49 protein-coding genes and 1 tRNA gene are annotated in these 57,671 nt (G+C 64.5%); 30 read left to right on the top strand and 20 right to left on the bottom strand.

The window, feature by feature from the left end:
• The first annotated feature begins 43 nt into the window (after positions 1–43).
• The 6 genes from NFW05_RS07180 (at position 44) to ampD (ending at position 5,415) form a co-directional block, all read left to right on the top strand.
• A complete protein-coding gene (locus tag NFW05_RS07180; protein WP_295304503.1) occupies positions 44–973 on the top strand; it encodes a polyprenyl synthetase family protein in 930 nt (309 codons plus the stop codon).
• 18 nt (positions 974–991) lie between these two features.
• Positions 992–1,068: transfer RNA gene (locus tag NFW05_RS07175), tRNA-Pro, on the top strand.
• Between the two features lie 171 nt (positions 1,069–1,239).
• Complete coding sequence (locus NFW05_RS07170; protein ID WP_295304276.1) at positions 1,240–1,473, top strand: PP0621 family protein; 234 nt, start codon at positions 1,240–1,242, stop codon at positions 1,471–1,473.
• A 368-nt stretch (positions 1,474–1,841) separates the two neighbouring features.
• On the top strand, positions 1,842–3,428 hold the full coding sequence (locus tag NFW05_RS07165; protein ID WP_295304274.1) for an ATP-binding protein: 1,587 nt from the start codon (positions 1,842–1,844) through the stop codon (positions 3,426–3,428).
• The gene (locus NFW05_RS07160; protein WP_295304271.1) at positions 3,422–4,792 is read left to right on the top strand and encodes a sigma-54 dependent transcriptional regulator; all 1,371 of its coding nucleotides are present in this window, start codon (positions 3,422–3,424) and stop codon (positions 4,790–4,792) included. The genes NFW05_RS07165 and NFW05_RS07160 overlap by 7 nt, the downstream gene beginning before the upstream one ends.
• Before the next feature lie 20 nt (positions 4,793–4,812).
• Positions 4,813–5,415: a 1,6-anhydro-N-acetylmuramyl-L-alanine amidase AmpD gene (gene ampD, locus NFW05_RS07155; RefSeq protein WP_295304500.1), complete on the top strand. Its 603-nt coding sequence runs from the start codon at positions 4,813–4,815 to the stop codon at positions 5,413–5,415.
• A 109-nt stretch (positions 5,416–5,524) separates the two neighbouring features.
• Here ampD and NFW05_RS07150 read toward each other — a convergent pair whose 3' ends face one another.
• Complete coding sequence (locus NFW05_RS07150; RefSeq protein WP_295304268.1) at positions 5,525–6,685, bottom strand: pyridoxal phosphate-dependent aminotransferase; 1,161 nt, start codon at positions 6,683–6,685, stop codon at positions 5,525–5,527.
• A gap of 386 nt (positions 6,686–7,071) precedes the next feature.
• Between NFW05_RS07150 and NFW05_RS07145 the strand changes: the two genes are divergently transcribed.
• The 15 genes from NFW05_RS07145 (at position 7,072) to grxD (ending at position 26,760) form a co-directional block, all read left to right on the top strand.
• On the top strand, positions 7,072–8,925 hold the full coding sequence (locus tag NFW05_RS07145; protein WP_295304265.1) for a phosphoenolpyruvate carboxykinase (GTP): 1,854 nt from the start codon (positions 7,072–7,074) through the stop codon (positions 8,923–8,925).
• A 288-nt stretch (positions 8,926–9,213) separates the two neighbouring features.
• Positions 9,214–11,514, top strand: a complete 2,301-nt coding sequence (locus NFW05_RS07140; RefSeq protein WP_295304263.1) for an NADP-dependent malic enzyme — start codon at positions 9,214–9,216, stop codon at positions 11,512–11,514.
• A gap of 105 nt (positions 11,515–11,619) precedes the next feature.
• Complete coding sequence (locus NFW05_RS07135) at positions 11,620–12,756, top strand: patatin-like phospholipase family protein (RefSeq protein WP_295304260.1); 1,137 nt, start codon at positions 11,620–11,622, stop codon at positions 12,754–12,756.
• Between the two features lie 119 nt (positions 12,757–12,875).
• On the top strand, positions 12,876–14,129 hold the full coding sequence (pbpG, locus tag NFW05_RS07130) for a D-alanyl-D-alanine endopeptidase (protein WP_295304258.1): 1,254 nt from the start codon (positions 12,876–12,878) through the stop codon (positions 14,127–14,129).
• A 176-nt stretch (positions 14,130–14,305) separates the two neighbouring features.
• Positions 14,306–15,307, top strand: coding sequence for a sulfate ABC transporter substrate-binding protein (locus tag NFW05_RS07125; protein WP_295304255.1), 1,002 nt, complete (start codon positions 14,306–14,308; stop codon positions 15,305–15,307).
• A gap of 57 nt (positions 15,308–15,364) precedes the next feature.
• Positions 15,365–16,222 carry a sulfate ABC transporter permease subunit CysT gene (cysT, locus tag NFW05_RS07120; protein ID WP_295304252.1) on the top strand — a complete coding sequence of 286 codons (858 nt, stop codon included), beginning with the start codon at positions 15,365–15,367 and terminating at the stop codon, positions 16,220–16,222.
• Positions 16,219–17,166 (top strand): sulfate ABC transporter permease subunit CysW, encoded by a 948-nt coding sequence (cysW, locus tag NFW05_RS07115; RefSeq protein WP_295304249.1) that lies wholly within the window; start codon positions 16,219–16,221, stop codon positions 17,164–17,166. The genes cysT and cysW overlap by 4 nt, the downstream gene beginning before the upstream one ends.
• The gene (locus tag NFW05_RS07110; RefSeq protein WP_295304246.1) at positions 17,163–18,233 is read left to right on the top strand and encodes a sulfate ABC transporter ATP-binding protein; all 1,071 of its coding nucleotides are present in this window, start codon (positions 17,163–17,165) and stop codon (positions 18,231–18,233) included. Before cysW ends, NFW05_RS07110 begins: the two co-directional genes overlap by 4 nt.
• A gap of 104 nt (positions 18,234–18,337) precedes the next feature.
• Entirely contained in the window at positions 18,338–18,808 is a 471-nt protein-coding gene (locus tag NFW05_RS07105; protein ID WP_295304245.1) for a hypothetical protein, read from the top strand.
• A 52-nt stretch (positions 18,809–18,860) separates the two neighbouring features.
• Positions 18,861–19,994 (top strand): hypothetical protein, encoded by a 1,134-nt coding sequence (locus NFW05_RS07100; protein ID WP_295304244.1) that lies wholly within the window; start codon positions 18,861–18,863, stop codon positions 19,992–19,994.
• Positions 19,995–20,003: 9 nt separating this feature from the next.
• Positions 20,004–22,883: an EAL domain-containing protein gene (locus NFW05_RS07095; protein WP_295304242.1), complete on the top strand. Its 2,880-nt coding sequence runs from the start codon at positions 20,004–20,006 to the stop codon at positions 22,881–22,883.
• 179 nt (positions 22,884–23,062) lie between these two features.
• A complete protein-coding gene (gene hemA / locus NFW05_RS07090) occupies positions 23,063–24,328 on the top strand; it encodes a glutamyl-tRNA reductase (RefSeq protein ID WP_295304239.1) in 1,266 nt (421 codons plus the stop codon).
• Positions 24,329–24,378: 50 nt separating this feature from the next.
• Positions 24,379–25,461, top strand: a complete 1,083-nt coding sequence (prfA, locus tag NFW05_RS07085; RefSeq protein WP_295304236.1) for a peptide chain release factor 1 — start codon at positions 24,379–24,381, stop codon at positions 25,459–25,461.
• A 21-nt stretch (positions 25,462–25,482) separates the two neighbouring features.
• On the top strand, positions 25,483–26,367 hold the full coding sequence (gene prmC / locus NFW05_RS07080; RefSeq protein ID WP_295304233.1) for a peptide chain release factor N(5)-glutamine methyltransferase: 885 nt from the start codon (positions 25,483–25,485) through the stop codon (positions 26,365–26,367).
• 69 nt (positions 26,368–26,436) lie between these two features.
• Positions 26,437–26,760: a Grx4 family monothiol glutaredoxin gene (gene grxD, locus NFW05_RS07075; protein ID WP_295304230.1), complete on the top strand. Its 324-nt coding sequence runs from the start codon at positions 26,437–26,439 to the stop codon at positions 26,758–26,760.
• Between the two features lie 70 nt (positions 26,761–26,830).
• Here grxD and NFW05_RS07070 read toward each other — a convergent pair whose 3' ends face one another.
• Positions 26,831–27,193, bottom strand: a complete 363-nt coding sequence (locus tag NFW05_RS07070) for a carboxymuconolactone decarboxylase family protein (protein WP_295304228.1) — start codon at positions 27,191–27,193, stop codon at positions 26,831–26,833.
• 153 nt (positions 27,194–27,346) lie between these two features.
• On the opposite strand from NFW05_RS07070, the gene NFW05_RS07065 reads away from it, so the two are divergent.
• A complete protein-coding gene (locus tag NFW05_RS07065) occupies positions 27,347–27,883 on the top strand; it encodes a hypothetical protein (protein WP_295304226.1) in 537 nt (178 codons plus the stop codon).
• Positions 27,884–27,928: 45 nt separating this feature from the next.
• Here NFW05_RS07065 and NFW05_RS07060 read toward each other — a convergent pair whose 3' ends face one another.
• The gene (locus tag NFW05_RS07060; RefSeq protein ID WP_295304223.1) at positions 27,929–29,215 is read right to left on the bottom strand and encodes a protein kinase; all 1,287 of its coding nucleotides are present in this window, start codon (positions 29,213–29,215) and stop codon (positions 27,929–27,931) included.
• Positions 29,216–29,236: 21 nt separating this feature from the next.
• On the bottom strand, positions 29,237–30,616 hold the full coding sequence (argH, locus tag NFW05_RS07055; protein WP_295304221.1) for an argininosuccinate lyase: 1,380 nt from the start codon (positions 30,614–30,616) through the stop codon (positions 29,237–29,239).
• A 59-nt stretch (positions 30,617–30,675) separates the two neighbouring features.
• Between argH and NFW05_RS07050 the strand changes: the two genes are divergently transcribed.
• The 4 genes from NFW05_RS07050 to NFW05_RS07035 all read left to right on the top strand — a co-directional run bounded on the left by NFW05_RS07050 (position 30,676) and on the right by NFW05_RS07035 (position 34,574).
• A complete protein-coding gene (locus tag NFW05_RS07050) occupies positions 30,676–31,713 on the top strand; it encodes a histidine kinase (RefSeq protein ID WP_295304218.1) in 1,038 nt (345 codons plus the stop codon).
• A gap of 174 nt (positions 31,714–31,887) precedes the next feature.
• On the top strand, positions 31,888–32,634 hold the full coding sequence (locus tag NFW05_RS07045; protein WP_295304216.1) for a LytTR family DNA-binding domain-containing protein: 747 nt from the start codon (positions 31,888–31,890) through the stop codon (positions 32,632–32,634).
• A 219-nt stretch (positions 32,635–32,853) separates the two neighbouring features.
• Positions 32,854–33,801 carry a hydroxymethylbilane synthase gene (gene hemC / locus NFW05_RS07040; protein WP_295304213.1) on the top strand — a complete coding sequence of 316 codons (948 nt, stop codon included), beginning with the start codon at positions 32,854–32,856 and terminating at the stop codon, positions 33,799–33,801.
• Positions 33,798–34,574 (top strand): uroporphyrinogen-III synthase, encoded by a 777-nt coding sequence (locus NFW05_RS07035; protein WP_295304211.1) that lies wholly within the window; start codon positions 33,798–33,800, stop codon positions 34,572–34,574. The genes hemC and NFW05_RS07035 overlap by 4 nt, the downstream gene beginning before the upstream one ends.
• Positions 34,575–34,670: 96 nt before the next feature.
• On the opposite strand, the gene hemF is transcribed toward NFW05_RS07035, so the two are convergent.
• From hemF to dusB, 5 genes are all read right to left on the bottom strand, one after another.
• The gene (gene hemF, locus NFW05_RS07030) at positions 34,671–35,585 is read right to left on the bottom strand and encodes an oxygen-dependent coproporphyrinogen oxidase (protein ID WP_295304497.1); all 915 of its coding nucleotides are present in this window, start codon (positions 35,583–35,585) and stop codon (positions 34,671–34,673) included.
• A 100-nt stretch (positions 35,586–35,685) separates the two neighbouring features.
• Entirely contained in the window at positions 35,686–36,960 is a 1,275-nt protein-coding gene (gene purD, locus NFW05_RS07025; RefSeq protein ID WP_295304209.1) for a phosphoribosylamine--glycine ligase, read from the bottom strand.
• Between the two features lie 78 nt (positions 36,961–37,038).
• The gene (gene purH / locus NFW05_RS07020; protein ID WP_295304206.1) at positions 37,039–38,604 is read right to left on the bottom strand and encodes a bifunctional phosphoribosylaminoimidazolecarboxamide formyltransferase/IMP cyclohydrolase; all 1,566 of its coding nucleotides are present in this window, start codon (positions 38,602–38,604) and stop codon (positions 37,039–37,041) included.
• 49 nt (positions 38,605–38,653) lie between these two features.
• On the bottom strand, positions 38,654–38,905 hold the full coding sequence (locus NFW05_RS07015; RefSeq protein ID WP_295304204.1) for a helix-turn-helix domain-containing protein: 252 nt from the start codon (positions 38,903–38,905) through the stop codon (positions 38,654–38,656).
• Positions 38,902–39,933, bottom strand: coding sequence for a tRNA dihydrouridine synthase DusB (dusB, locus tag NFW05_RS07010; RefSeq protein ID WP_295304200.1), 1,032 nt, complete (start codon positions 39,931–39,933; stop codon positions 38,902–38,904). The genes NFW05_RS07015 and dusB overlap by 4 nt, the downstream gene beginning before the upstream one ends.
• A gap of 304 nt (positions 39,934–40,237) precedes the next feature.
• Here dusB and NFW05_RS07005 point away from each other — a divergent pair, with 304 nt between their 5' ends.
• From NFW05_RS07005 to NFW05_RS06995, 3 genes are all read left to right on the top strand, one after another.
• Positions 40,238–41,098: a formylglycine-generating enzyme family protein gene (locus tag NFW05_RS07005; protein ID WP_295304197.1), complete on the top strand. Its 861-nt coding sequence runs from the start codon at positions 40,238–40,240 to the stop codon at positions 41,096–41,098.
• Between the two features lie 238 nt (positions 41,099–41,336).
• Positions 41,337–45,944 (top strand): EAL domain-containing protein, encoded by a 4,608-nt coding sequence (locus tag NFW05_RS07000; RefSeq protein ID WP_295304193.1) that lies wholly within the window; start codon positions 41,337–41,339, stop codon positions 45,942–45,944.
• Between the two features lie 4 nt (positions 45,945–45,948).
• Positions 45,949–46,647, top strand: a complete 699-nt coding sequence (locus NFW05_RS06995; RefSeq protein ID WP_295304190.1) for a hypothetical protein — start codon at positions 45,949–45,951, stop codon at positions 46,645–46,647.
• Between the two features lie 144 nt (positions 46,648–46,791).
• On the opposite strand, the gene NFW05_RS06990 is transcribed toward NFW05_RS06995, so the two are convergent.
• The gene (locus tag NFW05_RS06990; RefSeq protein ID WP_295304187.1) at positions 46,792–47,319 is read right to left on the bottom strand and encodes a low molecular weight protein-tyrosine-phosphatase; all 528 of its coding nucleotides are present in this window, start codon (positions 47,317–47,319) and stop codon (positions 46,792–46,794) included.
• A gap of 220 nt (positions 47,320–47,539) precedes the next feature.
• Between NFW05_RS06990 and NFW05_RS06985 the strand changes: the two genes are divergently transcribed.
• Positions 47,540–47,944 carry a hypothetical protein gene (locus NFW05_RS06985; RefSeq protein ID WP_295304185.1) on the top strand — a complete coding sequence of 135 codons (405 nt, stop codon included), beginning with the start codon at positions 47,540–47,542 and terminating at the stop codon, positions 47,942–47,944.
• 99 nt (positions 47,945–48,043) lie between these two features.
• Here the strand turns inward: NFW05_RS06985 and der are convergent, their stop codons facing one another.
• The 10 genes from der to NFW05_RS06935 all read right to left on the bottom strand — a co-directional run.
• On the bottom strand, positions 48,044–49,480 hold the full coding sequence (gene der / locus NFW05_RS06980) for a ribosome biogenesis GTPase Der (RefSeq protein WP_295304182.1): 1,437 nt from the start codon (positions 49,478–49,480) through the stop codon (positions 48,044–48,046).
• Complete coding sequence (gene bamB, locus NFW05_RS06975) at positions 49,477–50,622, bottom strand: outer membrane protein assembly factor BamB (RefSeq protein ID WP_295304179.1); 1,146 nt, start codon at positions 50,620–50,622, stop codon at positions 49,477–49,479. The genes der and bamB overlap by 4 nt, the downstream gene beginning before the upstream one ends.
• Complete coding sequence (locus tag NFW05_RS06970) at positions 50,622–51,311, bottom strand: tetratricopeptide repeat protein (RefSeq protein WP_295304176.1); 690 nt, start codon at positions 51,309–51,311, stop codon at positions 50,622–50,624. The genes bamB and NFW05_RS06970 overlap by 1 nt, the downstream gene beginning before the upstream one ends.
• Entirely contained in the window at positions 51,311–52,606 is a 1,296-nt protein-coding gene (gene hisS / locus NFW05_RS06965; protein ID WP_295304174.1) for a histidine--tRNA ligase, read from the bottom strand. Before hisS ends, NFW05_RS06970 begins: the two co-directional genes overlap by 1 nt.
• On the bottom strand, positions 52,603–53,835 hold the full coding sequence (ispG, locus tag NFW05_RS06960) for a flavodoxin-dependent (E)-4-hydroxy-3-methylbut-2-enyl-diphosphate synthase (RefSeq protein WP_295304171.1): 1,233 nt from the start codon (positions 53,833–53,835) through the stop codon (positions 52,603–52,605). Before ispG ends, hisS begins: the two co-directional genes overlap by 4 nt.
• Positions 53,836–53,872: 37 nt before the next feature.
• Entirely contained in the window at positions 53,873–54,733 is an 861-nt protein-coding gene (locus NFW05_RS06955) for a RodZ domain-containing protein (RefSeq protein WP_295304169.1), read from the bottom strand.
• Between the two features lie 71 nt (positions 54,734–54,804).
• Positions 54,805–55,608 carry a type IV pilus biogenesis/stability protein PilW gene (gene pilW / locus NFW05_RS06950; RefSeq protein WP_295304166.1) on the bottom strand — a complete coding sequence of 268 codons (804 nt, stop codon included), beginning with the start codon at positions 55,606–55,608 and terminating at the stop codon, positions 54,805–54,807.
• On the bottom strand, positions 55,605–56,723 hold the full coding sequence (gene rlmN, locus NFW05_RS06945; RefSeq protein WP_295304163.1) for a 23S rRNA (adenine(2503)-C(2))-methyltransferase RlmN: 1,119 nt from the start codon (positions 56,721–56,723) through the stop codon (positions 55,605–55,607). Before rlmN ends, pilW begins: the two co-directional genes overlap by 4 nt.
• Before the next feature lie 13 nt (positions 56,724–56,736).
• A complete protein-coding gene (ndk, locus tag NFW05_RS06940; protein ID WP_295304161.1) occupies positions 56,737–57,165 on the bottom strand; it encodes a nucleoside-diphosphate kinase in 429 nt (142 codons plus the stop codon).
• A gap of 175 nt (positions 57,166–57,340) precedes the next feature.
• The coding region (locus NFW05_RS06935) for a TRAP transporter large permease subunit (protein WP_295304158.1) at positions 57,341–57,671 on the bottom strand (331 nt) is incomplete at its 5' end.

Below are 57,671 nucleotides of genomic sequence, written 5' to 3'. Positions count from 1 at the left end.
CACAGTGAGAAAGCAGCAGTTCTACAAGCTGATCGAGTCCGACATGCAGGCGGTCGACGCAGTCATCCGTCGCAGCCTGCATTCCGAAGTCGTGCTCGTTCGGCAGGTCGCAGAATACATCGTCCAGAGCGGCGGGAAGAGACTGCGCCCGGCCCTCGTTCTGCTCGCGGCCGGCGCACTCGGTTATCGCGGAAGGCATCACCACGAACTCGCCGCGGTGATCGAGTTCATCCACACCGCGACCCTGCTGCACGACGACGTCGTCGATGACTCGGACTTGCGGCGCGGCCGAGAAACGGCGAATGCGATGTTCGGCAATGCGGCCAGCGTGCTCGTCGGAGACTTTCTCTATTCGCGAGCCTTCCAGATGATGGTCGGGGTCAACGACATGCGTGTCATGCAGGTCCTTTCCGACGCAACGAACGTCATCGCCGAAGGCGAAGTCCTGCAGCTGATGAACTGCCACAACGCGGACGTCGATGAGCAGGGGTACCTGCAGGTGATTCGCTACAAGACCGCCAAGCTCTTCGAAGCGGCGGCCCAGCTCGGAGCGATCATCGGCGGCGCCGGCCCGATCGTCGAACAGGCTCTGGCCACTTATGGCGCGCATCTGGGCACCGCCTTCCAGCTGATCGACGACGTGCTCGACTATTCGGGTGCCGAGGTCGAAACGGGCAAGCATCTCGGCGACGACCTCGCCGAAGGCAAACCGACTCTTCCACTGATCTTCGTTCTCCAGAACGGCTCGAGCGAACAGGCGGCCAGCGTCCGACGGGCGATCGAGCACGGCGGGCGCGACGACCTGCCGCTGGTCCTCGCGGCGATTCGGGCGACCGGCGCGCTGGACTACGCGAGACAGAAAGCGACGCTCGAAGCGGAGTGTGCGGCAGCAGCGATCGAGGACGTTCCCGCTTCTCAGTACCGGGATTCGCTGCTAGAATTGTGTGCGTTCGCAGTCGCCAGAACCCATTAGCGTCTGCGCGTCTTCGGTCGGGGCGTAGCTCAGCCTGGTAGAGTACTGCGTTCGGGACGCAGGAGTCGGAGGTTCGAATCCTCTCGCCCCGACCAGCCGTTGTCGTACGGCGACGGCCCGAGTTGGCCATCGGTTGTCCGTCTGGCAGCCCGCGTTTTCGTTGGCCAGCCGTCGCGCGCAGTCCGCGCGTTCGTTTGCCGCTCCGGATCCTCGCTGGTCGGCCGGTGCTTCCGCGATGCTCGGAGAACAGCAGGATTTCTCGGCAAATGGCCAAATACCTCGTACTCATCGGGCTGGTGCTCTTCTTCTGGTGGACCTGGCAGAGGTCTCGGGCAAACGGGCAGCAAGGCCACCGTCGACCGCCTGACGCCGGGCCGGAGCGCATGGTGCCGTGCGCGCGCTGCGGCGTCAATCTGCCGCTCAGCGAGAGCATCATGGCCGACGATCGCTATTACTGCTGCCGGGCTCACCTGCACGAGAGCCGTTCCGGCAACGGCTGATCGCGCACACAGAATCAGCAGAGTACGGAACATGCCGGCCGGCGCCAGGACAGCGAAGGTCTGCCGCCCCCCTCCGCCCACGGGACGAACTTGCGACGACGAGCCGGTCGCGAGGATGGCCGAGGTGGTGAGACGCCGGCACGGCGACCCGGCCACCCCGGCAACCGGCCGTGCGCGCGTGCAGCCCCCGACCGGACGGCACCGGTGCTGCGTCGCCAGCTGCGGCAGGTGGGAAACCCTGCCAGGTGCGCAGACGCCCTGGCCATGACGAGCGGGTGTCTCCGGATTCGCCGCTCGGCGGTGCGCAGGCTGCGGCGTGGCACCAGCGCGCTGAGCAAGACGAGAGCCGTCCGGGACGAGTCATGCCGATGACCGGCTACGACGTGGTCCCCGAGGACTTCTCCGAGGCACACTGGAGGTCGTTGCGCTACTTCTGTATCTACCGTTGCGTCGTCGCCGGCCTGCTGCTCTGCGCCGTGCTGCTGTATCCGCCGGCGCTTCCCGTGCACCACGCATTCCCAGCCCTGCTGCCCCTCGTTCTGCCAGGCTCCTACCTCGCCGCAACGGTCCTGTCGTTGATCGTCGCCTTTCGTTACCGCCGGCATTCGCATCGCCAATTGACAGTCAGCGTGCTGATCGACGTGCTGGTCATCACTGTCCTGATTCGCATCACCGGCGGGCTGAGCAGCGGGCTTGGCTCGATGCTGCTGGTCACTCTGGCTGGCGCCGGCCTGGTCGGCCAGGGAAGACTGGTCCTCTTCTACGCGGCGACGGCCACTGTTGCCGTCCTCGTCGAGCAGTTGTACCGGGCACTCGAGGGCGGCTTCGAAGGCTCCGCTTTCGTCCAGGCCGGCCTGTTCAGTACCGGCTGCTTTGCCGTCGCCGTCTCCGCCCGCCTGCTCGCACGACGCGTGATCGCCAACGAAACGCTGGCTCGCCGGCGCGGCGTCGATCTCGACAACCAGAGGGTGATCAGCCAGCGGGTGATCGAGGAGATGCAGGATGGCGTTCTCGTCGTCGGAAGGGACGGACGGGTCCGGCAAAGCAATCCCCGAGCCAGGCAGCTTCTGGGATCGAATGGCGCGTCCTATCCCGTCCTTGACACGTGCTCGCCCGATCTGGCCAGAGGATTTGCGAACTGGTGCGGCGACTCGGGCGACGAAACGATCCTCGTCGAGGTGGCGACGAACGGCACGCAGTTGCAGGCACGCTTCGTCGGCACCGCGAGCAGCGAAAGCGACGTGCTCGTCTTTCTGGAAAACCTTGGCCGCTTGCGTGAACAGGCGCAACAGATCAAGCTGGCTGCGCTCGGCCGCCTGACGGCGAACATCGCGCACGAAATCCGCAATCCGCTCTCCGCGATCAGCTATGCCAGTGAGCTGATGCGCGAGGAGCGCCGCGGCGAATTGCACGAGCGGTTGCTGCGCATCGTCCTCGACAACACCCAGCGACTCGAACGCATCGTCAGCGACGTTCTCGAGCTGGGCCGACGGGACCGGGTCTATCGGGAACCGATCGACCTGCGCGAGATCGTACCGCCGTATATCGAGCAATGCCTGATCAACGAGCAGCTGCCGCGCGAGGTCGTCGATATGCAGATCTCGGGTTCGGCAAACCTCTGCTTCGATCGCGCGCATTTCTATCAGGTTCTCTGGAACCTTCTCAGCAATGCGCTCAGACACTCGCAGCGGTTGCCAGGAAGCGTGCGCCTGCTGATTGCCGATGCCCCCACCGAACACCAGGTCGAGATCCACATCCTTGACGACGGTGAGGGCGTGAGCGAGGAACGCCGGGAGCAGATTTTCGAACCCTTCTTCACCACCCACCATCGGGGCACCGGTCTCGGGCTCTACATCGCCCGCGAACTCTGCGACGCCAATGACGCACGACTCGATCTGCTGGCGTCGGAGAAGGGAGCAAACTTTCGACTTCTGGGGAGGAACGCCACATGCTGAGTGGCCGATCGGAACGCCGGCCGAGGGGCGAGCTGGCTCGAGTACTGGTGATTGACGATGAACCCGACATCCGGGAACTGCTCGATCTGACGGTGGCCCGAATGGGCTTGTCGGCCGACTGCGCCGCCAGTGTGGCGAGCGCCCGCCAGTTGCTCGACCAGCAGCGCTATCAGCTTTGTCTGACCGACATGCGCCTCCCCGACGGCGACGGTCTCGAGATCGTTCGCCTGATTGCCGAGCACCACCCGGAAACACCAGTCGCCGTGATCACCGCCTTCGGCAACATGCAGAATGCGGTCGCTGCGCTCAAGGCCGGCGCCTTCGATTACGTCGCCAAACCGCTCGCCCTCGAACAGCTGCGCAGCCTGATCAAGTCGGCACTCAGTCTGCCGCGGCGAAACGGGACAGCCGACGGCGCGCCCCCCGCTGGTTCCACGACCCGGCTGATCGGAAGTTCGCCAGCCATTGAACAGGTCCGGCAGATGATCGACAAGCTGGCCCGAAGCCAGGCGCCGATCTACATATCAGGCGAGTCGGGGACTGGCAAGGAACTCGCTGCCCGCCTGATCCATAACCAGAGCGCGCGATGCGCCGCCCCTTTCGTGCCGGTGAATTGCGGGGCGATCCCTGACAACCTGATGGAAAGCGAGTTCTTCGGCTACCGCAAGGGAGCATTCACGGGTGCCGACAGCGATCGTGAAGGCTTCTTTCAGGCGGCCCACGGCGGAACGCTGTTCCTCGATGAGGTGGCTGACCTGCCGCTCGGCATGCAGGTCAAGCTCCTGCGGGCGATTCAGGAAAAGAAGGTGCGCAAGGTCGGCAGCACCAGTGAGGAAGCCGTCGACGTGCGGATCATCTCGGCGACGCATCACCAGCTCAAGGATCGCGTCGACGCCGGCAGCTTTCGTCAGGATCTCTATTACCGGGTCAACGTCATCGAACTGCGCATGCCACCGCTTCGCGAACGCAACGAGGACGTCGAAGCGCTTGTCGAAGCTCTGCTGGCCCGAATCTGCGGCGCCCGGACACCGAGACTCGATCCGAAAGCGATGGCGGCCCTCACGGCTTACAGCTTTCCGGGCAACGTCCGCGAACTCGAGAACATTCTCGAGCGTGCCACTGCCCTGTGCAACGGCGAGGTGGTCCAGGTCGACGACCTGCAACTGGCGCCGGCGATCGCCGCGGCCGACAGTGCCGGCCGCGAAGGGGAGTCGCTCGACGAATACGTGAACCGCCTGGAACGGCAGGCGATCCTCGATGCTCTGGCGAAGACCTCCTTCAACCGCACGGCCGCGGCGAGGCTCCTCGGCGTGAGCTTCCGTTCGCTGCGCTATCGCATCGAACGCCTGGGCATCGAAGAGTGAGCGGAAGGCAAAGTGCCGCCCTGCCCTTGGTGGGCCGCGACGGCTGGATCGAGGGAGTGACACGGGTGGAGTCGCCCAACCATGACGGTCGTCCCGACGGCGTGCCGATCTCGCTGATCGTCATCCACTCGATCAGCCTGCCGCCCGGGCAGTTCGGGGGCAAGGCCGTGCTGGACCTGTTCACCAACCGGCTCGACCCCGAGGCTCACCCCTACTTCGTCGGGATCTGCAATCTGCGCGTCTCGGCGCATTTCCTGATCGCTCGCGATGGCTCGTTGATCCAGCTGGTCTCCTGCCTCGAGCGCGCCTGGCACGCCGGCGTCTCCTCGTGGAACGGACAAGCGCGCTGCAACGACTTCTCGCTGGGCATTGAAGTCGAGGGCTGCGACGACACGCCGTTCGACGACCGGCAGTACGCCAGCTTGAGCGGGCTCATCGACGCACTTCGCAGAAGCTATCCGATCCGGGCGATCGTCGGACACAGCGACGTTGCTCCGGGGCGAAAGACGGATCCCGGCCCCCGCTTCGACTGGCAGCGCCTCGGAGCCTTCGGCCTGTTGCCCGGCAACGTACGCGACCGACCAGCGCCGTGCCCGATCGCGGCCGAACCCGGCGAAGGTTGACCGGCCTCGGACAGGTCTCGTCGTTCGCTCCAGGAGGAAAAGGAAGGGACCCTCCCCTTTCTTCGTGCCTGGCCCATCGGCCTGCTGGTGACGATTTCTTCACCATCTCTCAGCCAAGAAAATGGCGGATCCGCTCGACCGCTTCGGCCAGGCGTTCGACGCCTGTCGTATACGCGAAACGCAGGTGCTGCCGTGCGGCGTGACTGCCGAAATCGATACCGGGCGTGACGGCGACTCCGGCCGATTCGAGCAGCGCATGCGCAAACGCCTCGCTGTCGGCGGTCAGATTCCGGCAATCGACGTACAGGTAGAACGCGCCTTCGGGCCTCGCGGCGATCCGGAAGCCGAGATTCTCGAGCGCCGGAGCGAGGAAATCCCGCCTGCGCCGGAACTCGGCGCGCCGCGCTTCGAGGATGTCGATCGTCGCCGGCGTGAAGGCGGCCAGCGCTGCGCGCTGCGCCGGCAGCGAAGGCGATATGTAGAGGTTCTGGGCAAGCTTCTCGATATCCCGAGCGAAACGTTCGGGAACGACCATCCAGCCCAACCGCCAGCCAGTCATGTTGAAGTACTTGGAGAAGCTCTGCACGACGAAGATGTCGTCGCCGCAGTGCAGCGCCGTCTGCTCGGGACGGTCGTAACTGAGGCCGTGATAGATCTCGTCGATGATCAGCTGCCCCTGGTTCTGACGGATGAACTCGGCGATCGCGCGCAGTTCTTCACCGTCGAGCACCGTCCCGGTGGGATTCGCCGGAGACGCGAACAAGGCGCCGGCCGAGCGTATGTTCCAGTGCGCCGAGAGATGGGCCACGGTGGGCTGAAAATTGCTCTCGGGCCCGACCGGGATAGGCACCGGCACGCCCTCGAAGCAGCGAATGAAGTGCCGATTGCACGGATAGCCCGGGTCGGTGAGCAGCCACTCGCTGCCCGGCGCGGCAAGACAGGCGAAAGTCAGCAACAGCGCGGCTGATGCGCCGGCAGTCACGACGACGCGTTCTGCCGCTACGTCGACCCCGTAGCGGACAGCATAGAAGGCGGCGATCGCCGCGCGCAACTCCGGCAGACCGAGAGCTGGCGTGTAGAAGACTCGACCGCTCTCGATACACGCTCGGGCAGCAGAAATGACCGGTTCGGGCGTGGGAAAGTCGGGCTCACCCACTTCCATGTGGATGATGTCCCGCCCCTCGGCTTCCAACGCCTTTGCCCGGGCCATCAGCTCCATGACGTGAAAAGGGGCGATCTCGGCGAGTCGGGGAGCAGGGAAGCTGGGCATTGCTGGAACCCTCCTTGTCGGCCAGAGCCGGCCGGGAACCGTGGACCCGAGATCGGCGCACGAGCAGCCGGGAACCGACAACGATCATAGCCGCTTTTCCGGGGCTCTTCCAGGGATCCATCACGGCCGCCGCGGCCAACCTCGGCGTCGATCCCGACCGCCGCCCCCGGTCTGCCGCGCGGCATGCCGGGTCCGCCCCGGCAAAGCTGGCTGACTTTCGCCGGGCGGGATGTGTTATACTGCAGTGCAATAAAAGCATGAGGAGAAGCGCCTCATGTCCCGCGGCCGGAAGCCTCCGGCAGCAGCGAAGTCGGGTGGCCTAGGGCGCAGCGGGCGACATCAACACCTTCAACAACTCGACACCTACCTACCTGGAGATTATTGCTATGAGTGAAGGTATCTCTGCTGCGCCTGCCTACGTGCAGAACGAACGCCTGAAAACCTGGGTTGCCGAGATGGCTGCCCTGACCAAGCCTGCGCAGGTCGTGTGGTGTGATGGATCGCAGGAGGAGTACGACCAGCTCTGCAACCTGATGGTCGATGGCGGAACTTTCATCCGTCTGAATCCCGACAAGCGACCCAACTGCTACCTCGCTCGCTCGCACCCCTCCGATGTCGCGCGGGTCGAGGAACGGACCTACATCTGCGCCAACCGGCAAGAGGAAGTCGGGCCGACGAACAACTGGGCACCCCCGGCGGAAATGCGTGCGACGCTCAAAGGCCTGTTCGACGGTTGCATGCGTGGGCGGACAATGTACGTGATCCCGTTCAGCATGGGCCCGCTCGGGTCGCCGATCGCCCAGATCGGGGTCGAGATCACCGACAGTCCGTACGTCGTGGTCAACATGAAGATCATGACGCGAATGGGAGCGAAAGTCCTTGAGGTGCTGGGCAAGGATGGCTTCTTCATCCCGTGCATGCACTCGGTTGGCGCCCCCCTGCAGCCCGGGCAAGCGGACGTGCCGTGGCCATGCGAGGGGGACATCAGCCGCAAGTACATCGTTCATTTCCCGGAAACGCGCGAGATCTGGTCATACGGGTCGGGCTACGGCGGAAACGCACTGCTCGGCAAGAAGTGCCTGGCCCTGCGCATCGCGTCGGTGATGGCCCGCGACGAGGGCTGGCTGGCCGAGCACATGCTGATCCTCGGCCTGCAATCGCCCGAAGGGGAGAAGACCTACGTGGCGGCGGCCTTCCCGAGCGCCTGCGGCAAGACCAACCTGGCGATGATCGTCCCGCCCGAGAGCTTCGAAGGCTGGAAGGCGCTGACCGTTGGCGACGACATCGCGTGGATCAAGCCCGGACCTGACGGCACTCTGCGCGCGATCAATCCCGAGGCAGGCTTCTTCGGCGTGGCACCCGGTACGTCGTATAGCTCGAACCCGATGGCCATGGAGTCGATCAAGGCCAATGCCATCTTCACCAACGTCGTCCTGACCGATGACGGGGACGTCTGGTGGGAAGGCATGGGTCCGCCTCCGGCTCACGGCATCGACTGGCAAGGCAAGGACTGGACGCCCGACTGCGGCAGGCCCGGCGCACACCCGAACGCGCGCTTCACAGCCCCGGCGGGACAATGTCCGACGATCGATCCGTCGTGGGAAGACCCTGCCGGCGTACCGATTTCCGCGTTCATCTTCGGAGGCCGTCTGTCGAAGACCTTCCCGCTCGTCTATCAGGCCTTCGACTGGAACCACGGCGTCTTCATGGCCGCAACCATGGGTTCCGAGGCGACGGCGGCGGCAATCGGACAAGCCGCGATTCGTCGCGACCCGTTCGCGATGTTGCCCTTCGCCGGTTACAACATGGCCGACTACTGGAGCCATTGGCTCAGGATGGGCGGCCGCTCCGACCTCAAGCTGCCGAAGATCTTCCGCACGAACTGGTTCCGCAAGGACGAAAAAGGCAAGTTCGTCTGGCCCGGCTACGGCGAGAACATGCGCGTGATCAAGTGGATCGTCGATCGCGTACACGGGCGCGTCGGCGCCGTCCAGAGCCCGTTCGGCCTGATGCCGCGTTATGCGGACATCACCTGGGGTGGACTGAGCTTCGGTGAAGCACAGTACGCGCAGATCATGGATATCAGTCGCGCGGGAGCACTCGACGAGACCGAGGAGATCAAGGAGTTCTTCGGCAAGTTCGGCGCGAGCCTGCCCAGCGAGCTCGAGAAGCAGCGCGAGGAGTTCGCCAAGCGGGCCGAAGGTGCCCCCGACGTCTGGAAGATCGCCTCGACAGCCTGACACCCGCCGCTACGGGGATCACCGAAAGCCGGCCAACTGGCCGGCTTTCTTTTTGGTCCGCAACGCAGGTGGCCGGCGTCTTCTCCGACTGCCAGCATGAGCACCAGACGCGGCCCGCCAGCCTGCCGGCCAGCAAGCCGTCGCTTCGCTGCCGGTGATCCGCCTGGACGACCGGACGATGTGGCTACAAGGGCGATGCACTTTGTGTAATCATCCGGGCAAGACACGGTCGCAAGACAACACACGCCTGCCCGCCGTGGGGGCAGGCAGGTCGCCAGGAGGAGAGAGATGAGCAAGTCGAAGGATCAGCTGCGCACCGCCGCACTCTTCTATCATCGACACCCGAGGCCCGGAAAGGTCGCCTTGCAACCGACCAAGCAGCTGACCAACCAGTACGACCTCTCGATGGCCTACTCGCCCGGCGTCGCCGCAGCCTGCGAGGAAATCGCCACAACGCCGGCCGAGGCGAGCACGCTGACCTCGCGCGCCAACCTCGTCGGCGTGATCACCAACGGCACCGCCGTGCTCGGCCTCGGGGCGATCGGCCCGCTGGCCGCCAAACCGGTCATGGAGGGCAAGGCGGTCCTGTTCAAGAAGTTTGCCAACATCGACGTCTTCGACCTGGAGATCAGCGAACGAGACCCCGACCGCCTCGTCGACATCATCGCCGCGCTCGAACCGACTTTTGGCGGGATCAACCTCGAGGACATCAGGGCACCGGAATGTTTCTACATCGAAAGGAAACTTCGCGAGCGGATGAGCATCCCCGTCTTCCACGACGACCAGCACGGGACGGCGATCGTCGTCGGAGCGGCAGTGCTCAATGGCCTGCACCTGCAGGGGAAGGATCTGCAGCAGGTCAAGCTGGTCACGTCGGGGGCTGGTGCCGCGGCTCTCGCCTGCCTGGACCTGCTGGTGATGCTCGGCATCCCGGTGGAGAACATCTGGGTCACCGACATCAAGGGCCTCGTCCATGAGGGGCGAACCGAGGACATGGACGAGATCAAGGCGCGCTATGCCAAACGCACCGACGCGCGTACCCTTGCCGAGGTCATCGAAGGCGCCGACGTATTCCTTGGCCTGTCGGCTGGCGGCGTGCTGAAGAAGGAGATGGTTGCCCGGATGGCGGATTCGCCGCTGATCCTGGCCTTGGCCAATCCCGTCCCGGAAATTCGGCCCGAGGAAGTCAGGGAGGTTCGCGGTGATGCGATCATCGCCACCGGCCGTTCGGATTACCCGAACCAGGTCAACAACGTGCTCTGTTTTCCGTTCATCTTCCGCGGCGCGCTCGACGTCGGGGCAACGACGATCACCGAGGCGATGAAACTGGCAGCCGTCAGGTCGATCGCCGAACTGGCCCGCGTCGAGCAGTCGGAGGTGGCCGCCAGGGCCTACGGCGAGATGGTTGCCGGTTTCGGCCCTGAGTACCTGATCCCGAATCCGTTCGACCCGCGGCTGATCGGCAGGATCGCCCCGGCGGTCGCCCAGGCAGCGATGGAATCGGGCGTCGCGACACGGCCGCTGCGCGATGTCGAAGCCTATCGTGAAAGCCTCGACGAGTTCGTCTACCACTTCGGGCTGATCATGAAGCCCGTCTTTTCGCAGGCCAAACAGGCGCCCCGAAAGATCGTCTTCGCAGAGGGCGAGGACGAACGCGTGTTGCGTGCCGTACAGGTGATCGTCGACGAGGGAATCGCCCGACCGATTCTGATCGGCGAGCCCGTGGAAATTGCCGGCAAGCTCGAGGCGCTGAACCTGCGCGTTCGCCCGGACGACGATTTCGACATCGTCTACGCCGAAAACAACCCGTTTTTCGACGAGCACTACGAGGCTTACTGGCGCGAGTACCGCCACCTGATGGAACGTAAGGGTGTCTCGGTCGATTTCGCCCGTCGGGAGGTGCGCCGACGGGCATCGCTCTTCGGAGCGATGATGGTCCGCATGGGTGACGCAGACGGTCTGATCTGTGGAACCTTCGGCCGCCATGACGTCCATCGCGAGTACGTCGAGAACGTCATCGGTCTGGCTCCCGGGGTCCGCAACCTCTACGCGATGAGCCTGCTGGTCCTCCCGGACCGGACGCTGTTCATCGCCGATACTTACATCAATTACGAACCGACCGCCGAACAACTCGTCGACATGACCCTCCTCGCCGCCGACGAGGTTCGTCGCTTCGGGATCACACCGCGCGTCGCGCTGCTCTCCCACTCCTCGTTCGGCTCGGAGAACACCCCCACGGCATTGAAGATGCGTTCGGCGCTGCAGAGGCTCAAGGAACGCGCCCCGCGCCTCGAGGTCGAAGGCGAGATGCACGGTGACGCCGCACTCGACGACCATATCCGGCAACGCGTCTTCCCGGCCGATGCCCGCCTCAGGGGACAGGCCAACCTGCTGATCATGCCGACGCTCGACGCGGCGAACATTTCCTTCAATCTGCTGAAGATCGCTGCGGGGGACAATCTGACGATCGGCCCGATCCTCCTCGGCGCGGCCCAGCCGGTGCATATCCTGACCTCGACGGCGACCGTTCGGCGGATCGTCAACATGACCGCCCTGACCGTCGTCGACAAGCTGATGAATGAACGCTGAGACCGACGTTCGCAGAGATGCTCACCACGCCTGCCCGGGAACCCGCCACAGCGCAGTTCCCGATGGCCGGGACCGCTGACCAGGGACCGAGCGGCAGCAGTCCCGATGGCCAATTCGCGAACCGCTCTGGTCCTCAACGGGGGCGGGGCACGTGCCGCGTACCAGGTCGGCGTGCTGTTGGCGATCCGCGAGTTGCTCGGCGGGCGATCTGCCGCCAATCCATTCCCGATCCTTTGTGGCACTTCGGCCGGAGCGATCAACGCGGCGGCACTGGCTTGCCACGCACATGATTTCGGCGCCGCGGTCGCCACGCTGGCCACAGTCTGGCGCGGCATGCACGCCGGCGACATCTACCGGGCCGATCTGCCGGGGATCAGCGCTGCGGGCGGCCGCTGGCTCAGCGCACTCGCTTTCGGCTGGGCCTTCCGTCGCAGTCCCCGGTCGCTGTTCGACAACGAGCCGTTGCGCCGGCTGCTCGAGGCCAGACTCGACATGAGCGGGATCGCGCGAAGCCTCGCCAGCGGCGCACTGTTCGCGGTCAGCATTACCGCTTCGGGCTACGCAACCGGTGACAGCGTGAGTTTTTTCCAGGCTCACCCCGAGGTCGGTCGCTGGCGGCGGGCGCAACGCGTCGGATGCCAGGCCGAACTGACGGTCGACCACCTGATGGCCTCGAGCGCCATTCCGTTCATCTTTCCGGCGGTCTACCTGAATCGCGAGTATTTCGGCGACGGATCGATGCGTCAGCTCGCACCGCTCTCCCCGGCGGTCCATCTCGGCGCCGAGAAAGTGCTCGTCGTCGCGCTCGGACAGGCGAGCAGCGGGACCCAGCGACAGAGCTCACGGAACTATCCGACGCTGGCCCAGATCGCCGGACACGCCCTGTCGTCGATCTTCATCGACACTCTGTCGATGGACGTCGAACGGATGGAAAGGATCAACAGGACGCTGTTGCATATCCCCGATGAAGTGCGGAGCAGCCGGGACTTCGGTCTGCGACCTCTGCAAGCACTGATCATCACCCCATCGGAGCGCCTCGATGACCTCGCTGCGCGCTACGCGCACACGCTGCCATTCGCGGTTCGAGGCCTGTTGCGGATGATCGGCGCGATGAACCGGCGGGGCGGTGCGCTGACCAGCTATCTGCTCTTCGAACGACCTTTCACCGAGGCGCTGATCGATCTCGGTTACCGTGACACGATGGCCCGGCGAGAGGACGTCGGATCCTTCCTAAGCAGCTGACCGTACATCACAAGCCACATCATGTAGCGACTCCATGTACTTATTTTTGATGACCTCTGGCTCTCTGACGACGGCCTGGGTTAGAATACCGATCGACGGACGGATGCAGGAGGCTGGTGATGCGCAGGATGCTCAAGGCGGTCGTGCTGCTGGGTTCACTGATCGGCTCGGCAGTGATTCCGGTCGACACGGCTCAGGCGGTCGACAAGGCCAGGGAAAGGGTCGCCTCGACAAAGGCCAGGGCCAACGGCGGAGCCCGACAGGCAAACCCCGCCCCAGCGGCACAATCCAGGTCGGGGACCGCCAGATCGTTGGCACAGAAGGGCAGGGATCCGGCGCAGTACAGGACGAAGGGCTCGGCCCCGACCGACAGGACAGCCGGAAACGGCCGGACGTCGGTGACGCAGCGTGGTCAGGCGGTTCGCGGTCCGGCGATGGCCCAGCCGAAATCGAACGTCTGGCTGGCGGCCAAGCCAGCGCTTCCGAAATCCGCGAAGGGTGGAAGATACGTCGCCATCGAGCCAGCCGGCGGAAGCACGGCGCCCATCCACAGGAGAGGCTTGACCCGGGCCCTGGCCAGCGGTGCGGATTTCTGGCAGGAACCTGGGCACCTGGCCGTCCAGTCGGGTTCGGCGCTGGTCATCGGGCAGAACGGTGGCGACCCGTTGTTCGAAAAGAACGCCCACGCGATCGTGCCGATTGCCTCGATCACCAAGTTGATGACGGCGATGGTGGTCCTCGACAGCATGCCCAATCTGCAGGCGTCGATCACGATCAGCGACGAGGACGTGGATTACCTTCGCGGCAGTCGGTCGCGTCTCGCCATCGGCACGGTGATCACCCGCGAGACGGCGCTGCTGCTGGCTCTGATGTCTTCGGAGAACCGGGCAGCCAATGCACTCGCCCGTCACTACCCGGGAGGCCTGCAAGCCTTCGTGGCGGCAATGAACCGCAAGGCAGCGTCGATCGGCATGGCCAGTAGCCATTTCGAAGATCCGACGGGTCTGAACAGCAACAACGTGTCTACCGCGCACGACCTCGCGCGGATGGTCGCCGCCGCGCACCGCTATCCGCTGATCCGCGAGTTCTCGACGACTCCGGGAGCACGCGCCGAAGTCAAGGGCCGCGAACTCGAGTTCCACAATACCAACCAGCTGGTCAGCAGTCCGACCTGGGACATCGGCCTGTCCAAGACGGGCTACATCCAGGAAGCGGGAAAGTGTCTGGTGATGCAGGCGACGGTCGCCGACAAACCAATTGTCATCGTTCTGCTCGACTCATCGGGCAAGCAGACACGGATCGGTGACGCCAACCGGATCAAGCGCTGGATGGAGAGTGCATCGGCGACCGGCAGGCTGCCGACGAGCGTCTGACCCGCTGTCGCCCGGTGTCAGCCACGGCCAGCGCCGTGGCTTTTTTTTGCAGTCCGCCAGCATTGCACGAGCCCCGGGAATTCGTTCGGGGAATAAACAAATAAGCAAAGATACTTTGCAGTTCTAAACACCGTGGCTATAGTTCCACCCTTTCCCCGTCGGGGATGGAGCAAAGGATGTCGTGCAAGTTTCTCAGTCGTCTTCTGGTCATCGCACTCGCCATCGCTGGGCCCCCGGCAATGGCCGACAGCAATCTGCTCAACGTTTCCTACGACGTGTCGCGCGACTTCTACAAGGATTACAACCCGATCTTCCAGAAGCACTGGAAAGCAACGAGCGGAGAATCGATCGACATTCGGCAGTCGCACGGCGGATCGAGCAAGCAGGTGCGTGCGGTCGCCGACGGCCTCGAGGCCGACGTGGTGACCATGAACCAGGCATCGGACGTCGACTTCCTCGCCGACAAGGGGCTCGTCGCCCGTGATTACACGCGGAAGTTCCCGAACAATGCTTCTCCCTATACTTCGACGATGGTTTTCATCGTCCGCAAGGGCAACCCCAAGGCGATCAAGGACTGGAATGACCTGGCTCGCCCGGGCGTTCAGGTGATCCTGCCGCACCCCAAGAACACCGGCAACGGCCGCTATACCTATCTCGCGGCGTGGGGCTACGCGATCAGCCAGCCGGGCGGAAACGACAGGACTGCACAGGACTTCGTCGCGCGCATGCTGAAGAATGCACCGCTCTTCGCTGCCGGGGGGCGCGACGCGACGACGACCTTCATGCAGCGTCGGATAGGCGACGTGCTGGTCTCGTTCGAGAGCGAGGCCGAGCTGATCGCCCGGGAATTCGGCAAGGGGGACTTCGAGGTCATCTACCCGTCGATCTCGGTGCTCACCGAGTTTCCGGTGGCCATCATCGACCGGGTGGTAGACAAGAAGGGCACGCGCAAGGTGGCTCAGGCTTATCTCGACTTTCTCTGGTCACCGGCCGGCCAGGAGAACGCTGCCCAGAACTACCTGCGTCCGCGCAACGCCGAGCTGCTTCGCAAGTACGCGGCCCAGTTCCCGCCGATCCGGACCTTCACCGTCGACGAGCTGTTCGGCGGGTGGGCCAGAGCTTTCCCAATCCACTTCCGGGACGGCGGAACCTTCGACCAGATTTATCAGCAGAAATAGGCGCCGACCGCCGCCGCACATTTTTCCGGCGACACCCAAATCGACAGCGATTCAGTGATGCCTGTCCCCCACTACCGCCAGCAGCTTCTGCCGGGTTTTCGCCTCGCGCTTGGCTGTGCGCTCGTCTACCTGTCGCTGATCGTCGTATTGCCACTGACCGGCCTGGCGATCAAGGCGAGTCAGCTGAGCCTGGCCGAGTTCTGGCAGACGGCCAGCGGCGAACGCGCACTCGCCTCGTACCGGGTGACTTTTGGCGCATCATTGCTGGCTGCGACGATCAACTGTTTCTTCGGCCTGATCGTTGCCTGGATTCTCGTGCGCTATTCGTTCCCAGGAAAGCGGCTGATCGATGCGCTGGTCGACCTGCCTTTTGCGCTGCCGACGGCGGTCGCCGGCATCACGCTGGCCACGCTCTATGCGGAGAATGGGTGGATCGGCCGCTACCTCGAACCGCTGGGCCTGAAGGTGGCCTTCACGCCACTGGGTATCGTCGTCGCGCTGACCTTCGTCAGTCTGCCCTTCGTCGTGCGCACACTGCAACCCGTGCTCGAGGACATCGAGCCCGAAGTCGAGGAAGCCGCTGCTTCGCTCGGTGCCTCACGCTTCCAGACCTTCGTCCGCGTCCTGCTGCCGACGATCCTCCCCGCCCTGCTCACCGGTTTCACCCTCGCGCTCTCGCGGTCAGTGGGCGAGTACGGCTCGGTCATCTTCATTGCCGGCAACATGCCGCTGATTTCCGAGATCACGCCGCTGCTGATCATCTCCAAGCTCGAGCAGTACGATGTCGTCGGCGCGACGGCACTGGCCACGGTCATGCTGGCGATTTCCTTCGTGCTGCTTCTCGCGGTGAATGCGTTGCAGTGGTGGACCGCCCACCGCGATGGCCGGGACGGCGCAGGGACGGGACAGCCGTGATCGGTGGACCGCCCCCACGCCGCGCCAATGCAGAACCCCGATGGCTGCGCCATCTGCTGATCGGTACGGGCCTCGGCTTCCTCGCGTTGTTCCTGGCGATCCCCTTGATCGCAGTGTTCAGCGAAGCCCTCGCTGCCGGCTGGGGCCGTTACCTCGAAGCGCTTGTTGACCCCGACGCGCAGTCGGCAATCCGTTTGACGCTGATCATCGCGATCAGCGTCCTGCCGATGAACATCCTGTTCGGCATCGCCGCGGCGTGGGCGATCGCTCGCTTCGACTTCCCGGGCAAGAATCTGCTGGTGACGCTGATCGATCTGCCGTTCGCCGTTTCACCGGTGGTCGTCGGCCTCGTCTTCCTGCTGATCTTTGGAGCGCAGGGCATCTTCGGGCCGTGGCTGGCGGCGAACGACATCAAGGTGGTGTTTGCCCTACCGGGAATGATCATCGTCACGATGTTCATCACCGCACCTTTCGTCGCCCGCGAACTGATCCCGCTGATGCAGGCACAGGGCCGGGAAGAAGAGGAAGCCGCGCTCTCGCTCGGCGCAAGCGGCTGGCAGATGTTCAGGCGGGTGACGCTACCGAACATCAGGTGGGGACTGCTCTACGGGGTGATCCTGGCCAACGCCCGCGCGATGGGTGAGTTCGGCGCCGTTTCGGTCGTCTCCGGGCACATCCGCGGCCAGACGAACACGCTGCCGCTGCACGTGGAAATCCTCTACAACGAGTACAACGCCATCGGAGCCTTCGCTTCTGCGTCGGTGCTGGCTTTGTTGGCGGTCGTCACACTGATCGCCAAGACGGCCGTGGAATGGCGGATTCGCCGCGAAACCCGTGTGCTCTCCGAATCCCCTGCGCAGGAACGGCCGGTGGCCAGTGCAAGCAGAGACATGGGGGCCAGCGCCGGCAGCCTCCGCTCGAATCCCTCAGGCGAGTGGCCATGAGCATTGAAATACGCGCGATCAGCAAACGATTCGGCAGCTTCGTGGCCCTGCACGATGTGACGCTCGACATACCCTCCGGAGAACTCGTCGCCTTGCTTGGTCCGTCCGGTTGTGGCAAGACGACGCTGCTGAGGATCATCGCCGGAATGGAAAGCCCCGATTCGGGACACATCCTGTTCGCCGGCGAGGAAGCGACTCACGTCCATGCGCGGGAACGCAAGGTCGGCTTCGTCTTTCAGCACTACGCCCTGTTCCGACACATGTCGGTCTTCGAGAACGTTGCCTTCGGCCTTCGCGTCAAGCCCAGGAAGCTGCGTCCTGCCGAGGCCGAGATCCGACGCCGGGTCAGCGAACTGCTCAAGCTCGTACAGCTCGACTGGCTGGCCGAGCGATACCCCTCGCAACTCTCGGGGGGCCAGCGACAGCGCATCGCACTGGCCCGCGCCCTGGCGGTCGAGCCCAGGGTGCTGCTCCTCGACGAACCGTTCGGCGCGCTGGACACGCGGGTGCGCAAGGAACTGCGCCGGTGGCTGCGCCGCCTCCATGACGAGATGCATATTTCCAGCGTCTTCGTCACCCACGACCAGGAAGAGGCCCTCGAGGTGGCCGATCGGGTGGTGGTCATGAATCAGGGACGCGTCGAACAGATCGGCTCACCGGACGATGTCTATTCGCATCCGGCCTCGCCTTTCGTCTATCAGTTTCTGGGCAACGTCAACGTCTTCCACAGCCGCGTGCACGGTGCCTGGGCGGACATCGGCCGTGAACAGGCGCAAGATCTGCCCGCCGACGAGGCAACCGCGTTCGTCAGGCCCCACGACATCGAAATCGAGCACCGTCCGGCACCCGGCGGACTCGCTGCAACGGTCCAGCAGGTTCACACGGTCGGGCCACTGGTACGCGTCGAGCTGGCGTACGCATCGGAACTGATCGAGGTCGAGCTCACTCGCGAGCGGGCCCGTTCGCTGGCCCTCCGTGAAGGACAGCAGGTGTGGTTCCGGCCGCGGGAACTGCGGGTATTCGCTGTCCCGCAGAGTGGCCTGGAAGAAGGCGGATCAGGCATCTAGCGATCCGCTGCCGGCCGCTCGGCTACACGCCTCCCGCGCCCACACGAGCGCATGACCCGCATTGACCCTTTCGCGAGGAGCTTTGTCTGGTACGATGCGCCGTGATGCAAACGCTTCTTGCCATTAAATTCGTCACTTCCATTCTCCGCATCTGCTGGCTGTCGCTGCTGCCTGCGCTGCTGTGCTGTACACCGTGCCTCGCCGAGACCGCGGAGCCGGTGATGGTCGCCATCGGTCACCCGGCGACGAGTGAAGAAACGATTCCGCGGGCGTCGCTGCGCGCCATCTTTGGCATGCGTCTGCAGAAATGGCCAGGCGACACGCCAACCAAAGTCTTCGTGCTCAGGGACGACGCGCCCGACCACGCGACGTTCAGCAAGACTCTGCTGCAGGTTTTCCCTCATCAGCTGCGCATGGCCTGGGATCGGCAGGTCTTCTCGGGACAGGGGCAATACCCCGAGCAGGTCGGCTCGGCTCAGGAGATGCTGGCCAAGGTCGCCTCCACGCCGGGGGCCATCGGTTACGTCAAGGCCAACGAGGTTACTCCGAATGTTCGTGTCCTCAAGATTCGCTAGGCGCGCGTATTGCCTCGCGTGGATCGGCGCTCTCGCGTCGGCTTCCCCCGCGGTGCGCGCCCTCGACTATCTGGACGGCGACTTCCAGTTGCACGGTTTTGCCTCTCTGACCCTGGTCAACACCACTGACAACAACTTCTTCGGCAAGAGCGACGACAGGATCAGCAAGGACTTCACCGAGGTCGGCGTCAATGCCTCGTGGCGCATCCTGCCCGAATTGCAGGTTTCGGCCGAAGCCCTGTCGCATCGTGCCGGAGGAACCGACAACGGAAACGTACGACTCGATTACGGACTGATCGACTGGACTCCGCTGACCAGCGAGGAGGGTCGGAGCGGTGTTCGCGTCGGGCGAATAAAGACCGCCTACGGCTTGTACAATACCACCCGCGACGTCCCCTTCACCCGGCCGAGCATCATTCTGCCGCAGTCGATCTATTTCGAACGCACTCGCAACCTGACCGTATCCGCCGATGGTGCCGAGATCTATCTCGAGCGCTATGCCGAAGCCGGTACGCTGTCGGCCAGTTTCGCTTACGGACAACCGCAGACCGACAACGAAGCGGCCAAGGTTGCGCTGTTCAACGTGAACCCGCCGGGGAATCTCGACGCTCAGTTATCCCCGGACTTTCAGGTGCTCTACGAAGGATCCGGCGGCCGCTACCGCCTGGGGCTGACGGCCACGCAGCTCGAGCTGCGCTACAAACCCGGGCCTGCAGACCGCCTGCGAGCGGGAACCTTCAAGCTGAAACCGCTGATCCTTTCCGCTCAATACAACGCTGAAGACTGGAGCCTGACCAGCGAATATGCCTGGCGCCCGACAACGGTCAAGAACTTCGGGCCTTTCTTCTATAACGGCAAGGCCAACGGGGAAAGCTACTACATCCAGGGAACCTACCGGCTGGCCTCACAGTGGGAAGCTCTCTTGCGTTACGACGCCTACTACGCGGACCGGAATGACCGGGACGGAGAGGATTTCGCTGCTGCGACCCGACGGCCGGCATTCAGCCGCTTTGCCCGGGACTGGACCTTCGGACTGCGTTTCGACGTCACTCCGCAGTTCATGCTCCGCGCAGAGGTCCACCGCATCGACGGCACGGGCTTCCTGCCTGCGCAGGACAACCCGAACATCCAGGATCTGCGGCGCAACTGGGACAACTTCATGTTCCAGGCGTCTTTCCGCTTCTAGCTTCCTGACATGGCGGAAGGTGCAGCAACCGATGAGCGGCCGGGCAGGTCCCGGTTCCTGAGCCTCAAGTGGAAGGTGCTGCTGACCCTCGGCGTGGCCATGCTCTCGGTCAATGGAGCGTTGTCCTGGCACCACTATCGCGATCTGAAGACGCGTTTCGAGGAACAGCGCGCAGAAATCCGCCAGCGACTGGTCGCTGAAGCCTTCGCGCTGCGCAACGACTTCGGTCGACGACTGCAGGCTCTGGCCGGGATGCTGGCAGCGCTCGACTCCGTCGGCGTGAGCCTTTTCCAGACGCCCGCCGGGAACGCTCTGCTGCGCCAGCACTTCGACAGCTACTGGCCGGCCCTGCAGCTCGACCTCGGAATCGACTCGGTTCAGGTCTACGCACGAAGTGGAGCCCCTCTCCTGAGCTGGTCGACGAGTTCATTGCCCGAAGCGGCTCAGGACGCGCAGGTGCATACGGTCATCGCCGAGGAGCGCGCGATGCACTGGACCAGTTGCCGACAGACGTGCAGCCAGTTTGCGGCTGCGCCGATCCTCTCCGAGGGGCAGGTAGCGGGGGCCGTCGTCCTCGGCAGCTCGCTGGCCGATGTGGTCAACTCATTCCAGCAGGTCACCAATGCCGATCTCGGCGTCCTCGTCCCGGCCACCGACCGTGGCGCCTTGTCCGACAACGACATCCTTCGCCAGAGCGGGTTGCGCGCCACGCTGCTGAGCAGCAAAGGCAAGGCTCGACCAGTCCTTCAGCAACTCGCGTCAATCCCGCAGATCCCCGACCCACCGGGTCATGCGAGCGTGTCCCTGAGCCACGAGGAGCGGCACTACGAGCTGTCCTTCCTGGCGCTCGTGCCCCCAGACGGAAAGAACGTGCCGCCGATGATGGTCGTCATCGACGATCTGACCGGGCCGCTGAAGGACATCACCGATGCCGTCCTGCTCCGCCTGGCCGGCGAACTCGCAGTTTCCCTGGCTTCGCTGGGAGTCCTCGCCTGGCTCGTCAACTCTCCGCTGCGGCGCATGACACGTACCGCCGAAGCGATCCCGTTCCTGGGCCGCAGTGCGTTTGCCGAGGCGCGCAACCGGATTGCACCGCGCCGGCGACGCCTTGTCGACGACGAGATCGACAGCCTCGACGAAGCGGCGATTGCCCTTTCGTATCGCCTCGAAGAGCTCGAAGCCAAGGAGCTGGCGCACAAGCAGGAAACCGACCGCCTGGTGCAGGAGATATCCGCACAGCGCGACTTCAGCAGCAGCCTCCTCGACACCGCGCAGGTGATCATCCTTACCCAGCGTGGTGACGGGCGGATCCACAGTGTGAATCGTTATGGCTCGCTGCTTTCCGGCTGGAACAAACAGGAACTGATCGGGAAGCCTTTCCTGGATCTGATCGGCGAAGACCAGTCGCGGCTCGCAGCAATGCGCGAGGTTCTTCAGGAAATCGCCGCGGGCGAGCGTCTCGACGCCCAGATGGAATCGATCGTCTGCGGCAAGAACGGCCAGCACTACGAGATCACCTGGAACCATTCCCGTCTTTCGGTCCAGCTGGACGAATCGGTGACGATCCTCTCCGTCGGTATCGACCACACTGAGCGCAAGAGAGCGGAATCAGACGTCAAGCGCCTCGCCGAGCGGGACGTGCTTACCGATCTGGTCAATCGCAAGCGCTTCCAGATCGAACTCGCAGATGCGCTGATCAGCGCCCATCGCCTTGGCACCGACGGCGCCCTGCTTTACCTCGACCTCGACAATTTCAAGTATGTGAATGACGTCAGCGGCCATCAGGCAGGCGACGAGTTGCTCAAGGACGTCGCCAAGGAGGTCGGCAAGGCCGCTCGCGCCAGTGATCTCCTTGGCAGACTCGGTGGCGACGAACTCGGACTGCTGCTCCACGAGTGTGATCGGGAAGGGGCGATACAGGTCGCCGAGAAAATCAACAGGCGGCTGGCCGAGAGAAAATACCCTGGTCTCGGCGCCAACCACCGCGTATCCGCGAGCATCGGTATCGTCGTCTTTTCGGAAGCCAGCAGCGACGCCGTCGACCGCCTGCTGGCCAACGCCGATATCGCGATGTATCAGGCCAAGAAGAAGGGCGGCGCGGGATGGCACGTCTACTCCGAGGGCGAAGGCGTCCAGGAAAAGATGCAGAGTCGTCTGTACTGGGAAGAGATGATCAATCGCTCACTGGCCAGCGATGGGTTGATCGTGCATTACCAGCCGATTCTCGACATACGCGCACGCCAGGTTAGCCACTACGAGGCGCTGGTGCGCATGCGTGGCGCAGATGGCTCGGTGATCGCGCCGGGCATGTTCATGGAGATTGCCGAACACAGCGGACTGATTCGCCAGATCGATCGCCAGGTCATCCGCCAGGTATTCGCCAGGATGATCGCTCTGTTTGCCGCCGGAAGGTACTACCGTTTCTCGATCAACCTGTCCGCGGTGAGCATCAACGACCCGACTCTGCTCTCCTTCATTCGCCACGAAACGTCGCGCAGTCCGATGCTGCCCAGCCATGTCGTGTTCGAAATCACCGAGACTGCAGCGGTTTCCGACTTCTCCTCGGCGCGCGCATTCATGGATTCGGTTCGTGAAATCGGTTGCTCGTTTTCGCTCGACGACTTTGGCGTCGGCTTCTCGTCGTTCAATTACGTGAAGCAGTTGCCCGTCGACTACGTGAAGATCGACGGATCGTTTGTCCGGACGCTCGTCGACAGTCCCGACGATCAGGTCTTCGTTCGCGCGCTCGCCGAAGTTGCCCGAGGTTTCGGCAAGAAGACCGTCGCCGAGTTCGTCGAGGACGAGCGCGCGTTGAACATGCTGCGCAGCTTCGGCGTAGACTACGCGCAAGGCTACTTCATCGGCAGACCGACCCCGGAGGTCAGTTGAGCAATCCTTGCTCGCCTTTCGAGCACCCTGTAATTACAGCGAGGAAACAAAAGCTTGGAGTAATCGGGCAGGCTCGGATGGGGCGTCCCGGCGCTTGCGCCAGAGCGGGTGCGCCTCTGTGCCGGTGCTATAATCCGACCCTTCCGCTCCCGGCCTCTTGCCCATCCCGTCGATCGACAATGGCGCTGTACACCCTTGGCATCAACCACCATACAGCGCCGATTTCGATGCGCGAACTGGTGGCCTTCGAAGCCGACGGAGTCCCTGAGGCGCTGACCGACCTGACCCGCTGCAAGCCGATTCAGGAAGCAGCAATCCTGTCGACCTGCAACCGCACGGAGGTTTATATCAGCAGCGAGTCTCCGGAAGCGGTTGGCGAATGGCTCGCTGACTACCGCCGCGTGGCTCTCGACGAACTCGGGCCCTACCTGTATACCTATCCGGGAAGGGACGCCGTCAGGCACGCCTTTCGCGTCGCCAGCGGCCTCGATTCGATGGTCCTCGGCGAGTCACAGATCCTCGGTCAGATGAAGGAAGCGGCGCGCCTCGCCGAGGAAGCCGGAACCCTCGGGGCGACCCTGCACAAACTGTTCCAGCAGTCATTTGCTGTCGCCAAGGAGGTTCGCTCGACGACCGCCATCGGAGCGAACGTCATCTCGCTGGCGGCAGCCGCCGTCCGTCTCGCCGGACGCATCTTCGAATGCATTGCCGACCAGAAGATCCTGTTCATCGGGGCGGGCGAGATGATCGATCTCTGCGCCACACACTTTGCTGCGCAACAGCCGCGGCTGATCGTCATCGCCAACCGCACCGTCGAGCGGGGATTGGCCCTTGCAGAACGCGTCGGCGGAGCAGCGATCCGTCTCGAGGAGATCGGCGAGCGTTTGCAACAGTTCGACATCGTCGTTTCGTGCACCGCCAGTCCCCTGCCGATCATCGGCCTCGGGATGGTCGAGCGGGCCGTCCGGCTGCGCCGCCATCGCCCGATCTTCATGGTCGACCTCGCCGTCCCACGAGATATCGAGCGCGAAGTCGGTGACCTGGATGACGTCTTCCTGTACACCGTGGACGACCTCGCCCAGGTCGTCGAGTCCGGACTCGAATCGCGACAGGCTGCCGTCGTCGACGCCGAGGCGATCATCACCGAGCGCGTCGAGGGCTTCCTGCGCTGGCTGGCAACACGTGACACCGTCCCGGTAATCCGCTCGCTGCGTGACGCGGCGGAACGCGCCCGCCGGCACGAGGTGGAACATGCGTTGAAGTTGCTTGCCAAAGGCGACGATCCAGCACGTGTTCTCGACCAGTTCTCACACCGCCTGACCAACAAGTTCCTGCATGCACCGACGCAGACGCTGAACCAGGCGGGCCGCACCGAACGTGAAGCACTGCATTCGCTGGTCGCGCATCTTTTCCACCTGCACATCGAGACACCGCACGGCGAGTGATACCGCCTCGTTCGCTGACAGGCCTCGCTTTCACCTCGATCAGTCGATAGATGAACCAGAGTATTTGCGCAAAACTCGAACAGCTCGCCGGACGGCTCGATGAACTCGACCGGATGCTGGCCAGCGGTCAGGCCGCCCAGGACATCGACGAGTTCAGGCGCCTGTCGCGCGAGCACGCCGAGATCGGACCAGTGGTCGGGCTCTACCGGACCTGGCAAGAGACCCAGAGCGAACTCGCCTCGGCGACCGAACTGCTTTCCGACCCGGAGATGCGTGAACTCGCCGAGGCTGAAATTGCCCATGTACGCACGCGACTGCCGGCGATCGAAGCCAATCTGCAGACGCACCTTCTCCCCAAAGACCTCGATGACGAACGCAACGTCTTTCTGGAGATTCGCGCAGGAACGGGTGGAGACGAGTCGGCGCTCTTTGCCGGCAGTCTTTTCCGCATGTATGCGCGCTACGCGGAGCGCAAGCGCTGGCAGATCGAAGTGATCTCGGCAAGCGTTTCGGAGCTTGGCGGCTATCGCGAGGTCGTCGCGCGCATCTCCGGCCAGGGAGTATATGCGCAGCTCAAATTCGAATCAGGCGCACATCGTGTCCAGCGAGTCCCCGAGACGGAAGCACAGGGCCGCATCCATACTTCCGCATGCACCGTAGCGGTCATGCCGGAAGCCGACGCGCTCGAGGAAGTCCAGATCAATCCGGCGGACTTGAGGATCGACACCTTCCGGGCGTCTGGAGCGGGCGGACAGCACATCAACAAGACGGACTCGGCGGTACGCATCACTCACCTCCCGACCGGGATCGTCGTCGAATGCCAGGACGATCGCTCGCAGCACAAGAACAAGGCGCAAGCTCTCTCCGTCCTGGCGGCGCGAATCAGGGACCGCCGGGAGCGCGAACAGCAGGCGACTCTCGCGTCGACTCGCCGAAGCCTGATCGGAAGCGGCGACCGATCGGAAAGGATACGCACCTACAATTTTCCCCAGGGTCGTGTGACCGACCATCGGATCAACCTGACCCTCTACCGGATCGATGCGATCATCGATGGTGACCTCGACGAGCTGATCGCGGCACTCTCGGCCGAGCACCAGGCTGACCAGCTGGCCATGCTCGCCGAGGCGGAGTGAGTCGCCGGCCGGGAACAACCGATGACCGCGCGAACCACATTCCGAGCACCCGTCGACCGTTCGCCCGCTGAGGCGATGGCGACGAGTATCGGTGATGCCTGGCGAGCCGCCTGCCGTAGCATCGATCGCCTCGACGCTCGCCTGCTCGTCCAGCACGTCGCGCAATGCACGCACGCCGATCTTCTGGCACGTCCGGAAAGGGCATTCCCGGCCGCTCAGGCCGAATGCCTCGACGAGCTCGTCAGCCGTCGGGCCAACGGGGAGCCGCTGGCCTACCTGATCGGCTCTGCCGACTTCTTCGGTCTCACTTTCGAGGTTTCTCCGGCGGTGCTGATCCCGCGCCCGGAGACCGAACTGCTCGTCGAGCTGGCACTCGACGTTCTGCAAGCCTTGCCGGCACCTGAAGTCGTCGACCTCGGTACGGGTTCCGGAGCCATCGCGATCAGCCTAAAGCGACACTGTCCCCAGGCTTCCCTGACGGCAGTCGAGCTGTCTGCGGCAGCGCTGGCCGTGGCGCGGAGGAACGCCGATCGTCATGCCGTCGATATCGGTCTCGTTGCAGGTGACTGGTTTGAACCGCTGGAAGGAGCACGCTTCGATCTGATCGTCGCCAATCCCCCCTACGTCGCCGAGGGAGATGCGCATCTGGCCGAGAACGGCCTGCCGTTCGAGCCGCGGATGGCTCTGACCGATGGCCTGAGCGGTGGCGATGGACTGCATTGCATCCGGACGATCATCAGTCAGGCCACGGCACACCTGCTCGCTGACGGCTGGGTCTTGATCGAGCACGGCTACGGCCAGGCGGAGCAGGTGAGAGCCGCGCTCGACGAACAAGGCTTCGTCGAAGTCGGCACGTGGCGGGATCTGTCACGAATCGAGCGGGTCAGCGGCGGTCGCCTGCGTTGACCAGAGCTGCGCCCGCCGGATAGACTGCTTGCTGACGAGTCGTCTCAACGAATTTCACGAGGTCTGCTCATGGACGTTCAACAGCTGATCCGGGAACAGGTCACCAGCCATCCGGTGGTCCTGTACATGAAGGGCACCCCGCAGTTTCCGCAGTGCGGCTTCTCGGCAATGACCGTACAGATTCTCAGAGCCTGCGGTCTGTCCAGCTTCTTCAGTGTCAATGTGCTGGAAGATCCGCGGATTCGCAGCGGCATCAAGGAGTACGCGAACTGGCCGACGATTCCACAGCTCTACGTGCGCGGCGAATTCATCGGTGGCTGTGACATCGTGCGCGAGATGTACGAACATGGCGAGCTGCAGCAGTTGCTGGAGGGTCTCGTCGAAGCACGCTGATTGCCCCCCGTCGCCGCCGATGCTTGCAGGACGCGTCCTGCCTGGCAGGGCTCGTCGCGACCGCTGCTGGTCATGCGCCGGGGCTTGGCCGCCCGGCAGTCATTTCTTCATAGGCGCGGAGCGCCTCGGCCGCATACATGAGACTGGGACCGCCACCCATGTACGTGCACACCGCCAGCGTCTCCATCAGTTGCTCGCGCCGGACTCCGAGACGGACCAGCGCCTTGACGTGAAAGCCGATGCACGCATCGCAGCGGCTGGCCACACCGATCGCCAAGGCGATCAGCTCCTTGTCGAGCGCCGACAATGCTCCCGGAGCCAGGGCCGCCTTGGCCAGGGCGTTGAAACCCTGCATGGTTTCCGGAATGTCGTGGCGCAGAGCCCCGAGCGCTTTCGAGATATCCTGCGTAATCGCGTGGAAGGACTTGCTCATGACACCTCCGGACCGAAAATCAGAAAACGCTAATATACCCTATCCGGGTCTCGCGACGCAACGTCCATGCCGGCGAGCGCTAGCTGCCAGTCTGCTTGGCGCAGCTTCGACAGGCCGTGATTGCGCTGGTCGGTCGGTCGCCGGGGTGAGCGGATGAAAGCCAGTCGAGCGTCCTCACGACCATCCTGCCGGGTCGCCGTCTGCTGCATCGTATTGGCTGGCTGCACATCGTACAGCGGCTGGGGCCTGAAGCCCGGCCAGGCATCACTCTCCGAAGTGGTCGCCACGATGGGCAACCCGGCGATGAGCTGGCGCGATCCCGACGGCGGCGAGCAGCTCGCCTACCCGCGAGGACCGGCGGGCACCCAGACGTTCATGGTCTTCATCGCTCCCGACGGGCGACTTCAGCGCATCGAAGCGGTCCTCGACATCGAGCATTTCGCGCTGATCGGGCCCGGGAAAGCCGACCGGGCCGCGGTGCTGCGCCTGATCGGCCCCCCCGTCCCGCAGTGGACCAGTTATTTCCCGACGCGTAACGAACTCGTTTGGGAGTGGCAGTTCTGCGACTCGTGGAATCAGCTTGCCCGCTTCGACGTGCTGTTCGATGCAACGACCGGAATCGTCCGGACGAGCTACCAGCGGCCGGCGCTGATGGGAGCCAACGGTGTGGCGCCGTGGTGCGGGCGCTAGCAATCTGCCCAAGCGGCTCGCTGCGGCGTTGATCGGAGCCCGCTGTCAGAAGGAGATCAGCCGCACGTTGGCCGAAGCCAGGCGCGCGCTGAGCACACCCAGGAAGGCTTGGTAAAAGTGCATCCGGCAGGTCTCGGATGAGCTCTGCAAAGCCCTTCCCGTAACCTTGACGAGTCTCGCTGCGCTCAGCGAGACGACGTCGGCTCCGCGTACGGTCGTGGCCTTCCCGATCACCGCCATTTCGCCGAAACATTCGCCAACCGCGAGAAGCTCGAGCACCAGCCCGTTCTTGAGGACCTTCAACTCGCCTTCGGCCAGGAAGTAGAAGCAGTCGCCGTCTTGGCCGTCCTCGATGATCAGCGTATCGGGCGGCACGCGAGTCCACTCGGAAAAGCGCACGACCTCCCAGATTTCCACGTCGGAGAAATCGGCGAAGAAGGCGAACGAGCGGAGAGTGTCGAACTTATCGAGGTCGGCCATCTGCTCTGCCGGCGCGTTCAGCCGCCGGCCCCGGAACGCCCGCGCCAAGTCTTGGGCAAATTCGCTCCAGGTCGGGTAGCGACCATCGAGCTTCTTGTTCATTGCGCGGGCCACGACGCTGTCGAGCGCCGCCGGGATACCTTCGCGCAGCGCGGAGGGCTTCCTCGGCTCGAGGTTGATGATCTGATAGATCAGATCGTAACTGTTCCGCGCCTCGAAGGGCAGGTGTCCGGTCAGCAGCTGGTACATGACGACACCCAGCGAATAGATGTCCGTCCGGTGGTCGAGGGGCTGATCCTTGACCTGCTGCGGGGACATGTACGCCGGAGAGCCGATCCCGAGAACGAGAGTACGCTCCGGAGAACCGATGATCGCCGCGCCGAAGTCGGAGATCTTGATCTCCCCTTGTGCCGGATCGTTCCCGGCTAACAGGATGTTCGCCGGCTTGATGTCGCGGTGGGTGATTCCGGCGCGGAACGCGAAGTCGAGGGCCCGGGTACACTTGAAGACGATTTCGACGACCCGCTCGATCGGCAACAGCTTCTCGGGATTGCAGGCCTGCTCGAGAGTTCCGCCGGCGACATATTCCATGACGATGTAGCAGAAATGGTCGTCGACGACGGCATCGTAGGTCTGGACGATGTGCGGGTGCGACAACTTCCCGATCAGCGCGGCCTCGTTGAGGAAGAGATGCGTGTACAGCCGACCCTTTTTGGGGTCTTTCAGAATCCCAGGGGCAGCGACCTTGATCGCCACATCGCGCCGGCCGAAGGGGTCGTTGGCGAGGTAGACTGTGGACGTGGCGCCGCGGCCGATCTCGCGCATCAACTCGTACTTGCCGAGCTTTTCCACCTGACAGGCCTTGTCCGCGAGCTAGCGGCGACGGGCGCGGTCTACGGCTGCCAGCACCTGCTCCGGCGCCGTGCCCCCCTGGTGATTCCGTGCCGCCAGAGAAGCCTCGACGCTGAGCACCAGGTCCTCACCGACCAATGGTGAGAACTGCCGAAGCTCGCCGAGCGACAGCTGCGAGAGGTCCATTCCGAGTTCCTCGGCACGGCGAACGGCCAGCCCCACGGTTTCGTGGGCGTCGCGAAACGGCAGCCCTTTGCCAACCAGGTAGTCCGCCAGGTCGGTTGCCGTCGCGAAACCCTCGTCCAGTGCCGCGCGCATCTTTCGGCGATTCGCGGTGATGCCCGGAACCATCTCGATGAACACGCGCAGCGTATCGGTGACCGTATCGACCGCGTCGAACACCGGCTCCTTGTCCTCCTGGTTGTCCTTGTTGTAGGCCAGTGGCTGCCCCTTCATCAGCGTGAGCAGAGCAGTCAGGTGACCGTAGACCCGACCGGTCTTGCCACGCGCGAGTTCAGCGACGTCCGGATTCTTTTTCTGCGGCATGATCGAGCTGCCCGTGCAGAACCGGTCCGCCAGCGTGATGAAACCGAAACGGGGGTTCATCCAGAGAACCAGTTCTTCCGAGAGACGCGAGAAATGCATCATCAGCAGCGCGCACGCGGCACAAAACTCGATGGCGAAGTCGCGGTCGGAGACGGCGTCGAGCGAATTCTCGCAAAGCCCATCGAAGCCGAGCAACTCGGCGACGTAGAGACGATCGACCGGATAGCTCGTGCCAGCCAGAGCGGCCGAGCCCAGCGGAAGGCGGTTGGTACGCCGCCTGCAGTCGACGTAACGCTCGCCATCGCGCCGCATCATCTCGTGATAGGCAAGCAGATGGTGGCCGAAAGTCACCGGTTGCGCGACCTGCAGATGCGTGAAGCCAGGAAGCGGCGTCGCCGCCTCCCTCTCCGCGATATCGAGCAGAGCCGACTGCAGCTGGTCGAGCAGGGCAAGAATCCCGTCGATCGAGTCACGAACGTAGAGACGCATGTCGGTCGCCACCTGATCATTTCGCGATCGCCCGGTATGCAAACGCTTGCCGGCGTCACCGACGAGGCTGGTCAGGCGCTTCTCGATATTCAGGTGGACGTCTTCGAGATCCGGCGACCAGACGAAGATCCCCGCTTCGATTTCGCTGACCACCTGTGCCATGCCCCGCTCGATGTCCTCGAGATCGGCTGCAGTGATGATCGCCTGCCTGGCGAGCATGCGCGCGTGCGCCAGCGAGGCGCGAATGTCCTGTCGCCAGAGTCGCTGGTCGAAAGCGACCGACGCCGTGTAGCGCTTGACCAGATCGCTCATCGGCTCGGAAAAACGGCCGGCCCAGGTGTAGGTCGACGACTCACCTGGGCTCATCGGCAGACCACTTCCTGGACTAAAATCACTCGTCGGATCCTTGATGGACGCCCTTTTTCGTGACGAAGAGTATAAGGCAAAAGCAGCCCGGCGAGCCGCTGCCGGACTTTCGCAACGTTGGCGTCATGCTGCGCATCCTGCTCGGAGTCAACCTCCTGGCACTCGTTGCAGCGCTTGTCCAGAGTGAGGGCATCGGTGGAATCCTGCAGCGCTTCATCGACATGGCCGTCTGGGTTCAACCGCTGCTGCTCGCCAATCTGGCATTGCTCGCAAGCTCGGCAGGTCTGCTGCAGGGCCTTCCGGTCTGGCTCGCTAAGCTCCTGGTAGTCGTGCTCGCCGGTGGATCGGCGTTGATCCTGCTCGAGTTCTGGAGTCTTCTGGGTCTTGACAGCACCGGCTGGCAACAGGCGACGCGCGCTGCGCTGCTCGCCTCGATCACCGCAGCCGCGCTGCTCTCCTATCTGAAGCTGCGCTCGAGTGCCCTGTCGCCGGCCCTCGTCGAAGCGCGGCTGCAATCGCTCACCGCGCGCATCCGGCCGCACTTCCTGTTCAACAGCCTGAATGCCGTCGTCTCGCTGATCCGCCAGGATCCGCGGCGGGCAGAGACCGCACTCGAGGAACTCGCCGAACTGTTCCGCGCGCTGATGCACGATCCTCGGGAGCTGATTTCCTTGGCCGACGAACTCGCCCTGTGCCGCCAGTACCTCGATCTGGAGAAACTGCGCCTTGGCGAACGACTCGGCGTCGAATGGCAGGTCGAGGACCTGCCTGAACGAGTCAGGGTTCCGCCGCTGATCGTTCAGCCATTGATCGAAAATGCCGTATACCATGGCATCGAAACGTTGCCGAGTGGGGGCACGATCCGTATTTCGCTGCACCGTCACGGCGATCAGCTGCATGTCGAGCTGTCCAACCCACTCGTCGCAAATGCGGAACATCAGCGAGGCAATCACATGGCTCTGGAGAACATTCGTGAGCGGCTGGCCCTCTACTATGACCTCGAGGCGCGACTCGACACCGCCGAGGAAACGCGCGCCGACGGCCGGGACGAGTATTCCGTCCATATCGTTCTGCCGTGCCGCGACCCGCGTCGATGACTCCTGCGGGCGCGGCCGAGAGGTCGTGAAGAAAGGGGCGCGAGCAGTCCGGAATGCTCGACGCGAGCGAACGACGAGACATATCGGATAGACAGGCAAGACGTGAGCGAGCGAGCCACAGCGCAAGTCGGTCGCGCAGCAGAGTCATTCACAACCTCTGAGGTGCTGTCGATCATGATCGTTGACGACGAGGCGCCGGCACGCGCGCGTCTGCGTGACCTGCTTGCCGACATTCGTCCGCAGCTGCCCAATGAGGTCGTTGCTGAAGCTGCAAACGGCCTCGAAGCCCTGGCCGCGACTGATCTGCACGAGGTCGACATCGCGCTCGTCGATATTCGCATGCCCCGGATGGACGGCATCGAACTCGCGAGTCACCTGCTCGAGATCGCCCATCCTCCGTCGGTGATCTTCGTCACCGCCTTCGATGCCTACGCGGTCAAGGCTTTCGAGCTCAGCGCCCTCGACTATCTTCTCAAGCCGGTGCGCGCGCAGCGCCTGCTGGCCGCCCTGCTCAAGGTCAGGGAAGGCAGGCCGACACTTGCGGCGCAGCGACATCGGCTGCCACCGACCGCGCGCACCCACCTGTCCTGTCACGAGCGCGGCCGCGTGCTGCTGGTTCCTGTGGTCCAGATCCTCTACTTCAGAGCCGACCTCAAGTACGTCGTCGCCCGCACGCGTGAGCGGGAATTCCTGCTCGACGAGTCGCTGAGTCACCTCGAACAGGAATTCGGCGCGCAGTTCATCCGCCTCCACCGCAGCGTCCTTGCCGCCCGCGAGGCGATCGCCGGATTCGAACGGAGCGGCCCGGACGACGTCGACGCGCAGTGGCAAGCGATCCTGCATGGCCTCCCGGAAAAGCTGCCGGTCAGTCGCCGTCAGTGGCCCCTGGTCAAGTTGCAGACCCGCCATCCCGGCTCCTGACCACCTGTGCGCAACGCCTCGGATCTGCGATGACTGGCCGGGTGGCTGCCGAGGGAATGGGGCGACCCGAGCGGGACATCAGCTGCCGCAGGGACGCCGGCTGATGAGGCCGGGTGCCGTGCTAGAATCCTCACCAGGGGTCCCCGAGGTCCTTCCGGGAATCGCCCGTCCGACGACCCTCCGCCCGAGTCCACCTCAGCCACGAACCGGAAACCTGCCTTGACCGCGGCAAGACCTGCGCCACTACGCATCGTCATCGCTTCCCGAGAATCCCGTCTGGCGATCTGGCAGGCGGAGCACGTCCGTCAGCGCCTCGCCCGACTGTACCCGCAAACGGCGATCGAGATTCTCGGCATGAGCACCCGCGGAGACCAAATCCTTGATCGCCCACTGTCGACGATTGGCGGCAAGGGATTGTTCATCAAGGAACTCGAAGTGGCGATGCGCGCGGGTCGAGCCGACCTTGCGGTCCATTCGATGAAGGACGTGCCCATGGATCTCCCCGAGGGTTTCGTCCTGGCAGCCGTCAGCGCACGCGAAAACCCGAGCGATGCCTTCGTCTCGAGTCGCTTCGCGTCGCTCGCCGACATGCCGGCGGGGGCGGTCGTCGGAACATCGAGCCTGCGCCGCGAGGCGACGCTCCGGGCGGCCTGGCCACAGCTCCAGGTCAGGGCGCTGCGTGGCAATCTCGACACCCGGTTGCGCAAGCTCGACACCGGAGAGTACGATGCCATCATCCTGGCCGCCGCCGGCCTGATGCGCCTCGGTCTGGCTGCGCGGATCAGTTCGCTGCTGAGCCCGGAAGACTGTTTGCCAGCCCCCGGGCAGGGCGCCCTGGGCATCGAGGTATGCTCCGACCGGGCCGAGATGATTGCCCTGGTCGCTCCACTGCATGACTCCGCGACCGACCAGTGTGTGCGAGCCGAGCGCGCTTTTTCGCGCGCGCTCGGTGGAAGTTGCCAGCTGCCGCTCGCCGCTCACGCGATCCTCGAATGCGACTGCCTCTGGTTGCGTGGCTTCGTCGCCACCCCCGATGGCCGGCAAATGCTCACCGGCGAGTACCGCGGCAATCCCGACGACGCTGAGTCGATCGGTTGTGCACTCGCCGAGACTCTCCGCTGCCGTGGCGCGACGGCGATTCTCGAGAAGCTCGGCCTCGGCCGATGAACGGCCCGCTGTCCGGCCGGACGATCATCGTCACGCGCCCACTGGCGCAGACTTCGGAACTGGCCCGCCTGATCACCGAACGCGGCGGAAAGGCAGTGCTCTTCCCTCTGATCGAGATCGGTCCGCCCGACTCCTCCGAAGAACTCGAGCAGGCAGTGGAACGGATCGGCAGCTACGCGCTGGCCGTGTTCATCAGTCCGAACGCGGTCGATTTCGCGGTGCCGGCGATTCTCGCCGACCAGTCGTGGCCATCGGGCCTGCGCGCAGCCGCCATCGGTCCCGGTACGGTCGCAGCGCTTGCCCGACACTGCATCTGCGACACGCTCGTGCCGAGCGAGCGTTTCGACTCGGAGGCCCTGCTCGCACTGCCCGGTCTTCAGCAGCCATCGGTCAGCGGCAAGCGGATCGTCATCTTTCGCGGCAACGGCGGGCGCGAACTGCTGGCTGACACGCTGCGCGAACGCGGAGCGACCGTCGATCAGGTAGGCTGCTATCGGCGCCTGGCGCCAAGGACCGCGGCGCCGCTCGAGCTGCTGTGGCGTGATCATCGCCTCGACGCCTTGACCGTATCGTCGAGCGAAGGCCTGCGCAATCTCCTCTCACTGCTCGACCAGCCGGCGCAGGCCCGTCTTCGGGCGACTCCGGTCTTCGTTCCCCACCAGCGGATTGCCGAACAGGCCGAAGGGCTCGGCCTGCGCCGGGTCGTGCTGACTGGGCCGGCGGACGCCGGAATCATCGCCGCACTCTGCGGGTTTGCCTGGCCAAGTCAATAGTGTGCGTCGTCTCGGTCAGGAGTTCGTGTCGATTCCCGCTATTGGTGCCGGCTACCTCAACCAGCCGTGAGCGGCCGTGGATCGGCGGCGATCAAGCTAGGCCCAGTCACGAGGCTCGAGCATTTCGTAAAGCACCGCTTCGGGAGTACCTGCCTCCGGTTTCCAGTCGTAACGCCATTTGACGACAGGCGGCAGCGACATCAGGATCGACTCGGTTCGCCCACCGGACTGCAGGCCGAACAAGGTGCCGCGATCCCAGACCAGATTGAACTCGACGTAACGCCCCCGGCGATAGGCCTGGAAGTCGCGTTCCCGCTCACCGTAGGGCATCGTGCGCCGGGTCTCGACGATCGGCAGATAGGCATCGGCAAACGCGTCACCGACCGCACGGGTCAGCGCAAAACAGCGTTCGAATCCCCCCTCGTCGAGATCGTCGAAAAAGACGCCGCCGACGCCACGCGGCTCGTTGCGGTGTCGAAGGAAGAAATACTCGTCGCACCACTTCTTGTAGCGGGCGTAAGTCTCCTCTCCGAAGGGTCGAAGCGCCTGCTTGCAGGTCGAGTGGAAATGCCGAACGTCGTCTGCAAAAGGGTAATAGGGCGTGAGGTCCATGCCCCCGCCGAACCACCAGACAGCCTCGCAACCCGTCCTCGTGGCGATCAGGGCCCGTACGTTCATGTGTGCGGTCGGACAGTATGGGTTCTCCGGATGGATGACCACCGAGACACCCATCGCCGAAAATGCCCGGCCGGCAAGATCGGGGCGCCTGGCCGTAGCCGAGGGCGGGAGAGCACTGCCGCTGACCTGAGAAAATGCCACGCCACCTCGCTCGAACACACTGCCGCCTTCGATGATGCACGTGCAACCGCTACCGGTCAGAGTTGCCCCGACTTCCTTCTCCCAGCGATCGGCACGAAAACGCGCGGCGCCGTCGTGCTCGAACGCTTCCACGGCCGCAACGATTCGCTCCTGGAGGCCGCTGAAATAGTCCCTGAGCAGAACGACATCGATCACGCGCAGCAGCCAGCACCCGGGCAGCGAGTACACCGGAGCGCAGTAGCCCAGGCTGCTTGCCGGCTCGACCAACCGCGCCTGCCAGCCACCGAGACGCTCACCGACCGGCCGCCCGGTGACCGATATCGCGACGGTACTGCATGCCCTCGAAATGAATGCCAAGGATCAGATCGTAGGCCCGCTTCTGCGCCTGCCGAATGTTGTCGGAGAGCGTCGTGACACACAACACGCGCCCTCCGGACGTGACCATCTGCCCATCCCTTTCGCTTGTTCCGGCGTGGAAGATGTGGAAATCTTCTGCGCCTCTGGGCAGGCCGCTGATCGGGTCACCGGTCCGCGGGGTCTCCGGATAGTTTGCAGCCGCGAGTACGACACCCAGGGCCACACGCCTGTCCCAACTTGCTTCGACGAGGTCGAGACGCCCGGAAACGGCATGATCGAGCAGGTTGGGCAGGTCGGACTTCAGGCGCATCATGATCGGTTGCGCTTCCGGATCGCCGAGCCGGCAGTTGAACTCGACGGTCTTCACCGACCCGTCTCTGGCGATCATCAGTCCGGCGTAAAGGAAACCGGTGTACGGGATGCCGTCGGCAGCCATCCCGCGGACCGTCGGCACGATGATCTCCCGCATGACCCGCGCATGGACTTCCGGAGTGACCACCGGCGCAGGAGAATAGGCCCCCATCCCACCCGTATTCGGACCCTGATCGCCGTCCCCGATTCGCTTGTGGTCCTGGCTCGAAGCCAGCGGCAAAACGTTCCGTCCGTCGACCATGCAGATGAAGCTGGCTTCCTCTCCTTCGAGAAACTCTTCGATGACCACGCGAGCGGCGGTCGCCATTGCCGGACGGCCGCTCTCCGGGAGCATCCGGTCGACCGCGGCATGTGCCTCGCCAAGACTCATCGCGACCACGACACCCTTCCCGGCAGCCAGACCGTCGGCCTTGACGACGATCGGCGCGCCATGACGATCGACGTGAGCGTGCGCCGCAGACCGGTCCGAGAAAGTGGCGTAGCGCGCTGTCGGGATATTGTGTCGGACCATGAAGCGCTTGGCAAAATCCTTCGAGCTTTCGAGCTGCGCAGCCTCGCTGGTTGGCCCGAAGATGCGCAGGCCGCGGCTACGGAAAAGGTTGACGATTCCGGCGGCGAGCGGCGCCTCGGGCCCGACGACGGTGAGATGAAGCCTTTCCCGCTCAGCGAAATCGGCCAGCTCGTCGGGGTCGGTCAGCGGCAGATTCTCCAACAAACGTTCGGCGGCCGTTCCCGCGTTGCCCGGGGCGACGAAGATCTTCTGCACAGCGGGGCTTCTCGCCAGACGCCAGGCCAGCGCGTGCTCGCGACCACCCGAGCCGATGACCAACAGCTTCATGAGACTCCTTTCAGCACCCGAGAGCAGGACGACCGCATGACCCGGACGGTAGCGCGGGCCGCGCCGGGCAGCAGGAGGTCAATGGCGGAAGTGGCGGGCACCGGTAAACACCATGGCCAGACCATGCTCGTCAGCCGCCTGGACGACCTCGTCGTCGCGGACCGACCCTCCCGGCTGAATCACGGCCTGGGCGCCCGATTCGGCGATCACGTCGATGCCGTCGCGAAACGGGAAGAAGGCGTCGGAAGCCACACACGCGCCAGCCAGTTCGAGACCCGCGCTGCGTGCCTTGCTGACCGCAATTCGTGTCGAATCGACGCGGCTCATCTGACCGGCGCCAACACCGAGCGTCATGCCGTTCCCGCAAAAGACGATGGCGTTGGACTTGACGAACTTCGCCACCCGATAGGCGAAGAGCAGGTCGGCGATCTGTGCATCGGTCGGCGCGATCCGGGTCACCACGCGCAGGTCGGCAGGACCGACGTTGAAGCGATCCGGCGTCTGAACGAGCAGCCCACCACCGACGCGCTTGAACTCGAGATCATGGTAGACGCGGGCCAGCGGCAACTCGAGCACGCGAAGGTTCTGCTTGCCGGCGAGAAGCTCCCTCGCCGTGTCGGTAAACGCCGGGGCGAGCAGGACCTCGACGAAATGCCTGCGCGCGTTCATCGCGGCGACCACCTCCTCGCCAACCGGACCATTGAAGGCGATGATGCCGCCGAACGCCGAAGTCGAGTCGGTCGCGAAAGCCTTTTCGTAGGCCAAGACCAAACTGGCGTCCACCGCCACACCACAGGGATTGGCGTGCTTGATGATCACACAGGCTGGCGAGTCGAAAGTCTTCACGCACTCCCAGGCCGCATCCGCGTCGGCAATGTTGTTGTACGAGAGTTCCTTGCCCTGCAGCTGACGACAGTTGGCAATCGACCCCGGCACTGGCGTCAGGTCGCGGTAGAAAGCAGCCTGCTGATGCGGATTCTCCCCGTAACGCAGCGTATCGAGGCGATCGAACGCGAGATGCAGATGCCCCGGAAAGGTCTGCGGCTGGTTGCCCTCATCGAGCGAGGTCAGCCAGTTGGCGATTGCCGAGTCATAGCGTGCCGTATGCACGAAGGCCTTTCTTGCCAGGGCAAAGCGCGTAGCCAGGCTCAGCGCGCCATCGCTGGCAGCCATCTCGGCAAGCACCGGCGAATAATCATCCGGGTCGGTGAGCACCGCGACTCCGGCATAGTTCTTCGCTGCCGAGCGAACCATCGCCGGGCCACCGATGTCGATATTCTCGATCGCTTCGTCAAGGCTGACCCCGGCCCGGGCGACGGTTTCCTGGAAGGGGTACAGGTTGACGCAGATCAGGTCGATCGTCGGGATGTCGTGGGCGGCCAGTGTCTCCCTGTGCTCGGGCAGATCGCGCCGCGCGAGAATCCCGGCGTGCACTTTCGGATGAAGCGTCTTGACCCGCCCGTCGAGCATCTCCGGGAAGCCCGTGTAGTCGCTGACTTCAGTAACCGGCAGACCGGCGTCACGGAGCATTCGGGCGGTCCCGCCGGTGGACAGCAGCCTCACACCGTGAGCCAGCAGCCCCCCGGCAAATTCCAGTGCACCACTCTTGTTCGAAAGACTGATCAGGGCTTGGCGAATCTTCATCGACGTCCAGAAAAACAGGGTTGCGGAGAGCGCACCGACGCCTGCCGACTCACGGGAACAGACCGTGGTCGAGCAGCTTCTTGCGCAGCGTGTTGCGATTGATTCCGAGGATCGCCGCGGCCAGCGTCTGATTCCCCTGGGCCTGCCTGAGAACGACTTCGAGCATCGGGCGTTCGACGCTGCGCATCACCATCTGATAGACAGCCACCGGCTTCTCGCCGTCGAGGCGATGAAAGTAGTTTTCCAGTGCCTTGCCGACACACCCGGCAATGTCATCCTCGCCGAGGTGATCGGGCTTCATGCAGCGAGTTCCTCGAACTGCTCGGCCGGAACGCCGGAAACTGGCAGTTGACCCCCATCTTCCGCCAGCGCCGAGAAAAAGTCCCGGACCGCCTGCCGCTGATCGCCCGCGGTAAGCAGCTGATTCATCCGCGAGCGAAACGACGCCGACCCGGGCAATCCCCTCGTATACCAGGAAACGTGCTTCCGCGCCACACGGACCCCGGCGTCGAGCCCGTAGAAGGCATAAAGGTCCTCGAGATGGGCGAGCAGGATGGCGCTGATTTCACTCACCGGCGGCGCTGGCAGATGCTCACCGGTGTTCAGGAAATGCTCGATCTCCCGGAACAGCCACGGGCGACCCTGGGCAGCGCGGCCGATCATCAGCGCATCCGCGCCGGTCGACTCGAGAACCGCTTTCGCTTTGGCCGGTGAGTCGATATCGCCGTTGGCGATCACCGGGATCCGGGCCACGGCCTTGATCGAGCGTATCGTATCGTATTCGGCCTGACCCCTGAAACCACAGGCGCGCGTCCGGCCGTGCACCGCGAGTGCCCTGACGCCGGACTGCTCGGCGATCTTCAGGATGCGCAGGGCATTGCGCTGCTGCGCATCCCAGCCCGTGCGGATCTTGAGTGTCACCGGCGTGTCCGGAACGGCGGCGGTCACCGCCTCGAGAATCCGGCCGACGAGCGGCTCGTCCCTGAGGAGTGCCGATCCGGCCATGACGTTGCATACCTTCTTTGCCGGACAACCCATGTTGATGTCGATGATCTGTGCTCCCCGATCGACGTTGTAGCGCGCCGCATCAGCCATCATCAACGGACTCGCACCGGCGATCTGCACCGCGATTGGCGCGACTTCACCCTCGTGATCGGCACGACGACGCGTCTTCACACTCCCGTAAAGCAGCGAATTCGAGGTCACCATCTCGGACACGGCCAAGCCGGCCCCCATGCGCTTGCACAACTGTCTGAACGGCCGGTCGGTCACCCCGGCCATCGGCGCGACGAAGAGCTGGTTGCGAAGCGAAAACCCGAGGAATTCCATGAGCTTCAGGCATCTGGCGAGGGGCAGCAGGGATGGCATTCTACCCCGTTTGCCGCGTCAGAGACAGACGGTTCAGGCGAGAGGCCGGCGATCGAGCCTTTGACGCGGGCAGGCGACCACCTTCCCGTCCGGGGCGCGCACGGGTAGACTGACGGGCGATCTTCAGCGCGCCTCCGCTCAGCGGAAAGGGGGGCGACGACCCGGCGGAAGATGGTCCTGCCGCCGGTCCCTGCGGTCAGCCAACCATCGGGGCCAATCGCCGGGAACTCGCCTCTACGGGGATGCGCCTACTCAAGGAGCAAAGATGCTGGACCCTAGCCCTGCCCCGCCCCGAAGCGCTCGCCGTGAGCCGAAGCCAGTGCCGTGGACCAGCGGCCCGATTGAAGACACCTTCGGTACTTCATGCGCCCTCGCGGTGGGTGGCGCGCAGCAGGTCTTCCGCTGGATCCCGCCGGGGAAGTTCCTGATGGGCTCACCAACCAGCGAGGCATTGCGAGGAAGCTCGGAGACCCTGCACGAGGTGAGTCTGAGCCGTGGCTTCTGGCTCGCCGACACGGCCTGCACCCAGGCTTTCTGGCTGGCCGTCTGGCCGGTCAATCCCAGCCATTTTCAGGATGACCCGCGCAAACCGGTCGAAAATGTCGCCTGGCACGATGCCCAGCGGTTCATCGATGAACTCAACCGGCGGTTCCCCGGGCTTCATGCGCGGCTGCCGAGCGAGGCCGAATGGGAATACGCCTGCCGCGCGGGAACCCGAACGCCCTTCTGCTTTGGCGAACGGGTGACGACCGATCAGGTGAATTACCACGGCGACTACCCTTACCCGGGCGCCGAGAAGGGGCTGTTTCGCGGGCAACCGTGCCCGGTGGCCTCTCTGCCGGCCAACCCCTGGGGACTGTACGAGATGCACGGCAACGTCTGGGAATGGTGCGCCGACTGGTACTCCGACTATCCGACGACACCCCAGACCAATCCCCAGGGACCGTCTTCGGGCAAGATGCGGGTGCTGCGCGGCGGCACATGGAGCGACCCGGCGCGCTACGCCCGGTCGGCCAACAGGAGCCGCATCGAGCCGGCGTACCGACCGCGGAGCACGGGTTTCCGCCTCGCCCTGGGCAGCATCGAGACGCCGAGAGGGCTGGCACCGTGGCCGCCGAACGTCTGAGCGCGGGCGAGCGACCCCTGCAAGTAGCGACAACCGGGCGCCGGACGGCTCCCCGCCGAGCCGCCGGAAGCATCACGCGACTCCCCGTTCCAGGCGGGCGATCGATGCACACCTGCCGGCAGCGGAGCATGTCGGCATCCACCCCCCGGGAACCCGGCGGCCAGACCGCCGGTCAACGTGACGTTTTCCTGTCGCCGCCTGCGGCCCCGACGAGTTCGGAGAAAAGGAAGCGATGAGCATGGCCAGCGAAGAACAACCAAGAAGAAGGCGTTCGAGTCCACGCAAGCAACCTGACGGCTTCCGCACTGCAGGAACAGAGACGCCCACGACCCGCGACGATGAACGCCCGTTCATCGTCGGAATCGGTGCGTCGGCTGGCGGCCTCGAAGCCCTGAGCCTGCTGCTGCCGAGCCTGCCGAAGAACCTCGGGCTCAGCTACGTCGTCGTTCAGCACCTCTCGCCGACCTACCGCAGCATGATGTCCCAACTGCTCGGCCGGGAAACGACGATGCCGGTCAGGGACATCGAGGACGGCATGCTACCCGAGCCGAACACCGTGTACATCACTCCGCCGAACCGCAATCTGACGCTGCTCGATGGCCATTTCCGGCTCGTCGAGCCGGCGCGCGAGTCGATGCCCAAGCCTTCGGTCAATCGTTTCTTTGCGTCACTCGCCGAGGATGTCGGGGAGTCGACCATCGGCATCATCCTCTCGGGCACTGGTTCCGACGGGGCTGCCGGAATTCACGCGATCAAGGCGGCCGGTGGCTTCACCTTCTCCCAGGATCCCGACACCGCCAAGTACAGCGGAATGCCCCAGTCGGCGATCGACACCGGCAGTGTCGACTGGATTCTGCCGCCGGAGAACATGGGCGCCGAGATCAGCCTGATCGTGCTCAACCGCGGTCTGATCCCGGTCGCGACGCAGGCGGCCAGCGCCCCGGCGACGCTGAAGACGCTGCTGGGCAAGGTGCGCGCGAGGACCAAGGTGGACTTCTCGCAGTACAAGGAGCCGACGCTGTGGCGGCGCATCGAGCGACGGATGGCCGCGAACCACGTCAGCACGCTCCAGGACTACCTGCAGGTCGTCGACGCGACGCCAGTCGAACTCGACAAGCTGTGCAAGGACATTCTGATCTCGGTCACCGCATTCTTTCGCGACACTGATGCTTTCGCCCGACTCGACAAGGTGATCGGCGAAATCGTCGCGACCAAGCAGCCCGGAGACGACATCCGGGTCTGGGTCGCCGGGTGCGCGACCGGCGAGGAAGCCTACTCGCTGGCCATCCTCTTTGCCGAACGGCTCGGCGCGGCCTTCGACCAGTATCGCCTGCAGATCTTCGCCACCGACATCGATCTCGACGCGATGGCCCTCGCCAGACGCGGCGTCTTCGCGCCGTCGAGCGTGGCGCACATGGACCGCAACCGCATTCGCGCCCATTTCACGCTGCATGGCGACCGCTACGAGATCAACAAGAACCTGCGCGACGCAGTGATCTTCGCTCGCCAGGATCTGGTCCAGGATCCGCCTTTCCTGCGCCTCGACCTGATCAGCTGCCGCAACGTCCTGATCTACTTTCAGGGCGACCTGCAGGCGCGGCTGCTCTCGGTCTTCCATTACGCGCTGAACCCCGGAGCCTACCTGTTCCTCGGCAAGTCGGAGGGCATTTTCCAGCAGGAAGGGCTGTTCAGCGTCGTCGACAAGGAGGCCCGACTCTACCGGCGACACGGCAGCAGTGCGCGCCTTCCGCTACCCCGCGCCGAGATCCAGCTCCCGGCGGCTGGCCTCAACCAGCACCTCAGACAGGGCAAGCCGACGACGCCCCTGGGCTTCGAGAACATCCTGCTCGAAGCCGCCGGACGGCACTTCATACCGACAAGCATCCTGATCAACGGCAAGTTCGAGATCAGGCACATTCACGGCGACGCCGGCCGCCTGCTCAACGTTTCACCGGGACGACCGGCTTTCGACCTGATCTCGCTGATCCGCCGCGAATTGCGTACCGAGGTCCAGGTCCTGATGCGCCAGACCCAGGTCAAGCAGGCCGTCGCGGTCGGCCGCCCGAGACACATCAAGGCGCTCGACCCCAACCGTGGCGTACGCCTTTCGGTTCATCCGGTGTCCGATTCCGGCCCCGAGGCACTGTTCATGGTGTGCATCGAGTGGCTGCCACCGCCAACGGGAAGGAGCCCGGGAGAGGAGAGCGTCAGCATCGACGCCAAGGAACTCGAGGACGAACTCGCCGCGACGCGCGAGCACCTGCAGACGCTGGTCGAGGAACTCGAGACTTCGAACGAGGAAATGCAGGCCCTCAACGAAGAGATTCAGGCGTCGAACGAGGAGATGCAGGCGTCGAACGAGGAGCTCGAGGCGTCGAACGAAGAACTGCAGTCGACCAACGAGGAACTCGCGACGGTCAACGAAGAATTGCAGATCAAGACCGCCGAGACACAGGAACTGAACAGCGAGCTCGAGTGCATCCAGAACAGCGTTGACTACCCACTGTTGGTACTCGACCCGAAGGGCTCGCTGCAGCGCTTCAACAGCACGGCGGCGCGCCTTTTCAAGCTCGCCCCGGTGCATGTCGGCCGGCACCTCCGCGATTTGCCGCTACCCGGCGACATTCCCGACCTGCTGCCTGACATCGCGCAGGTGATCGAGAGCCAGACGGCTCTCGACCGTCAGATCGTCAACGCCAACCGCCGCCACTACGTGCTGCATATTGCACCGTTGCTGCGCGAAGCTCAGCGGATCGGCGGCGTGATCCTGCTCTTCGCCGACAACACCAACCTGTACGAGATCGAGCGTTCGGCGCGCGAAACGCAGGTCCGCCTGCTCGCGGTGATGAACAACTCGGTTTCGCTGATGGCCGTCAAGGATGCTTCGGGCCGCTACCAGTTCACCAACCCGAAGTTCGAGCAGACACTCGGTTTCGGCGCCGGCGCAGCGATCGGGAAAACCGATATCCAGCTCTTTCCCGCGGCGATCGCAGAAATGTTTCGCGACAGCGAGTTCGAAGCGATCAAGCTGCGCCAGGCGATCGAGCGCGAGGAAACGTTGCCGCTGCCCGACGGCCCCCGCCATTTCCTCGTCGTCCGCTTCCCGCTCGTCGACGAGGACGGCGCGATCACCGGCCTGTGCTTCCAGGCGACCGACATCACCGCCCGCAAGCTGGCTGAAGACCAGCTGAGACTGGCGGCCCTGGTCTTCGAGCGTTCCTCGGAAGGCGTGATGGTCACCGACCCGGAGCAGCGGATATTGACCGTGAACGACGCCTTCTCCGGGCTGACCGGCTACCGCCGCGACGAAGTCGTCGGCAAGAAGCCCGGCATCCTCCGCTCGGGGCGCACGCCGCCGGAGTTCTATGCCGAAATGTGGGACCACGTCAATCGCTACGGCGTCTGGCGCGGAGAAATCTGGAACCGGCGCAAGGACGGTGAGGAATACCTCGAATGGCTGTCGATCAACACGGTCAGGGACGCCAGCGGCAAGATCCTCAACTACGTGGGCATGTTCAATGACATCACCGAGGCCCGCGAATCGCAGCAGCGCATCGAGTACCTCGCCACCCACGACGAGCTGACCGGCCTGCCCAATCGTGCATTGTTCAACGACCGCCTGCAACTGGCCCTGGCGCGGGCGGAACGCAGCCACCAGAGCGCGGGGGTGGTGTTCATCGATCTCGACAACTTCAAGGTGATCAACGACACCCTCGGTCATGACATCGGTGACAAGCTGCTCAGGCAGGCGGCGAGGCGTCTGCTCGAGTGCGTCCGCTCCGAAGATACGGTCGCCAGACTCGGCGGCGACGAATTCGTCGTTCTGCTCGAGAGTGCCGATCGCCACGACGCGACGTTGACCGCCGAGCGCCTGCTTGGCGCACTCTCGGCGAGCTACCGTTTCGACGAGCACGAGTGTTTCATCAGCGCGAGCATCGGGCTGAGCATGTTCCCGGAGGATGCCGCCGACGCGACGACTCTGATGCGCAACGCCGATTCGGCGATGTACCGCGCGAAAGACCACGGCAAGAACGCTTTCCGCTTCTTTACCGCCGACCTCGCCAGCCAGGCGACCCGACGCCTGGCGCTGGAAACCGGCCTGCGCAGGGCGATCGACAACAGCGAACTGTTCGTCCAGTATCAGCCGCAGGTGCGCCTCGACGATCATCGCCTCGTCGGCGCCGAGGCGCTGGTCCGCTGGCGATGCAGCGGTGAGCTCGTCGAGCCGACGGTCTTCATTCCGGTCGCCGAGCAGAGCAAACTGATCGTGGCGATCGACGAATGGGTGCTCGGCGAGGCTTGCCGGCAAATCGTCGATTGGGACAGCCAGGGCCTGCCGGCGATGCGCATCAGCGTCAATATTTCAGCGCGACATTTCCGGAAGGATGGCATGGCGGCCGACCTGATGCGCATCGTCAGCGACCATGGCGTCGCGCCACATCGCCTCTGCGTGGAGATCACCGAGGGCGTGCTGATGGATTTCGACCGGGCCCAGCGGATGCTCTCCGATCTCGTCGACTTCGGCCTGCTGATAAGCATCGACGACTTCGGTACGGGCTTTTCGTCGCTCTCGTACCTCAAACGCTTCCCGATCCATGAGCTGAAGATCGCCCGCAGCTTCGTCGATGGCATCTCGGTCAACAGTGACGACCGGGCGATCGGCTCAGCGATCATTGCCCTGGCCCGTCACCTCGGGATGAGCGTCGTCGCCGAGGGTGTCGAGATCGCCGACCAGCACGCCGAGCTCGACGCATCGGGCTGTCACGGCGGCCAGGGTTATCTCTACGCCCCGCCGTTGTCGCCCGATGACTTCGTCAAATGGCTGAACGGGCGGCAGACGGCCTGAAGGGGTGAAGGAATTCGTCCCTCCCGGCGCTCGTCCGCGCACGACGCTGGATCACTCGCCAACGACCGAGCAGCTCAGCTATACGCTCGATGGCGCCGACCGGATCATCGCCGTTGCTGGCGACTGGGACCGCTTCGCGCTGGCCAACGGCGGCGAGGCGATCGTCGGAAGGCGGATCATCGATCGTCCGCTCGACGAGTTCATCACCGGTGACATCACTCGCATGTTCGTGCGCACGATGCTGATGTCGGCGCGGACGATGCAGCGCCGAATCCAGCGCCTGTATCGCTGCGACTCGCCCGAGGTTCGCCGGTTCATGGAGATGACCATCCTTCCGGGCGACGGTGGCCAGGTCAAGGTCGTGCACCGACTAATCCGCAGCGAAGTCTGTCGCTACCCTCTGCGAGTGACCGCGGCACCCGCGCGCTCTTTGGCGCCGCGGATCAAGCGCTGCAGCGTCTGCAACCGCATCCGTCTCGGACAGACCTGGCAGGAAATCGACGAAGCCGTCAGCCGGGGCCGACTTCCGCAGGCGATGTCGCCCGTATTGACCGTGGTCTTCGGCGTCTGCCCGGAATGCCTCGAGCAGCGGGGCCTCTGCCTTCAGGGTGCAACATCCGGCAAATGGGTCGGGCCAAGCGAAGTCGCCGCAGAGCGGTCCTCCCGGACGGCCAGCGACCCGGGATCATGGCGAGTCCGGTGATCGGCGGCTCGGAGGTTGTGAATAAGTCTGCCGCACGACCGATCTGCGCTGTTGCTCGCTCGTTCTATCCATCTGATATGTCTCGTCGTTCTCTCACTCGCGCCGGGCATCCCGGCCTGCTCGCGACGATTTCTTCACAACCTCTCAGCAGTCGTCTGCCGGACCAGGGCGATCGTCGTCCTGGTCGCCTGCCGACTCGTTGATCAGGCGCTGCTCGATGCTCTCGAGCAGGCCGCTGGCCGCGTCCTCGATCATGTCGAGGACCAGATCGAAGCCATGCCCCAGACCGTAGTAGGGATCGGGCACCTCGTCGTCGTCGAAGTTCTTCGAGTAACTCATCAGCAACCCGAGGCGATCGCGCTTTTCCGCCGGACAGATCCGCTTCAGGACATCGAGGTTGTTTTGGTCCATGGCCAGGATCATGTCGAAATAATCGAGGTCCTGCGCGGCCACCTTGCGGGCACGCATGTTCGAGAGGTCGTAGTTGCGCGCTGCCGCGGCCCGCTGCGTCCGCTGGTCCGGCGCCTCGCCCGCGTGGTACCCGTGCGTCCCGGCCGAATCGACCTCGACCTTGTCCTCGAGGCGCCTCTCCTGAAGGAAGTGACGGAACACGCCCTCTGCCGTTGGCGATCGACAGATGTTGCCCATGCACACGAACAGTACCTTGATCACCTCTCGTCTTCCCGATACAGTCGATGCCCCCGCCATCCTTCGCGAAGCCCACCCGCCGGCCAGCCAGGTGTCCGCACGCACTGCCGGGCAGGACCGCCGGATGGTGCGGCCGAGGTCCTCATGATCCGTCCAAATGCTCCTCGATGCAACCCGCAGAGCCATGGTTTCTGGGATAATCGGCGCATCGCAGCCGGCGATTGAACACTAAGGAGAGAGATCCATGAGCATTCTCGACAAGGCCAGGGAAGCGGCCAGCGCAGCCGTAGACAAGACCATCGAAGTCGCCAGTTCGGCGGTTGAGGTCGCCGAGGGAGCCGGAGCGAAAGCCCGCGACCTCGTCCTCGAAGCCGGTAGCGCAGTCGCCGAAGGCGTCAGCCAGACCGCCGGGAAGGCGATCGAACTGGCTAGCGAGGCCGTCGAAACCACCCGGCAGCTGGGCTCGGCCGTGGCCGAAGAAGCGACGGCCGCCTTCGAGAAATCGATCGCTGCGCTGACCAGCGTCGGCGAATCTCTGACCGGCGAAACAGCCGAGAGGACCGAGACCCCGCCGGCAGCAAGCAGCGAAACCGACGGCCCGGAGACCGTCGCTCAGGAAAGCAGCGCCCAGGGTACCGAAAAGGGCTGATCGGCCACTCCACCGGTCCGCCCGCTGGGCCTCCACGACAGCTCGGGCGGACCCGCCCTCTCGGCGACGGTCTGTCGGGCACGGGCGCAAAGCGCCACTTCAGGTCTGCGAAGAACGGCCCTTCGGCCGTCGACCGGTTCCGACAAGGACACTGGTTGCCGATGCGGGGGCTGTTGCTGAGACCTTTCGCCGATGCCGTCCGGCGTCGGCGGTCGCGCTGGCGGCGAAGGGATTGCTCGCCGTCCTGAACTCGATGTTCAGCGGAGTCCCCTGGAGTCTGAAGACCTCGCGGAAACTGTGCTCGAGGTAACGGCGATACGAGTCGGGGACCTTGTCGAGCGCATTGCCATGAATGACGATCACCGGTGGGTTCCGGCCACCCTGGTGCGCGTAGCGCAATTTGGGGCGGAACTGGCCGCAGCGCGGAGGTGCCTGCCTGGTGACCGCGTCGATCAGGACCCGCGTCAGCCGCGGCGTCGCCAGGTCGGCGGTGGCCGCGCCAAAGGCTGCGTCGACCGAACGCATCAGTGAGTCGAGTCCCTGTCCCCTGAGCGCCGAAACATAGTGGAAGCGGGCGAAGTCCACGAAGCCGAGGCGCCGCTCGACGTGGCTGACCACCTGTGCGCGACGATAGGCATCCAGGCCATCGCACTTGTTGACCGCGACGACCAGCGCCCGGCCCGACTCACGAATGAACGCGGCGATGTGCGCGTCCTGATCGGAAATGTCCTGACAGGCGTCGACAACCAGAACGACCACCTGAGCCTCCTCGATCGCCTGGAGCGTCTTGATCACCGAGAACTTCTCGATCGCCTCGACGACCCGCCCACGCCGGCGCAGGCCGGCCGTGTCGATCAGCGTGTACTTGCGCCCCGCGCGCTCGAAATCGACATGAATCGCATCGCGCGTCGTACCCGGCTGATCGAAAACGATCAGCCGCTCCTCGCCGAGCAGCGCGTTGACCATCGTGCTCTTGCCGACGTTCGGCCGACCGGCGATGGCCACGCGGATCGAGTCCCCGCGTTCCTGCTCATCAGCAAGCGCGGGGAACGGTTCGAGGACCAGTTCGACGAGTTCGCGCACCCCCTCGCCATGTGCGGCCGAGATGGCCAGCGGCTGACCGAGGCCGAGTTCGTGGAAATCCGCGACGGCCTGCGCCCGGTCGAGGCCCTCGCATTTGTTGACCGCGACGACCACCGGCTGGCGCGATCGGCGCAAGCGGTCAGCCACCTCGCGATCGAGCGCGGTCACTCCGCTCCGGCCATCGACGACGAGAATCACGACGTCGGCCTCGTCGATGGCCTGTTCGGCCTGACGCGCCATCTCATGGAGGATCCCGTCTCTGGCCTGCGGTTCGAAGCCACCGGTATCGATCACCAGGTATGGTTTGCTGCCGAGCTTTCCCTGACCGTAATGGCGGTCGCGCGTGAGTCCCGGAACGTCGGCGACGAGGGCATCGCGCGTCTTGGTCAGGCGATTGAAAAGCGTAGACTTGCCGACATTGGGGCGCCCGACGAGGACGACGCCCGGCTTCATGGCATTGCGAACGCCTGGACTCGCCCGTCGGTCGTCTGCACGACGAGATCGATCCCCAGGCGCTGCAGTGGCGCCCGTACGGCGCTCCCATCCGTGCTCACGCGGGCGACGAAAGACCCGTCGTCACGGCTCAGCAAATGAACGACACCGCGCACGTCGGCAACGGCGACCAGGCTGCGTATCGGCAACGGCGAAGTCAGCCGGCGCATGAACAGCCTGTCCTGCTTCCAGACCGTCGCGCCGCTGGCCTTGTCGAGCGCGTGCACGGTGCCCTTGTCGTCGGAGATGTAGACGTAGCGACTGTCGATCGACAGACCGGCCGAACTCGAGATGTCCCGCGACCAGAGCAGGTTGCCGGTCCCGAGATCGAAGCACGAGGCACGGCCCTGAAACGCAGCCGCGCAGATCGTCCGCCCATCGATCACCGGCACGCTGGTCACGTCGGCGACACGGTCGAGCTCGGTCGCACCCTTGGGGAGCGCGACCGTGCCCTCCCAGAGCGGAGCGCCGCTGTCTGCGCTGACCGCGATCAGCTTGCCACCGGGAAAGCCGGCAAATACGTAGCGTTCGACGATTACCGGCGGCGCGGTGGTGCGCAAGGAAAGCGGCGGATTCGGTCTCTGATAGACCCATTTGCGCTTGCCGGTCAACGGATCATAGGCGGAAAGGCGATGATCCCCGCTGCGCACGACCACCAGATCGGCACCGACCGCCGGCGGCGCGACGATCTCGCTGCTCGCCCTGGCCTGCCACAGCGGACTACCGTCGGCTGCCGAAAAGGCCAGTACGTCGCCCTTCGCCGAACCAACGACGACCATTCGCTCGTTCGCGCCGACGCCTCCTGACAGCGCCTGCTCGCCACGGACTCGCCAGGCCGGACTGCCGTCGTCGAGACGAGCGATCGTCCCGTCGCGAGCCGCCACGTAAATGGCACTGCCGACGACGGCGGGGACGAAGGTGTAGTCACCAGCCTTGCCAACGGACTCCGACCATAGAACCCGCACATCGACCGCCTGCTGGATCGGTTGGAGCTCGGCCATCTTCGGCCCACTGCTACGGGAGAAGGGGTTCAGCGCGTCGAGTGTCGAGCATCCGGAGAGCAGCGCGATGCCGAGCGAAGTGAAAAGCACTGGACGCTTCATCAGCCGGCTTCTCCGAGGGCTTCGAGTTTAAGCTGCAGGACTTCGCGGTAGGCGGCGCTCGCCTGCGGGTCCGGCGGGCTGCTCTGTCCCTTGCCGGCTGCCCCCTTGTCGCTGGTCTCAAGCCGCGCCAGCGCAGAGCGGTACGCCGCGCGCGCCTCGCTCGTCTTGCCCTGCGCAGCAAGGATGTCGCCGCGAGCGTCGTCGAAGCGCGTTTGAAAGGCGGCGCCCGGCGCGGCCTCGATCTGCTTCAGCGCCTCGTCGTAGGCCTTCTCGTCGATCAGCAGAGCGGCCAGCCGCAGGCGAGCAATGTCGCGCAACTCGTCCTTGCCATGTTCGACGACCCAGGCGAGTTGCAGACGGGCAGTTCGTGCATCGCCCGCGTCGTGCAGGCTCCTCGCCGCACTGAGCGCCCCGAGCGGCGCGTAGGTGGTCGAGCCGAACTTCTCGATCAGCTCACCGCTGGCTGTCCTGATCCGCTGGCCATCGTTTTCACGCAGAGCCGTCTGCAGGACGCCGTAGAGGGCGGAGGCCTGCGCGGCCTGACTGCGCTGGTACCAGTTCCATCCCTGCCACGCAGCCACACCGATGGCCGCCGCAGTGATCAGGCCAGTGACCAGATTGCCATACTGCTTCCACCACGCCTTCAGTTCGGCGATCTGTTCCTGCTCTTCGAGGTCGTAGGTAGCCATCAGGCGTCCTCCCAATCGGCTGTCAGACTGATGATCCGGTCGGCCACGTCGTCGGCAGTGATCCGCTGCTGCCCGACACGGTCGTCCGCCGCGCGCAGCGGCTTCAGGGTGACCTCGCCGGCTGCCGCCTCGTCGTCGCCGATGATCACCGCGAAAGCCGCGCCCGACACGTCAGCCCTCTTCATCTGTGATTTGAAACTGCCACCGCCACAGTTGTAGAGGACGTCGATACCCCGGTCGCGAAGGGTCTCGGCAACGCCGACGGCCAAGCGCGAGGCGAGTGCGCCCTGATGGACCAGGTAGACATCGACCGCCTCCGCGCGTGTTTCACCGCCGGCTTCGCGGATCAGTGCGATCAGGCGCTCGACACCCATCGCGAACCCGCAGGCCGGGGTTGGGCGACCGCCAAGCTGTTCGACGAGGCCGTCGTAACGCCCGCCTGCGCAGACCGTCCCCTGCGCACCAAGACGGTCTGTCTGCCACTCGTAAACCGTCAGATTGTAGTAGTCGAGTCCGCGCACGAGCCGGGGATTGACCGAGAACGGCTGGCCAGCGTCGCGCAGGACCTGCTGGACGCCCTCGAAATGAGCCATCGACTGCTCACCGAGATGGTCGATCAGCCGAGGTGCCCCGGCAATCAGGTCCTGCAGCGCCGGATTCTTGCTGTCCAGAACGCGTAACGGATTCGTGTACAGGCGCCGTCGCGCGTCTTCGTCGAGCAGTTCGGCGTGCTCCTCGAGATAGCTGACCAGCTCGGCGCGATGACGCGCGCGTTCGCCGGGCTCGCCAAGCGTATTGATCTCCAGGGTGATCCCTGCGAGGCCGAGGTCGCCCCACAGGCGCGCGCCCATCAGAATCTGCTCGCCATCGACGTCCGGGCCCGGAAAGCCGAAAGCCTCGACGCCGACCTGATGGAACTGCCTGTAGCGTCCTTTCTGTGGCCGCTCGTGCCGGAACATCTGGCCGATGTAGTACAGCCTCTGTGCCTGGTGAGCAGCCAGGCTGTGCTGGATGACTGCACGCACACAGCCAGCCGTGCCTTCGGGCCGCAGCGTCAGCGACTCGCCGTTGAGGCTGTCGACGAAGGAGTACATCTCCTTTTCGACGATGTCGGTGACTTCGCCGATCGCGCGCCTGAACAGCGGCGTCGGCTCGACGACCGGCAGCCGGATTGGACGGTACCCGTAGCTTGCCAGCCACGAGCGGACGGTTTCCTCGAACATGTCCCAGAACTCGGCTTCGTCCGGAAGAATGTCGTTCATCCCGCGCACGGACTGGATCTTCGGCGCGCTCATCGGCCGGTACGCTTCCGCTGATAGGTCCGCTGCACATAGGCGTCGACGATCGCGGTGAACTCGTCGGCGATGCCCTTCCCGCGCAGCGTCACCGTCTTCACACCGTCTTCGAACACCGGGGCGACTGGCGCCTCGCCGGTTCCCGGCAGGCTGATGCCGATGTTCGCATGCTTGCTCTCGCCCGGCCCATTGACCACACAACCCATCACCGCGACGGTCATGTTCTCGACACCATCGTAGTCGGTCCGCCAACTGGTCATTCGTTCGCGCACATACTCCTGGATCGACTGGGCGAGTTCCTGGAAGAAGCTGCTCGTCGTCCGGCCGCAGCCTGGACAGGCGACGACCAGCGGCGCAAAGGCGCGCAGGCCCATCGTCTGGAGCATTTCCTGGGCAACGATCACTTCCTGGGTCCTCGATCCCCCGGGCTCCGGGGTCAGCGAAACGCGGATCGTGTCGCCGATGCCTTCCTGGAGGAGCACGGCCATCGCCGCAGTCGACGCGACGATTCCCTTCGAGCCCATTCCCGCCTCGGTGAGTCCGAGATGGAGAGGGTAGTCACAACGCCTGGCCAGCTCGCGGTAGATGGCGATCAGATCCTGGACGCCCGACACCTTGCAGGACAACACGATCCGGTCGCCAGCCAGGCCAATTTCCTCGGCCCGGGCAGCTGACTCGAGTGCTGAAACGACCAGCGCCTCGCGGAGGACTTCGCCGGCCTCGCGCGGCTCGGGCCGACGGGCGTTGGCATCCATCATCCGGGCCAGAAGGTCCTGGTCGAGGCTTCCCCAGTTCACCCCGATGCGTACCGGCTTGTCGTAGCGGCAGGCGGTCTCGATCATCTGTACGAACTGCTCGTCGCGCTTCCGCCCGTGGCCGACGTTGCCCGGGTTGATCCTGTACTTGGCCAGAGCCCGCGCGCATCCCGGGTACTCGGCCAGCAGGCGATGACCGTTGTAGTGGAAATCCCCGATCAGCGGGACTTCGACGCCCATCCGTGCCAGCCGTTCGCAGATCGGGACCACCGCGGCAGCGGCTTCGGGGGTGTTGACGGTGATCCGCACGAGTTCCGATCCCGCGCGCGCGAGTTCGGCGCACTGCACAGCCGTACGCACGACGTCCACCGTGTCCGTGTTGGTCATCGATTGCACGACGATCGGCGAGTCTCCCCCGATCAGCAGTTGGCCGACGCGCACCGTCCGGGTGCGTCGCCGGACAATTCCAGCCATTGCCTGGCTCATCGCTCGCCCGTTCTCTCGCCGACGATCATTCGAGGGTCAACCGCGCGACGTCGTCCTTGCTGCGTGACGCGAGGTCGACGACTCTGCCCTGATACTCCAGGGTCACCTGCCCGGCGTTGCCGACGACGAGCGCGAAAGGCGGCTGCCCGGCAATCTCGCGCTGACTGCCACCCGAATTCAGCCCCGAGAGAAGAAGTTCCCCGCGCCCGTCGCGTATCTCGACCCACGCGGGCTGCCTGAAGCTGAACTTGAGAACGCGCGCAGCACCGGCGGAGTCGGCCGGACCAGCAGCGCGAGCTCCGTTCGCTGCATCCGAGAGGACTACCGGGTTGGGCGTCGCGAGTACGGTGACCGACGCTCCTGCACCCGTTGCTGCCCCCGGTACGGACTCGACCGGCGGCGAAGCAACCGGCTCGGCGATCGTCGGTGAGCTTCGGCTGCCGACCAGCGTCGCCCACTTGTCGTGCCAGTAGTCGTGAGGTACGAAGTAATACGCGGCGAGTGCGGCGACCAGCACCGCCAGTCCGGCAAAGATGGCCAGGTAATCCCGACGTTCGACGCGACGGCCATTCGATGAGGGGAGGCTGGCACTGGTTCCGGCCGAGACTTCGAGAATGGCGGTCTGCTGAAGCTGCTGAGCGTCGAGCCCGCGCATCAGCAGGTCGATGTCGAGATTCAGCAGACGGGCGTAGTTGCGCACGAAGCCGCGAATCATCGTCGTGCCCGGCAGAGCCGCCCAGTCCTCGCTCTCGATCGCCATCACCTGCCGCGGCCCGAGCTTGAGCGCCTGAGCCGCTTCGGCGACGCTCATGTTCCTCGCCTCGCGAGCCTGGCGCAACATCGCGCCCACACCGCCGGCGATCGTCGGTTGGTCGTCAGTCGTCAAACGAGGAGCCGCATCGCTGATTCGCTCGGACATTCCCGGCCCGCCCAGCGGCGGGTGCGCCGACTCTTCGCTCACTGGAAGTGACCTCCCAGCAACTCCTGCGTTTCCGGAGCCAGCGGATACTGCCGGCGCAGCTGATTCGCATAGCGCGCCTCACCCTTGCGGTCGCCCAACTGGCGCTCGACGCGGACCATCAGCCACAGTGCTTCGGCACTCGGCTCGGCTCGGCGAAAGATTTCGCCGAGCTGCTGCCGTGCGAGGTCGTAATGCCCAAGCTGGTAATTGATCGTCGCCAGTTGCAACTGCCCCTGCAGATTGTCCGGAGCGATGCGCAGGCTGTGCTGGACGTACTCTTCGGCCTTGACCAGGTCACCCAGACGCGTATAGCAAGCCCCGGCGTTGAGATACGCTTTCTCGGGCGTCTCATAGAGGGGGTTCTTGATCGCCCGCTGGAAGTAGGGCAGCCCTTCCTGCTCCCTGCCGATCTGACACAGGAACCACCCGTAGTTGTTGTTGATCTCCGGGTCGTTGGCGTCGATCCTCAGTGCCCGCTGAAAGTCCTGATCGGCGGTGGCGATCTCACGCACATAGTAGCCGGCGACTCCGCGAGTCGAGTAGGCCTTCGCGTAGTCGGGATCGATGGCGATGGCAATGGTCAGTTCTTCGAGCGCCACCGCGAGGTTCTTGTTGCTGAGATACATCGCTCCGAGTTCGGTGTGCAGCTTGGCACGCGTCCGTGCGTCGCGAGGCTTGGGCGGCGCGACCGCCTCCGGTTGCGCCTCGGCAGTCCTCGACTTCGCGGACGACGAGAACATTCCCGACGAGCAGCCGGCCAGGCAGGCACAGGCCAGCGCTGCGAGGACCAGGCGCCTCATCGGAAAGCCTCCTGTCGATCCGGCCCGCGCGCCAGGTGCAGTCGTGTGGTGCGCCGGCTGCGATCCAGGACCCGGCCAGCGAGCTGGCCGCAGGCGGCATCGATGTCGTCGCCTCTCGTCTTCCGCGTCGTGGTCACGACGCCGGCCTCGAGCAGTACGTCGGCAAAGCGACGGATGCGCAGCGCCGAAGACCTCCGGTAAGCGCTCCCGGGAAAAGGATTGAAGGGAATCAGGTTGAACTTGCAGGGCACCTGACGGGTCAGCGCCAGCAGTTCGTGCGCCTGAGCGAGCGAATCATTGATCCCGTCGAGCATCACGTATTCGAAAGTCACGTAGTCGCGCGGCGCCCGTTCCAGATAGCGACGGCAGGCTTCGAGAAGCACCCGCAGCGGGTACTTGCGATTGATCGGAACCAGTTGATCGCGCAGCTGGTCGTCGGGAGCATGCAGCGAGACCGCCAGCGCCACCGGGCACTCATCGCGCAGACGATCGATCGCCGGAACGAGACCGGCCGTCGATACCGTAACCCGCCGCCGTGACAGGCCGTAGGCATGATCGTCGAGCAGCAGCCGCAACGCCGCCAGGACATTGTCGAGGTTGGCCAGCGGTTCGCCCATGCCCATCAGCACGACGTTGCTGATCAGGCGTTCGGCCGGCGAGTCCGCCTGAAAGGGCCCGCTCAGAGCGCGCCGGACCTGCCACAACTGGCCGACGATCTCCGCGACGCCGAGGTTGCGATTGAAACCCTGCCTGCCGGTCGAGCAGAAAGAACAGGCGAGCGCACAGCCGGCCTGCGTCGAGACGCACAGCGTGCCGCGATCGTCCTCGGGGATGAACACGGCCTCGACGGCGTTTCCCCCGCCGACGTCGAAAAGGAACTTGCGCGTGCCGTCTTCCGACAGCCGATCGGAGATTACCGGCGGGGCGGCGATCGTCGCCGTCGCTCCGAGGTTCTCCCGGAGGGTCCGGGCGATGTCGGTCATCGCCGCGAAGTCGTTCTGCCCGAGCCGATGCACCCAGCGCAACAGCTGGCGCGCGCGATACGGCTTCTCACCGTGGCCGGCGAGCCAGTCGGTCAGCGCCTGGGCGTCGAGGTCGAGCAGATTCACGCGCATCGGCGTCGCGGAATCAGCGCCCCGAATAGACGTTCATTTCCGGGAAAAAGAAGGCCACTTCGACCTTCGCCGTTTCCGGGCCGTCCGAGCCGTGCACTGCGTTGGCGTCGATCGACTCGGCAAAATCCGCGCGGATCGTTCCCGGTTCGGCCTTCCTCGGGTCAGTGGCCCCCATCAGCTCGCGGTTCCTGGCAATCGCGTTCTCGCCTTCGAGGACCTGGATCATCACCGGACCGGAAATCATGAACGAGACCAGATCGTTGAAGAAGGGGCGCTGCTTGTGCACGGCATAGAACGCGCCGGCCTCCTGGGGCGACAGCCAGGCCATCTTCGCGGCGATCACCTTGAGGCCGTTGGATTCGAAACGGGAATAGATCTTGCCGATGACGTTCTTGGCGACGGCATCGGGCTTGATGATGGACAGGGTACGTTCGCTGGGCATGGCTCACTCTCCGCAATCGGGGGCAGGGAAAAAGGATGAGAAATCATATTGCTAGGCGGACAACCGGTGATTATACCAAGAGTCGCAGGCGAATGCCCCGCGGCACGCAAAATGAAGCGCGGGGTGCCGGCAGAACCGGCCCCCCGCCCCATTCCGCCGGAGGTCCCAGAAACCGCTACATCATGCCGAGCGTCTTCGGTAGCCAGGTCGACATGATCGGCACGTAAGTGACGGCGACCAGGAAGACCAGCATCGAGAGCAGCCACGGCCAGACCGCGACGGTCAGCTCGGTGATCCCCATCTTGGTGATTCCCGACGAGACGTAGAGGTTCAGACCGACCGGCGGATGGCACATGCCGACCTCCATGTTGACGGTCATCAGAATCCCGAAGTGCACCGGATCGATGCCCAGCTTGATCGCCACGGGAAAGAGGATCGGTGCGAAGATCAGGACGATCGACGACGGCTCCATGAAGTTGCCGGCGAGCAGCAGGATGATGTTCACC

Source organism: Accumulibacter sp. (assembly GCF_023806625.1).
Lineage (GTDB): Bacteria > Pseudomonadota > Gammaproteobacteria > Burkholderiales > Rhodocyclaceae > Accumulibacter.
This window is presented reverse-complemented; position numbering and strand designations above follow the sequence as displayed.

Coding starts and splice junctions, on each gene's coding strand:
- NFW05_RS07180 (WP_295304503.1), top strand. CDS start 44: ATGCAGGCGGTCGACGCAGTCATCCGTCGCAGCCTGCATTCCGAAGTC.
- NFW05_RS07170 (WP_295304276.1), top strand. CDS start 1,240: ATGGCCAAATACCTCGTACTCATCGGGCTGGTGCTCTTCTTCTGGTGG.
- NFW05_RS07165 (WP_295304274.1), top strand. CDS start 1,842: ATGACCGGCTACGACGTGGTCCCCGAGGACTTCTCCGAGGCACACTGG.
- NFW05_RS07160 (WP_295304271.1), top strand. CDS start 3,422: ATGCTGAGTGGCCGATCGGAACGCCGGCCGAGGGGCGAGCTGGCTCGA.
- NFW05_RS07150 (WP_295304268.1), bottom strand. CDS start 6,685: ATGCCCAGCTTCCCTGCTCCCCGACTCGCCGAGATCGCCCCTTTTCAC.
- NFW05_RS07145 (WP_295304265.1), top strand. CDS start 7,072: ATGAGTGAAGGTATCTCTGCTGCGCCTGCCTACGTGCAGAACGAACGC.
- NFW05_RS07140 (WP_295304263.1), top strand. CDS start 9,214: ATGAGCAAGTCGAAGGATCAGCTGCGCACCGCCGCACTCTTCTATCAT.
- NFW05_RS07135 (WP_295304260.1), top strand. CDS start 11,620: ATGGCCAATTCGCGAACCGCTCTGGTCCTCAACGGGGGCGGGGCACGT.
- pbpG (WP_295304258.1), top strand. CDS start 12,876: ATGCGCAGGATGCTCAAGGCGGTCGTGCTGCTGGGTTCACTGATCGGC.
- NFW05_RS07125 (WP_295304255.1), top strand. CDS start 14,306: ATGTCGTGCAAGTTTCTCAGTCGTCTTCTGGTCATCGCACTCGCCATC.
- cysT (WP_295304252.1), top strand. CDS start 15,365: ATGCCTGTCCCCCACTACCGCCAGCAGCTTCTGCCGGGTTTTCGCCTC.
- NFW05_RS07110 (WP_295304246.1), top strand. CDS start 17,163: ATGAGCATTGAAATACGCGCGATCAGCAAACGATTCGGCAGCTTCGTG.
- NFW05_RS07105 (WP_295304245.1), top strand. CDS start 18,338: ATGCAAACGCTTCTTGCCATTAAATTCGTCACTTCCATTCTCCGCATC.
- NFW05_RS07095 (WP_295304242.1), top strand. CDS start 20,004: ATGGCGGAAGGTGCAGCAACCGATGAGCGGCCGGGCAGGTCCCGGTTC.
- hemA (WP_295304239.1), top strand. CDS start 23,063: ATGGCGCTGTACACCCTTGGCATCAACCACCATACAGCGCCGATTTCG.
- prfA (WP_295304236.1), top strand. CDS start 24,379: ATGAACCAGAGTATTTGCGCAAAACTCGAACAGCTCGCCGGACGGCTC.
- prmC (WP_295304233.1), top strand. CDS start 25,483: ATGACCGCGCGAACCACATTCCGAGCACCCGTCGACCGTTCGCCCGCT.
- grxD (WP_295304230.1), top strand. CDS start 26,437: ATGGACGTTCAACAGCTGATCCGGGAACAGGTCACCAGCCATCCGGTG.
- NFW05_RS07070 (WP_295304228.1), bottom strand. CDS start 27,193: ATGAGCAAGTCCTTCCACGCGATTACGCAGGATATCTCGAAAGCGCTC.
- NFW05_RS07065 (WP_295304226.1), top strand. CDS start 27,347: ATGAAAGCCAGTCGAGCGTCCTCACGACCATCCTGCCGGGTCGCCGTC.
- argH (WP_295304221.1), bottom strand. CDS start 30,616: ATGAGCCCAGGTGAGTCGTCGACCTACACCTGGGCCGGCCGTTTTTCC.
- NFW05_RS07045 (WP_295304216.1), top strand. CDS start 31,888: ATGATCGTTGACGACGAGGCGCCGGCACGCGCGCGTCTGCGTGACCTG.
- NFW05_RS07035 (WP_295304211.1), top strand. CDS start 33,798: ATGAACGGCCCGCTGTCCGGCCGGACGATCATCGTCACGCGCCCACTG.
- purD (WP_295304209.1), bottom strand. CDS start 36,960: ATGAAGCTGTTGGTCATCGGCTCGGGTGGTCGCGAGCACGCGCTGGCC.
- purH (WP_295304206.1), bottom strand. CDS start 38,604: ATGAAGATTCGCCAAGCCCTGATCAGTCTTTCGAACAAGAGTGGTGCA.
- NFW05_RS07015 (WP_295304204.1), bottom strand. CDS start 38,905: ATGAAGCCCGATCACCTCGGCGAGGATGACATTGCCGGGTGTGTCGGC.
- dusB (WP_295304200.1), bottom strand. CDS start 39,933: ATGGAATTCCTCGGGTTTTCGCTTCGCAACCAGCTCTTCGTCGCGCCG.
- NFW05_RS07005 (WP_295304197.1), top strand. CDS start 40,238: ATGCTGGACCCTAGCCCTGCCCCGCCCCGAAGCGCTCGCCGTGAGCCG.
- NFW05_RS07000 (WP_295304193.1), top strand. CDS start 41,337: ATGGCCAGCGAAGAACAACCAAGAAGAAGGCGTTCGAGTCCACGCAAG.
- NFW05_RS06985 (WP_295304185.1), top strand. CDS start 47,540: ATGAGCATTCTCGACAAGGCCAGGGAAGCGGCCAGCGCAGCCGTAGAC.
- der (WP_295304182.1), bottom strand. CDS start 49,480: ATGAAGCCGGGCGTCGTCCTCGTCGGGCGCCCCAATGTCGGCAAGTCT.
- bamB (WP_295304179.1), bottom strand. CDS start 50,622: ATGAAGCGTCCAGTGCTTTTCACTTCGCTCGGCATCGCGCTGCTCTCC.
- NFW05_RS06970 (WP_295304176.1), bottom strand. CDS start 51,311: ATGGCTACCTACGACCTCGAAGAGCAGGAACAGATCGCCGAACTGAAG.
- hisS (WP_295304174.1), bottom strand. CDS start 52,606: ATGAGCGCGCCGAAGATCCAGTCCGTGCGCGGGATGAACGACATTCTT.
- ispG (WP_295304171.1), bottom strand. CDS start 53,835: ATGGCTGGAATTGTCCGGCGACGCACCCGGACGGTGCGCGTCGGCCAA.
- pilW (WP_295304166.1), bottom strand. CDS start 55,608: ATGAGGCGCCTGGTCCTCGCAGCGCTGGCCTGTGCCTGCCTGGCCGGC.
- rlmN (WP_295304163.1), bottom strand. CDS start 56,723: ATGCGCGTGAATCTGCTCGACCTCGACGCCCAGGCGCTGACCGACTGG.
- ndk (WP_295304161.1), bottom strand. CDS start 57,165: ATGCCCAGCGAACGTACCCTGTCCATCATCAAGCCCGATGCCGTCGCC.